This is a genomic window from Salegentibacter haimaensis, from assembly GCF_054121495.1.
Window position 1 is genome coordinate 290,220 of the sequence record NZ_JBSYGH010000001.1, and the last position, 57,671, is coordinate 347,890.

Below are 57,671 nucleotides of genomic sequence, written 5' to 3' on the forward strand. Positions count from 1 at the left end.
CTTGTGAATAGTGGCCTGCCAAATGATAAATTCGTTTTCGAAGGATTTCTTCCGGTGAAAAAAGGCAGGCAAACCCGGCTTAGAATACTTTCAGAAGAAACCCGAACGATGATTTTTTATGAATCCCCTCATAAATTGCTGAAAACTCTTTCTCATTTTTCTGAATATTATGGAGAAGACCGCCAGGTTTCTGTTTCCCGCGAAATCACTAAGCTGCACGAAGAAACCGTGAGAGGAAATCTTTCAGAAGTGATTCAGCATTATACCCAAAAACCCCCAAAGGGAGAAATTGTAATTATAGTAAAAGGTAAGTCCTGATGCAGGAATTATTGGAGCAGGCAAGAGATTGCCGGTTTTGTGAAAAACACCTGCCGCTTGGCGCCAGGCCAATAGTTAAGGCCAGCGAAAAGTCAAAAATTATTTTAATTAGTCAGGCGCCGGGTAGAATAGTTCACGAAACCGGAGTACCCTTCAACGATCAAAGCGGAAAAAAACTCAGAGATTGGCTGGGGGTAAACAGTGAAAGTTTTTACGATACCTCAAATTTTGCGATTTTGCCAATGGGATTTTGTTATCCCGGAAAGGCGAAGTCGGGCGATGCCCCTCCCCGCAAAGAATGCGCCCCCTTATGGCATAAGGCCTTTTTGGAAAAGATGCAAAAAGCAGAACTCGTGATATTAATTGGAGCTTATGCAGCATCCTATTATATAACCGGAAAGAAAAATCTAACTGAGAAAGTGAGAAATTTCCAAGATTACTTACCCCGGTACTGGTGCCTGTCGCATCCTTCTCCTGTAAACCGATTCTGGCGGCAAAAAAACCCCTGGTTTGAGGAAGAGATCGTGCCCCAACTGCAAAGTCGTATTCAGCAGGTTTTAAAAAAATAAATGCGGATTTTTACTTATTAATTTATTAGAAAGCCTGGTTCACAAATCAGCTTTTTATTTTTGTGAAATAAATCATCATTAAATTATGCGCTGGACGCTTAAGCCAAAACCCGATTCCCTGAAAGTCGCCAAACTCGCCGAAAAATTAGGCGTGGAGAAACCTATAGCAAGCCTGCTTATGCAAAGAGGTATCGAAGATTTCGAAGCGGCTAAAAAGTTTTTCAGGCCGGCTTTGGAAGATTTGCACGACCCGTTTCTGATGAAGGATATGGATAAAGCGGTAGATCGCATTGAGCAGGCCCTGGCCAATGGGGAAAACATAATGGTGTATGGAGATTATGATGTAGACGGTACTACCAGCGTGGCCCTTATGGCGTCGTTTCTAAAGACTTTGAGCCCCAATATCGCTACCTACATTCCAGATCGTTATGCTGAAGGCTACGGAGTTTCCTACCAGGGAATCGATTTTGCTGAAGATAATGACATTAGTCTTATCATTGCCCTGGATTGCGGGATAAAGGCCATAGATAAAGTCGCTTATGCTGCTGAAAAAAATATCGATTTTATAATTTGTGATCATCACCGGCCGGGCAATGAAATCCCTGATGCGGTGGCAGTTTTGGATCCAAAGCGTGAAGATTGTGCATATCCCTACAAGGAACTTTGTGGTTGTGGTGTGGGCTTTAAACTCATACAGGCAATTACCGAGAAACGCGGAGGAAATGTAGAAAAATTATTGCTTTATCTCGACCTGGTAGCTACGGCAATTGGCGCAGATATAGTTCCGATAACGGGAGAAAACAGGGTTTTAGCTTTTCACGGTTTGCAAATCATTAACCTTCAACCCCGCGCCGGATTCAAAGCTATTCTTTCCCAGGTTAAAAAGCCGAAAATAAGCATTAGTGACGTAGTTTTTATTATCGCACCGCGTATCAACGCCGCCGGAAGAATGAAGCACGGCCTGCATGCCGTGAGCTTGCTAATGGAAGAGGATGAAAATACAGCCGCTACTATGGCCGGCGAAATTGAAAAATATAATGCCGATCGCAAGGATGCCGATAAAAGCATCACCGTAGAAGCCCTGGCTCAAATTGAAGAATTACAGGAACAACAGCGGTTTACCACGGTGGTTTATCACGAAAACTGGCACAAGGGCGTAATTGGGATTGTTGCCTCCCGGCTTACCGAAAGTTATTACCGGCCAACTTTGGTTTTTACCAAAAGCGGGGAACGTTTGGCGGCTTCGGCCAGATCGGTAAAGGGTTTTGATGTCTACAATGCCCTGGAAGCCTGCCGTGACCACATCGAGCAGTTTGGAGGTCATAAATATGCGGCCGGACTTACCTTGATGGCATCCGAATATGAAAATTTTAAACGGAAGTTCGAAGAAGTGGTTTCAGAAAGTATAGATAAAAAACTGCTGACCCCCGAAATTAGCATCGATGCCGAATTAAAGCTGGAAGATATCAGCCCGAAATTTTATCGGATTCTAAAACAATTTGCGCCATTTGGCCCCGGGAATATGAGCCCGGTATTTATGTCCCGAAATTTAAAAGACACCGGTTTTGGCAAATGTGTGGGCGCCGATAAAACGCATCTGAAATGTGCGGTAAAGCAAAAAGATGAAGGCCCGGTTTTCGATATGATAGGTTTTAACCTGGGTGAAAAACTGGATATCATTGAAAAAAACAAAGTTTTTAAAGCAGTCTACAGTCTCGATGAAAACGAATGGAACGGCAATGTGAGTATTCAGCTAAAGCTGAAGGATATTGCGGAGGATTAAAAGTGGTATAGAATTTAAGTTCTAAAAATCGAAATTGAGATTTATAATTTTTCCAAACTAGCCTTTTCCCCATCAAATACCGCATAGGTATAATGAGAAATCCAATCGCCGGTGTTGAGGTAGGTAGATTTGCCGTTTAAGTCAATTTCCAGCGGTAGGTGCCTGTGACCAAAGATGAAGTAATCATAATGCTTTTGTTCCAGTTTTCTTTTGCAGTACTGGATAAGCCATTCTTTCTCTTCTCCCAAAAATTTCTGGTCTTCCACCCCCGAAATCATCTTGTTTTTTACTGAAAAATACTGCGCCAGCGGGATGCCTAAATCGGGATGTAACCAGCGGTATAACCATTTGGCTACGGGATTGGTGAACAACTTTTTCATTCGTTTGTAACCGTGATCTCCGGGGCCAAGTCCGTCGCCGTGACCTACTAAAAACAGCTTTTCATTAAAAGTGAATTCCTGTGGTTTATGAAATACCGGGATATTGAGTTCTTTTTCGAAATAATCCTGCATCCAGAGATCGTGATTTCCTACAAAAAAATAGACGGGAATCCCACTTTCTTTTATTTCGGCTAATTTTCCCAAAACCCTTACAAAGCCTTTGGGAACAGCGTGTTTATATTCAAACCAAAAATCGAAGAGGTCGCCCAGCAAAAAAATTGCCGCTGCATCTTCTTTTATCTCATCCAGCCACTTTACAAATCTAATCTCCCGCGGCCGACTTTCTTCCTGGGTAGGGGCACCGAGATGATTATCACTTGAAAAATAGACTTTTTTACCTTCGGGAATGGTCATTAAAAATGATTCTATGCTGTAAATATAAATATTTTGATATTAGACCTCACAGGTTTTCATCCCGCATAGCTATCGGGATTTATAAGGTATATTGAAACCATTACTCCCCATTTGGGTCCCGATAGTTATCGGGAGGGGGCATTTTGATCGCTCGCATACCACTCGGCGAAACTCGACTCGGTTTCCTGGAGTTTTAGCGAATGCAATTCTATATGTTCGGGAAGGTGCTTTTTGATTTTTTCAGCAAAATCAATCACCATATTTTCGCTGGTAGGTTGGTAGTTTACCAGAATCACGTGATGGCCTCTGGATTTTAATTCTTCGGCCAGTTCTACGTGCGGGGTGTTTTTGTTAAATACCGTGGCGTGATCAAATTTATCGACGATTTCAGCTTTTACGATACGCTTTAAATCTCCGAAATCAATCACCATTCCGAATTTTACGTTGGTAGTATCGGTAATGGGTTTTCCAATCACCGTAACGCTTAGTTTATAGCTATGCCCGTGAACATTGCGGCATTTTCCGTCGTAGCCATAAAGGGCGTGACCGGTTTCAAAACTAAACTGTTTGGTGATTCGTATCTTACTCATTGCATTAAATTTTCAGCAAAGATAAGGCCTTTAATTTTTTCAATTTTTGAATTGGTTTCTGAATTATATTTGCGAAATTTTTGAAAGATGGAAAACACTGTTACCGAACTTTTTGAGCAACTCGAATTCAAGCTGAATCCTTATTATGAGGAAATTATCTCTGAATTGGTTGAAAAGCAATATTGCATCGCCGATCGTTTTTTTGACGAAGCTGAGGTTAAAGCCCTTCGGGAGGCTTTGAAACAAAAATATGAGGAAGATGCTTTTAAGAAAGCGGCTATCGGGAATAAAACCAATGAGATCATCGAAAAAGAGGTACGCGGGGATTTTATTCTCTGGCTCAATGAGGCCGAAGCAGGGGAAGCCGAACAAAAATTTTTCAGCAAGATAAATTCTCTAATCGATTATCTCAACAAAACCTGTTTTTTGGGGATTCTCACCAAAGAGTTCCATTATGCTCTATACCCTAAAGGCACTTTTTATAAAAGGCATTTGGATACCTTTCAAAACGATTCGCGCAGAAAACTTTCGCTGGTTTGTTACTTAAACGACGAAGACTGGAAGCCCGAAAATGGTGGAGAATTGGTGATCTATACCAATGAGGACGGGCAGGAAATTTCAAAAACTATCTACCCTATGCCGGGCAGAGTGGTGATTTTTGAAAGCCAGGTGCTGGAACACGAGGTAAAACCGGTAGAAACTACCCGTCTAAGTATCACGGGTTGGTTAAAAACCAGGTAATCATTTTTTAAATTTTTTGTAAAGAACAACTATTACCAAAACGACAGCAAGAATAAGCCAAAAGCCCATCCCGCTCATAAATTGAAAAAAATCCCAGACCTCGCTATCCATTAATTGTCGAATTTAGATTTTTGGCGTTTTCTCCAATTATATCGGGCGAAGAAAAAAATGATAAGGATGAGAAGAATACCCGCGAGGTACTCCCAGTTTCCTGTAATAAATTCCCAGAGGCTGTAACCCCATTCCTGTTCCCGGCTTGCAGGCCTGTCTTTCGGTAAATGTTGCTGAAGTGCCATAATCTTACTTTTTGAATTTTTCCAGGGCATTTTTGGTGAAATCTGAAAGCACGAGCTCGCCTGAAATTGCAGCCCGTTCGGCCAGGAGTTGGTCCCAATGGGAGGTTTCTTTCCACAGGGCTTTTTTCATTTCAAAAAGCGCCTCGGGGTTATAGGAAGCCAGTTTGCCGGTGAAGATCTCTATTTCCCTGTCCAGTTCTTTTATAGATTCGAAAACCCGGGCGTAAAGACCTTTTTCCTTCGCCCAGTAAGCATTCTTCCATTCGTGCGCGGCCAGACTTAACTCGGCAAGCGCGCCTACACCAATTTTACGTTCTACCGCGGGAGCAATTACGAAGGGGCCAATGCCTATGCTTAGTTCAGAAAGTTTAATTGCCGCTGCATCGGTAGCCATCGCGTAGTCGCAAGCGGCCACCAGGCCTACCCCGCCACCTACTGTCTTTCCCTGTACGCGGCCTACAATTAATTTTTTGCATTTGCGCATCGCGTTGATCACATTGGCAAATCCTGAGAAAAATACTTTCCCGGCCTGCATAGTTTCAATCGCCACCAGTTCATCGAAAGATGCCCCGGCACAGAAGGCTTTTTCACCTTCCGACTTCAGAAGAATGATATTTACATTTTCGTCTTCAGAAAGCTTTTGAATTTCCTTTTCCAGACGTTCTAAAAGCACTGATGGGAAGGAGTTGCTGGCCGGATGCCCGAATTCCAAATGAGCAATGCCGTTTTCGATTTTGGTATATAAACTGCCGTTTTCGCGGTTGGTAGTCATAGTTTCTCGCTTGTTTCCTTCAAATTTAAAATATTAAGCGGGAACTAACGAAAGCTTCACACTTCTTTATGCAGGTATTTTCTTCGGAATTGGATCACCAGGGCGCTGCTTCGAATGAGCATCCATACAAAAAACGCGATCCAGATTCCGTAAAGTTGAAGTCCAAGATAATCTGAAATCAATAAGGTGGGGGTAAAGCCTAAAAAGGTTGCAACCAGGAGTAAATTCCGAAGATATTTGGCCTCACCCAGGCCTTTGAATATTCCGTCGAACATAAAAGCGATAGCATTTACGGGTTGCATCAGTAAAACGATCCAGAATACCGAAGAGAACAGGGCTAGCACCGCTGCTTCTTTGTTAAAAATCAGGCCTATATGATTATAGAAGATTCCGCAGAGAAACATTAAAATTAGAGCAATGAGAATGGAATATTTGCTTATTCTTTTGCTTAGTTCCCACAAACTTTTATAGTCACGGGCCCCGAGAAGTTTTCCGCCTATGGCATTACCGGCATTGGCGTAGCCATCGATAAAAAAGCTAAAAAACAGCCAGATGTTCATCAAAATACTCTGTGCAGCGATGTAATTTTTGCCATAATCTGTGGCGTATGCGTTTGCGAGGTAGATGGCAAAATTTAGGGCTGCGGTGCGCACAAATAGGTTGGCGGCCATCAAGAGCAAAGCTTTAAGCCGCGGATTAATATTCAGGCTCAGCTTTAAATGAAAAGGCGTTTTTTTAAAGAAAAACCAGAGGGCCATAATTAACATGGTAGCCTGGGCCGCCAGGCTGGCGTATGCCGCCCCTTTTAAATGCATCGCAGGAATAATGCCTTCTATGCCATACACCAGGAGAAAGTCGAGGCCTACATTTACAAAAGCACCGGCCAGGCTGCATTTCATCGCCCAAAGCGTATTTTGCAAACCTCTGAAAACCCCAAAAATTGCAAAGGTTACCAGGGTAAGCGGGTAGCCCAGGGCCCGAATTTGATAATATTCTTCAGAATAACTTAAAATGAGACCCTCTGCATTATAGGCGCTAAAAATAGCTTCAGCAAAGAATGCAGTGGTGAAATAAATCACCAGGCTAAAGGCGAAATTGAAATAAATCGCCTGCGGAATTAAGGTTTTTACCGCGTGCAACCGATTCGCGCCCAAATGCTGGGAAACTATAGCTGAAATTGCCGTTTTGGTTTGTGCAACTATCCAGATAATCGCCGAAAGAAAAGAGCCCACGATCCCCGCTGCCGCCAAAGCTTCAACCGGATTATTTTCCACATTTCCAATTACCGCAATGTCGGTTAGGGAAATGAGCGGCTCTGCAATCCCGGCAATAATGGCCGGAATGGCGATTCTGTTGATATTTTTAAAACTAACTGAGGCTTCCAAAAACTGCTTTTTGGGGTTCAAAGTTAGCTTATAATATCAATTCATAGCAATGAAACGGGTGTTCGCTTTTTTCTGGAAAATAAATGTCTTCTAATTTAAAGTAACCCCTGGCGTCATAAAATTTCTGGTTTCGCTTGTTCTGGCTAAAGGTGTCAAGTCGTATAGAGTTGCATCCCAGGGTTTGGGCGAAATTTTCGGCAAAATCCATCAGTTTTGTGGCTATGCCCCGGCCCCATTTATCGGGTCTTACCGCTAATCTGTGAACATATAAATGATTTGAAGTGCCAGTAAGCCAGTTTACCGGTTTATAGACCTCATCCATTTGGGTAGATAGCGCGACTATTCCCAAAACTTCATCATTTTCTATAAATACATAGAGTTCTTCGTTATCTATATCCTGTTGAAGCCTGCTTAGAGAAGGATAGTTTTCATTCCACTGAAAGATTCCCAGCTGCTGCAAGCTATGGGCGCAGGCTTCGGTTAGTTGTTTTATTTCAGAGAGCTGGGCGGTCTTTGCTAATTGAATCATTTTTTATTCAGAAAAATTTATACAGGCTTCTTTTCAAAAAGAAAATTATTATTACATTTGCCACTCAGTTATGGGGGATTAGCTCAGCTGGCTAGAGCGTTTGGCTGGCAGCCAAAAGGTCATCGGTTCGACTCCGATATTCTCCACCAAAAACCACCGTTTTCGCGGTGGTTTTTTTGTTTCCGGTTGTTTTTTACTTTCCCTCATTCTTTCGCTTTTCTTTCCCTAAATTTAAAATATTATGACCAAAAGCTCATCGGTTCCCCCGATGCTTCGGGGCGATATTCTCCACCAAAAACCACCGTTTGCGCGGTGGTTTTTTTGTTTCCGGTTGTTTTTTACTTTCCGTCACACTTTCGCTTTTCTTTCCCTAAATTTAAATATTATGACCAAAAGCTCATCGGTTCCCCCGATGCTTCGGGGCGATATTCTTCACCAAAAACCACCGTTTTCGCGGTGGTTTTTTTGTTTCCGGTTGTTTTTTACTTTCCCTCATTCTTTCGCTTTTCTTTCCCTAAATTTAAATATTATGACCAAAAGCTCATCGGTTCCCCCGATGCTTCGGGGCGATATTCTTCACCAAAAACCACCGTTTTCGCGGTGGTTTTTTTATTTTCGGTTGTTTTTTACTTTCGGTCACTCTTTCGTTTTTCCTCCCTAAATTTAAATATTATGACCAAAAGCTCATCGGTTCCCCCGATGCTTCAGTAACACACAATTTAAATTACCTAAAGTTAATAAAGTTCAGAAAAGTATAAATATCTGGAAGCTATTTCATAAAAAAAACCACCCGTTCAGGTGGTTTTAAAATATAAACATCTTAAAATTTAGTCGTTATCCAGGTACTCGTCCATTAATTGCTGGGCGTCGGCTTTTAAGAATTCCAGGCTGCGGTTTAGCACATGCTGAAATTCTTTGGTAAGTTCTTCTTTTTTCCAGGGATGGGAAATACCAAAAACGTGGTCGGCATTCTCAACCAGGAGCAGTTTAGAGGCCGGACTCCACTCGAAAAGATTTCCGGCATCGCCAATGCTTACGGTGGTGTCATTGCTTCCGTGGGCAATTAAATGAGGCACATCGAGCTTTTTAGCTGCTTTTTGAATATTTAAGCGCTCTTTATTTTCCTTAAAATTCTTATAGAACTGGTAATGATGGGGCAGTTGCTGTTTGGTACGGGTGTTCGTGATATACTGCACGCCCTTTTTTTCCCAGGCTTCGAGTTGTTTTCCCTTCGGAAAACGGGAAGCAAAATCACTCACCGCTGCCAGTGTTATTAAACGGGTAAATCGTTTTTCTTCGGCCGCCTTGAGTACGGCGATTGCCCCACCGCGGGAATGACCGATTAGATTGATATTTCCAGCCTCAATTTGACGCGCCTGGCTAAAATCGGGTAGAAGTACCCAGTCTAAAACACTTTGTAAATCGTCGAGTTCCTTTGTGTAATTATTGTCGCCAAAGGCCTCGATATTAAGAAATTCGGTTGGGCTCTCGGGGCTGGTGCCGTTATGGCTGAAGTTGAATTTCACAAAGAAATAGCCGTTTTCAGCAAAAAATTCACCCATTTTATCCCAGGCTCCCCAATCTTTAAAGCCTTTATATCCGTGGCAAAAAATGATTATCGGTTTGGGTTTGTTATCGTCTTTAAAAATAAGATCGGCCAGTATTGGCTTATTGTGTTTTCCTTCAATTTGAAGGTTGGTTTCTTTAGTAAGTTCCATAAAATTCTTTAATTTCCTTTTCCTCAAAAGCCACGTTCGGGTCACAAATTTCCACTATTAAATTCTTCAATTCTTCCTGGAATGCAGTGAGAATTTCGGTATCGATATTAGTTTTTTTCCCGGTTCTCTGGTGGGGCGAATCTTTTTTTGCGAATTTTAAGAATCCTGATCTTAAATTTTTAAACGAAATGATTCCTGCCTCTACAGGGCCTTCAAACGATATAGTATTTTCAATTAAGCTGGCGTAGGTAAGTACCTGGAAACTTTTGCTGTATTTGTCGTAATCGGTACATAAAGCCTGCCAGTCTGTTATTTCAATCTGATTCTGACTAACTTTCCCGGTCTTATAATCGATTATCCGGGTGGTGCCGTTCGAAATTTCAACCCGGTCTACCTTGCCGCGAATATATACAGGAAAATCGAGCTTCTCAACACTTAAAGCTGTTTTAAGATTATTTTCAATTTGTTGAATTTTAATCTGCTCTCCATCCTGTAATCTTTTGATTTCGAGCTTTAGAAAATTGCCAAGATAGCGCTTGGCTATTTCGAAAATTATCAGATTTTTTCCCTTATCCATCGGGCCTTTGGAATAAGTTTTTTTGAACTGATCTTCTGCCTCCCGGGGAACGCGTTTTAAAAATTCCCGGGCGTGCTCAAGGCTTAAAATTTGACCTTCCAGGGGTTTGTAGAAATTTTCTAAACTATCGTGAATTACGGTACCCAGTGTGTTGGCCGCAACAGTTTCTTCTACCTCTTCTTCATCCCTAACCCCGAGTACATACTGGTAATAGAAATCTATAGGATTTCGAATATAAGTAGTTAATGCCGAAGGGCTAAAACCCGAAGCTGCCAGAGATTTTAATTTTTGAATAATTTCAGGGGTTTTTTCAATACGTTTCAATCTCTTCTCCAGAGCAGGTACCGAAGGGCTCACCAGGTTCTGAATTAAACTATGTTTTTTTTGGTGTTCAACCTGTAATTGGGTGATAAACCTGCTTTTTTCCCCGGCATTGAGTCCGGCAGATTCTGTATTATATAATAAATGCACATTTTTGGCGCGCTGCAATAGCCTGTAAAAATGATTGGTATAGACTGCATCTTTTTCACGGTAGGTAGGCAAACCAAATTCTTTTTTGAGCTCGTAGGGAATAAATGAATTAGCCGATTTTCCTGCGGGTAACACCCCTTCGTTAAGTGAAGTGATTATCACGTTTTCAAAATCTAAAGCCCTGCTCTCAAGCATTCCCATAAGTTGTAAGCCGGTAAAAGGCTTTCCTTGAAAATCCAGACTTTCTGTTGCCGAAAGTTCTCTAAAAAACCTCTGCAGGCTTTTTAAGCTCTTAATATGCGGATAGGCTGCCTGTAAGTTGCTTAGTTTATTGAATAATTGATGGTAGCGGTAAAGTATTTCAAGATTTAGCAGCTCATTATTTTCTTTGTAAACCGTTTTGATTTCCTGAATTAGAAATTGAAAATTCTCTAGAATTTCAGAAATGCTCAGTTCTTTTTGGTAGAATAATGCCGAAATAATCCCGGCCGATTTTTCTGAAAAACCGGCTGTGATACTCTTTTTATTGAGATAGACCAGATTTTCGCTATGAATATTTTGAATAAATTCTTCTGAAGTTTTTCCCAGTACTGCCTGTAACGCAGGATGGCTTAAAATCGCGATTACATCTTTATAATAATAGCCCGAATGCGATTTTAAATTAAGCTGAAAGATCTTTTCAAAAAGGGATTGCAGCGGGGTGCTCTTAAGCGGAAAGCCCATCGTAATATTTAGCTTTGCCACATTTGGTGGCAGTGAATTCAAAACAGGAACCAAAAGTTCTTCTTCGCCCAGAATTACAGCGGTGTTTTTTAATTCTGCTTCAGAATAATTCGATAAAATCTCTCCTAAATATTTCGCCTGCCCTATGTTTTTAGGAACACCCGTGATTTGAATCTTTTTTTCTTCAGCATACACTTTGGGAAATTCAGGCCGCGGATTTTCACGGTAGTACTCCCAGTTCTTTAGGTATTCCCTAATGAATAGGGAAGCGCCGTGTTTTTGATCCCCGATAAAAACCTGGTCTATATCCCAAAAAATCAAGGCTTTTTCCTGCTGAAGCAAATGCTGAATAATTTTTTGCTCAGCCTGGTTCAGGGCATTAAACCCAATGAAAATATGTTTATTCTGAAGGCTGTTGGCGTAAGTTTCTACCGCTTCAGCCGCGGTTCTGTAAACCAGCCCCTGGTAGGCGGTTTGCTGTGCTAACAGGCGATCTTTTAAAGCTGCGTAATATTCCGGAAGCCTATTCCAGAATTTCAGGTAATTCTCGATAAGCCCGGTTTTTTCGGGTTGAAGAGACCAATGTTCCAAATCCTGAATTCTGGAGAGATTAGAAAAGAAATGTTCGGCATCGATTAGGTACCTGTCAATTTCATTAAAATCATGCAGGAGGCTTTGGGCCCAGGGGGTAAAAGTTTCAAAATCTTCAATTTCGGCTTCTGGAGTGAGACTTTTGTAGGTTTCGTAAAACTCAAAAAGCGAGATGGTATTATCTATACTCTTAAGGCCTGCAATTTCTTCAGCATAATCTTCTATACTGTAGATTTTTGGAGCAAACAGGGTTTTATCGCTTAATTGAGCCAGTTCTTTCAGAAGAAATGAACCCGCTCTTTTACTGGGAAGAATAAAGCTTAATTCGGAAATGTTTTCCTGGGTTTCCAGCAATTGACTAAGAACCCCCGATATAAATGATCTCATTTTATAAAAATAAAAAACGCCCCGACGAATCGGGGCGTTTTCCTTTATAATTTCAGCAAATTTTTATTGCTGGTTTTGAGAATTATCGGTGTTTCTCATTTCCTTGTCTTTATCTAAAGAAATTTCAACACGACGGTTATCCTGTCTTCCGGCTGCAGTATTGTTGGTTGCAATCGGTCTTGACTCACCGTAACCTTCAGAAGTTAATCTGTTGGCAGGGATACCGGCGTTTTGTAACCATTCTTTCACTGAAGCAGCACGCTCTTTAGAAAGTTGAAGGTTGTACTGGTCGCTTCCGGTGCTATCGGTGTGTCCTTCAATATGGAAAATAGTATTTGGATACTCTTCCATAATATCGGCGATAGATTGAAGAGCTTCTTCAGACTCCTGTCTGATAGTAGCTTTGTTTAGATCGAAAAGTACAGTTTTTGAGTACTCGTTAAGTTCAGAAATAACTTCTACGTCTGGCTCTGGACAACCGTTGTTTTCAACAGTTCCGGGAGTATCAGGACATTCATCGTCTTTATCTAATACACCGTCACCATCACGATCTTCGTAAGGACATCCGTTATTTTCAACTGGTCCTGCTTCTTCCGGACACTCATCTTCTGGATCTGGCACACCATCACCATCGGTATCAGGACATCCGTTAAATTCAGGAAGTCCGGCAACTTCTGGACACTCATCGTCTGGATCTGGGATTCCGTCACCATCGGTATCAGGACATCCGTCGAACTCAGCTAAACCTGGGGTATCAGGACAGGCATCTAAATGATCTGGGATTCCATCACCATCAGAGTCAGGACATCCGTTAAATTCTGGAAGACCAGGAGTTTCAGGACATTCATCATCTTTGTCATAGATTCCGTCACCATCGGTATCGGTTCCACCGAATACAAACTTAACCCCGGCTGAATGCTGGAAGTGCGTAGCCATATCGGTTTCGAATACGTGTTTGTACTTAGATTCAACTCCTATGGCTATGTTGTCTGAAAGCCAGAAGTTAAGTCCAAGTTTTCCATTTAAGGTAGGAGCGCTAAGTCCTGAAATTGGAAGGTCTCCACCATCTCCTATCCAGGTATAACCACCACCTACACCAAGAACAGGATCAAACCACCCGTCGTTAAGTGCAGCGCGAAGGCTGTAATCAAAAGATCCGTCTACTGCATAGTAAGACAGGTCTCCTGCAGCCATATCTCCATATTTGTCTATTTGGTTTAAACTACCGGCAAGTTCAAAAACAAAACCGCCACCAATATATCTACCTACAGATACTTTTGAAATAGCGGGAATAATGTTCCAGTGGTCACCCACATTAAAATATTGATCGAAAGTTCCTCCTAGTGGAGAATCTTCACCGGTTGGATAGAAGTCTACTGCGTTGGCCTGTAAACTAATAGACCAGGGATTGTTGGCGTCCTGAGCGTTAGCGGTGGTGCTAAGTCCCAAAACCAACATAGCAGCCATTAAGAATGTGCTAAGATGTTTCATATTCAATAGTTTAGTTTTAAGTGTTAATTGTTAACAAAAGTAGATGCTAATTGAATATTAACAAAGCCCGAAATAATAAAGTTTTCTTAATAAACCCTTGATTGACGGGTATTTCCAAGCGATTTACCTAAATCCTGGCCCCTTTTTTAACAAAAATCAGGCTTTGAAATTTACGCTTCAAAGCCTGATTTTAAATTATAAAGCCTCTCCTGATTTTCTTTAAATGTTAAAAAAATCGGATTCGCTTATTGGGCTTGGGTTTTTTAAATAACCCCTAATTCTTTGCCCACTTTAGTAAATGCCGCAATAGCTTTATCTAAATGTTCTTTTTCATGTGCAGCCGAGAGCTGTACCCGTATTCTCGCCTTTTCTTTAGGCACTACCGGATAAAAGAAACCAATTACGTAAATGCCTTCTTCCAGAAGTTTATCGGCCATATTTTGTGATAATTTGGCATCGTATAGCATTACAGGGACAATCGCTGCATCGCCGTCTATGATATCAAAACCGGCATCTTTAATTCCTTTTTTGAAATATTTGGTATTCTCCTTCAGCTTATTTCTTAGGCTGGCATCTTTTTCAATTAGATCGAATACTTTTAAGGAAGCACCAACTATAGCCGGGGCCAGGGAATTGGAAAATAAATAAGGTCGCGATCGCTGCCGAAGCATCTCGATGATTTCTTTCTTTGCCGTGGTATAGCCTCCCATCGCTCCCCCGAGGGCTTTTCCTAATGTTCCGGTAATAATGTCTACCCGACCCAGTACATTTTTCTCCTCCAGGGTGCCAATTCCTTTTTCACCTATAAATCCGGTGGCGTGGCATTCGTCTATCATTACCAGGGCGTCATATTTATCGGCCAGGTCGCAAATTTCATCTAATGGGGCAACAAGGCCATCCATAGAGAAAACCCCGTCGGTTACTATAATTTTGAAACGCGCGCCTTTTTCATTGGCTGCCTGCAATTGCTTTTCAAGATCATCCATATTCCCGTTCTGGTAGCGGTAGCGGGCCGCTTTACACAAACGCACTCCATCTATAATCGAAGCGTGATTCAGGGAGTCTGAAATTATGGCGTCTTCAGCAGTAAAAAGAGGTTCGAAAATCCCTCCATTGGCATCGAAGCAGGCGGCATATAAAATGGTGTCTTCGGTTCCGTAGAAATCGGCGATCTTTTTTTCCAGTTGTTTGTGTATGTCCTGGGTCCCGCAGATAAACCGAACGCTCGACATCCCGAAACCGTGCGTATCCATAGTATCTTTTGCTGCCTGAATTACCTCGGGGTGTGAAGAAAGCCCCAGATAATTGTTAGCGCAGAAATTAATCACTTCCTGCCCGGTTGAGATTTTGATCACGGCATCCTGAGGGCCGGTGATGATGCGTTCTTTTTTAAACAATCCGTTTTCTTTGATCTCTTCGAGTTCGGTTTGAAGATGTTCTTTTATTTTTCCGTACATATTTTCTGTTTTTTGCAAATTTAGGCATCTTTTAAACAAGCCTAATTTCCAGATTTTTATTTGTGTAAACTATTATTTTATTTCCTATTTCAAATCCCATTTCTTCCAATGCCTGGGCGTATTGATTAATTTGAACCGAATGTTTTGGGTCTGGTTTTCCGGTTTTATAATCCAGAATATGAACCCTTTTTTCTTCAAAATTCAGCCGGTCGGGTCGCAACCGCTCTCCGGTTGGGCTTAAAATATCTCTTTCATTATAATTGTGAATTCCCGGCTCGTAATATGTTGATAGCTGGGGATGATTCACAATCTTCTGAACTACTTCTGATATCTTCTCCCGCTGAGTCGCCGTGATTAAACCTAAATTTTCAGCTCTGTCCATTGCCGTAGTAAGATCGTTTTTATCATTAATCATCGCCAGGATTTCGTGCAGAATTTCACCTTTTTCTATGGCTTCTTCCTGCTTGCTGTCCCACAAGGCCCCCGATCGGGTTACAATTTCTATGCTGGTGTTTGCCGTATTTGTAGAATAAAATTTCTCCTGCTGAAATGACTGAGGTCTGGCTTTCTTTTTCTTCGGAAGAGGAATTTCCCCGAATTCATATTCATTGGAGTCTCCCCACTTATCGCAATTCTTTAAGTAAGCGATAAGCCAGCCAGAGAGTCTATTTGGATATTCTTCCCCCGTTTTATTTAAATCTCTTTTTGAAAGTATATAAAGCTGGCTGGATGCCCTGGTGCAGGCCACATAAAATACATTTAAACTATCCAGCTGATTTTCGTGCAGCAACCGGGTATAGGCCGCGGCCGGCATCTCACCCCAATTCAGCATTTTTTCTGAAGCATTCATATAACTTATAGGAATGTCATTAAGCGGCGGCTCTAAAGGAACCCAAAGCTTATCACGTTTAGTGTCACTAAAATCGGTGTTGGCATAGGGATAAATAACCACCGGAAATTCAAGACCTTTAGATTTATGAATGGTCATAATTTTTACGGCATTTTCTTCTTCGGGAACCACTATACTCAGGGAATCTTTGTCCTGCTCCCATTGTTCAAGAAAATCACCCAGGCTTCCCGCAGTTTCATTGCCGAATTCAAAAATGTAGTCTAAATAAAATTGCAGGTAGGCATTAGATTGTTCTATGAGTTTAAAACTCGAAATTATGTATTCGGCTGCTTCATAAAGATTCAAATGCTTTAACCGGTTAATTTCGAAAACTATATCATAATCTTTAAGCCAAGTAAAAAATGATTCGGCTTCTGTATCAATATATTCTGAAATAACAGCAAACGGATTTTCCAGGTTCAAATAATCGCTTAAAAAGTCGAAAATCTTTAGTTTAAGACCTTTGTCTTTGGGCCTGATTGAAAACTGAAGCAATGCATTGATGAAATTTACTTCGGGAGCATTGGCAATTAAAAGTGTTTCAGAAGAAATAACCGGCACATTATTCTCGCTAAGAAAAGTTGCTACCGTGACTCCCTCTTTCCTGCTTCGTGTTAGAATGCAAATATCGTTGCGTTCATAATCTTTTTCGGTAAGGGATTGGATGATTTCAAGTACTTTTTGCGGATAAATTTCATCTTCTTCAGCCTTATTTTCAGCTTCGATAAAATTTAAGTTTACATAGCCAAAATCTCCTTTTTTTGGCTGTTGTCCACAGCCTTCATAAAGATTTTGATACTCCGGGTTATCGAGTCTCCCAGCCGCAAATTTGAAAAAATCGTTATTGAAATTCACAATTGTGCTGCCACTGCGATAATTATCGGGTAAATTATTGATGGTTTTTTCAATTACAAAAGGGTTGTGATTTTTGTTGGCGTATAGCTCGATGAATTGTTCTGCTTTCCCACCCCGCCATCTATAAATCGATTGTTTGGCATCACCTACCAGCATTAAGCTGGCCGCTTCCTGAATATTTTCGCCCCCACTTAAACTATGGTCTATTAAAGGAATTAAATTTTCCCATTGCAGTTGGGAGGTATCCTGGAATTCATCGATAAAATAGTGCTTATAGCGTTCGCCAAGTCGCTCATAAATGAAGGGTGCAGGCTGGTTTTTTACTTCTTTGCTTATTCGCGGATTAAATTCTGAAATCAATAATTGGTTGCGATCTTTTTTTATGAGTTCGAGCTCCTGGTTTATGGCATTAAGCAGAGAGAGCTGCACCAGGTGCCGGCTTACCTCTTTTAAAAGTTCAAATTCATACCAGTTAGCCCTGGTTTGCTCGAAAAGCTGAACAATTTCAGGCTGAAGCTCATCTATCGTAGCCTGTTTAAAGGCAGGAATTTTCTTTGGGTAGAGTGGCTTAGAAGCTATGTTTTTCACCCAATCCTGATCGTATTTCCCCGCATTCTCATCATTTAGAAGTTTGGCAAAATATTTTGGAACCGAACCCCTGCTAAAATCGCCTTCTTCTAAATTGTTATGTTGTAGTAAGTCGAAAAATTCTGTGGCCAGTTTTCTGTTTTCTTCATTGAGGTTTTCCCGCTTTTGCTTTATTTTTTCAGAAAAGGCGCTAAAATCTTCTGGTTTCCTATTTTTTAATAAGGCAAGGGCCTGCTGGCTGGTCTCTTTTATCAAAAGTTCTGATATGCTAAAGAGATCCCGGGTAATATCCCAGCTTTTATCATCATCGGCTTTGGCCAGGGCAAAATTTAAAAGAATTTGGGTTAAAGTTTTATCGGTCCCGGCTTTGCTTATAAGGCTTTCAACGGCCTCCAGTAATATTTGCCGGGTGTTCAAAACCACCTCAAAATTCACGGGAAGATCCAGGTCTTTAGCAAAGGTTCTTAGAACCCGGTGTGTGAAACCATCTATAGTAGAAACCTCGAAAGCTGCATAGTTATGAATGATGCTTTTTAAAATAATAGCCGATTTTCTCCTGATTTCCTCTTCCTCCAAACCGGTGTGTCTCGAGACTTCGAGCAAAAGTTGCTTCCCGTTTTCTGAAATTTCTTCGGAAGAAAAATCCTGAAGGCTCTCGATAATTCGGGTTTTCATTTCGGCTACCGCCTTATTGGTAAAGGTGATGGCCAGGATATTTCGATAAGTTTCAGGCTGGGAAGCGGTGAAAAGCAAAGAGAGATATTCCTTTACCAGGGTGAAGGTTTTTCCCGATCCTGCCGATGCATTATAAATATTGAAATGAATGTTCAAAAAGAAAAATTCTTGACTGTGAGTTAAACTTTAAAGATAAAATAAAATATCTGTAAGAATAGGCTTTTCTTTTAAGTATATTATAACATTAAAATGTTTTTAAAAATGGCTGAGATGCCTAAATTTGGGAGTTAACAGAAGTACTAATCACTAAAAAAATAATTAATTATGGCTTTTGAGTTACCAAAATTGAAATATTCTTTTGATGCACTTGAGCCTCATATTGATGCAAAAACCATGGAAATTCACCACGGGAAACATCATGCGGGCTATACCAGTAAATTAAATGATGCCATTCAGGGTACCGACCTTGAAGGAAAAACTATAGAAAATATTCTGAAAAACCTGGATAAATCCAATACTGCCGTTAGAAATAATGGTGGAGGTTATTTTAACCACAATCTTTTCTGGGAAATTATGTCTCCCGATGGAGGCGGTAAGCCTGAAGGTGAATTGGCCAAGGCTATAGATACAGCTTTTGGTTCGTTCGAAGCTTTCAAAGATGAGTTTGCAAAAGCCGCCGCCGGTCAGTTTGGATCTGGATGGGCCTGGCTTTGTGTACACGAAGGTGGTAAAGTTGAAATCTGCTCAACTCCAAACCAGGATAATCCTTTAATGCCCGGTGTTGGCTGTGGAGGAACTCCAATACTTGGACTGGATGTTTGGGAGCACGCGTACTACCTAAACTACCAAAATCGTCGTCCCGACTATATCGATGCTTTCTTTAATGTGATAGATTGGAAAGAAGTAGGAAGCCGATATGCAAAAGCAAAATAATTATTATTAATTGTTAGAAGCGATAAGGGCTGCTCGTAAAATGAGCAGCCCTTATTTTTTTTGCTGAATTTTTTCCATAAAAAAAGGCGGACTTTTTAGATCCACCTTTCTTTGCCCCAAATCTACCATGAACTTAACCTACTTATGTTATGGTGATACTAAAGTAAACCGAAAAATCTTTGCTTAATAAACTTTTAGATGAAAAACCTAAAAATTAGATAAAATACTTAAAATGAGGTTTCTGGATTAATTTAATGAGAGGATTCTGCAACTTAATGATTAGATTCTTGTTTAAAACCGGATTTTTCAGGAAGCGAAACCACATAAAAAAAGGCGGATTTTTGATCCACCTTTTTTTGCCCCAAATCTACCATGAACTTAACCTACTTATGTTATGGTGATACTAAAGTAAAGCTTTAAAACATTGTGTTAAAGAAAATTAGATCAAGTTCCAATATACTTGATGAAATTCACTTTGTATTTTAAATGTGTAAGATTTACCTTACACAACACCTGGATTTCATAAAAAAAGGCGGATTTTAGATCCACCTTTCTTTGCCCCAAATCTACCATGAACTTAACCTACTTATGTTATGGTGATACTAAAGTAAGTTCAGTTATACTTTTAAAAAAATATTTTAGACAAAAGGCTTAATTATTTGATAAAGAGCAATTTGTTTAATATGCCCTGTCTTTATTTCCCTCATAAAAATTGATGAAAGCCCTGTTCACCACCCGGTTTCCACCGAAAGTGGGGTAATTACCTGTGAAATACCAATCTCCAAGATTTTTCGGACAGGCTTTATGTAAATTCTCCACGCGTTGGTAAATTACCTTTATTTCAGCCTTAAGGTCTGGAGGGCTTAGTAGCTCTGCGATTTTATCTGAAATTTGCTCATCACTAAAAGGCTCATAAATTTCTTTTACAAAGTTTTGAACTTCACGATCATCCAGGTCTACCTGTTTCTTGCATTTATCATAAACCTCCTCAACTATTTCATACTGGTTATTCTCCTTTAAAAGTTCAAGAGCCGCTTTAAAGGCTACTAAATCTTCCAATCTGGCCATATCTATACCATAACAATCGGGATAGCGAATTTGAGGCGCCGAAGACACTACTACAATCTGCTTTGGATTCAATCTGTCCAGCATTCTTAGAATACTTTTCTTAAGCGTGGTACCTCTCACGATGCTATCGTCAATAATAACCAGATTGTCTTCAGGTCTTACAACTCCATAGGTTACATCATAAACGTGGGCTACCAGATCATCCCGGCTGCTATCTTCGGTAATAAAAGTTCGCAGCTTGGCATCCTTTATCGCGATTTTCTCGGTACGCAGTCTATGGGCCAGGATCTCACTAAGACGCGAGTCGGTTAGCGTATTTTTTTCAGCTAGGATTGCTTCGTTCTTTTGCTTGTTGAGTTCATCCTGCGCAGCTTCAACCATTCCGTAGAAAGAGGTTTCAGCTGTGTTAGGAATAAAAGAAAATACGGTGTTTATAGTGTCGTGATTAATCGACTTTAAAACTTCAGGCATAAGAAGGCGCCCCAGCATTTTTCTTTCCTTATATATTTCAGCATCGCTTCCGCGGGAAAAATAGATACGTTCAAAAGAACAGGCTTTGCGTTCCAGCGGCTCTATAATTTGAGTAATGTCAACCCTGCCATCTTTTTTCGTGATAATTGCGTGACCGGGGTCCAGCTCTTTTATGTCTTCATAATTCACATTAAAAGCGGTTTGTATCACCGGTCGTTCACTGGCAACTACTACCACTTCATCATCTTTGTAGTAATAAGCGGGTCTAATTCCTGCGGGGTCACGCAATACAAAAGAATCACCGTGACCTAGTAATCCTGCCATTGCATAGCCACCATCCCAGTTTTTAGATGATTTTCTGAGAATCTTAGCTACGTTAAGCTGTTTGGCAATCATAGGGGAAGCCTCTACCTTCGAGAATCCCTGCTTTTTTAGCTTCTTGTAGAGTTTTTCCACTTCAGAATCCAGGAAATGCCCAATCTTTTCCATCACGGTAACCGTATCGGCTTTTTCTTTTGGATGCTGGCCAAGGTCTACCAGGTTATTGAAGAGCTGGTTTACATTGGTCATATTGAAATTTCCGGCAACGATAAGGTTTCGGTGCATCCAGTTGTTTTGTCTCAAAAACGGATGCACGCTTTCAATACTGTTTTTTCCGAAGGTTCCGTAGCGAACGTGACCCAAAAACACTTCACCTATATAAGGCAGATGTTTTTTCTGAAGCTCAACATCATCGGCATATTCGGGGTTTTGTTTTATTTCGTCGTTTATGCGCTGGTTGATCTGGTCAAATATATCCTGAATAGGCTGCGCAGCATTCGATCTTACCCTGCTAATATAGCGTTCCCCGGGCCTGGTGTTTATTTTGATGCTGGCAAATCCGGCTCCATCCTGCCCACGGTTGTGTTGCTTCTCCATAAGGAGGTACATCTTGTTTATACCGTAGAAGGCAGTACCATACTTTTCCTTATAATATTCAAGGGGTTTTAACAGGCGAACCTGGGCAATTCCGCATTCATGTTTTATGGCGTCACTCATATCAAAAATTTACTCCCGTATTTAGTTTTATCTATAAAAAAAGCCCTGAAAAATCAGGGCGCGAGTTTAGGTTAATTCTATTTCGAATTGGGTTAGTTTTTTAAACTCCTCCAATCGTTGCTGCACTTCCTCGTCACTAAGGTCCTGCATTCGCTCTGTTCCAAATTTTTCCACGCAAAACGAAGCAAGATTCGAACCATAAATGATGGCATTCTTCATATTTTCGAAAGAATAATCTCCGGACTTGGCCAAATATCCCGAAAATCCGCCTGCAAAAGTATCGCCGGCGCCGGTTGGATCAAAAACTTCTTCAAGCGGTAGTGCCGGAGCGAAGAAGATATCATTATTATGAAAAAGCAATGCGCCGTGTTCTCCTTTTTTAATCACCACGAATTTTGGACCCATTTCCTCGATCTTACGTGCCGCTTTCACCAAAGAATGCTCGCCCGAAAGTTGCCTGGCTTCCTCGTCGTTTATAGTGATTACATCTACCTTTGCGATAACCTGCTTTAATTCTTCCAGGCTATTATCCATCCAAAAGTTCATAGTGTCCAGAACCACAAGTTTTGGATTCTCTACCTGCTCTAAAACGCTTAGCTGAACCAGGGGATGAAGATTTCCCAGCATTACAACTTCAGCATTCTTAAAACTATTTGGCACTACCGGATTAAAATCGGCCAGCACATTTAATTGGGTGTCCAGCGTGTCGCGGGTATTTAAATCGTTGTGATAGCGGCCGCTCCAAAAGAAGGTTTTGCCATCCTTTACAACCTCTATCCCTTCTATATTTATGTTATTCTGGCTTAACAGGTCTAAATATTCCTGCGGAAAATCTCCTCCCACTACCGATACCACTGCGCTCTCTACATTGAATTGTGCGGCCGAAAGACCAATATAGGTCCCGGCACCTCCAAGAATTTTATCGGTTTTTCCGAAGGGAGTTTCAATGGCATCGAAGGCTACGGTGCCTACTATCAATAATTTACTCATATTAAATTTTAAAATGCGCTGCAAATATACAGTTTGTTTTTCAAGAGATAAACCTTAAGTCTTAAAAGGCTTGAAGTGAATTAATTTTCTGTAAATCCGCTATCGATAAGCAATCTGGATTTTTTAGATGCTTCTACGGCCAACTGGTCGCAACGTTCGTTTTGAGGATGATCATTATGGCCTTTCACCCACTTAAATTTAACCTGGTGCTGCCTGTAGATTTTTAAAAACTCCTGCCAGAGATCGGCATTTTTACGATCTTTAAAAGCCTTTTTCTCCCAGCCAAAAACCCAGCCTTTATTCACGGCATCGGCCACATATTTGCTATCTGTAAAGACAATGGCCCTGGTTCCCTGGTTTTTTAACTTTTTTAAAGCCTCGATCACCGCAAGTAATTCCATTCGGTTATTGGTGGTGTGTTTAAAGCCCTGGGAAAATTCCTTTTTATAAGGTTTTCCCACCCATTCCATCACAATGCCATAACCGCCAGGTCCCGGATTTCCCCTTGCCGCCCCATCGGTGTAAATGTGTACCTGAGCTGTATGCACTAAACCTGTGATTTTTGAAGTATTTTTTCAATCACCTCGGGGTAGTGCCTGTACTCCAGTTTGTGAATTTTTTGCGCAAGCACATCGGGAGTGTCGTTATTATCTATTTGGGTTTTTGCCTGGAAGATAATTTCTCCCTCGTCGTATTTTTCATTTACATAATGAATACTAATCCCGCTTTCCCTCTCTTTATTGGCAATCACCGATTCATGTACCACGCTTCCGTACATTCCCTTGCCGCCATAGGCAGGGAGTAGGGCAGGGTGAATGTTGATGATTTTATTCGGAAATGCCTGCAATATATTTTTTGGCACCATCCATAAGAATCCGGCCAATACAATAAGATCTGGTTTGATGTCTTTTAAAACATGAAGCACTTCATTAGAATGAAAAAAAGCATCTCTGTCAAAATGAAGCGCTTTCACCTGAAGCTTGTGAGCTTTCTTCAAAACCGGGGCATTACTGCGATTACAAAACACGGCTTCTACTTTTGCCAGTGGCGAATTTTGAAAATATCTAATGATATTCTCGGCGTTGGTGCCACTGCCTGAAGCGAAAATGACGATTTTTTTGGGATTTGTGTTTCCGGAGCTGCTCAAAATCAGGGATTTGTTGAAAGATGAATCACAAAATTACAGCCTTTCATCGAAATTTGTGTAAATTAGAAACACATTTTTAAAGTAAAAATCGGTTTTAAAATAAAGTTTTTTATTTTTGCCACCTAATCAAAATTAAAATAAAAACATTATGTCAGACATTGCATCAAGAGTAAAAGCGATTATCGTTGACAAATTAGGAGTTGACGAGAATGAAGTTGTAAACGAAGCAAGCTTCACTAACGACTTGGGTGCTGATTCATTGGACACAGTGGAATTGATCATGGAATTCGAAAAAGAATTCGACATCCAGATTCCAGATGACCAGGCTGAGAACATTGCCACTGTAGGTCAGGCGATTTCTTACATTGAAGACGCAAAAAAATAAGAAAAACCTATAACATTATATGGAGTTAAAGCGAGTTGTTGTAACAGGTCTGGGAGCACTTACTCCCATAGGAAACAATATTGAAGAATATTGGGATGGCCTGGTGAATGGAAAAAGTGGTAGTGCCCCCATTACCTATTTTGACACCGAAAAATTCAAAACTAAATTCGCTTGTGAACTCAAAAACTTTAACGCTCTCGACTTTTTTGATCGCAAAGAAGTAAGAAGGCTCGACAGGTTTGCACAGTACGCTATAGTAGCTTCAGATGAAGCGATAAAAGATTCAGGCATCAATCTCGAAACGGTAGATAAACACCGGGTTGGGGTAATTTGGGGTGCAGGAATTGGCGGACTCGAAACTTTTCAGGAAGAAGTGAAAAACTTCGCTCAGGGAGATGGCTCTCCACGATTCAACCCATTTTTTATTCCCAAGATGATCGCAGATATTGCCCCGGGTAATATCTCGATTCGGCACGGATTTATGGGCGCTAATTATACTACCGTTTCGGCTTGTGCATCGGCAGCTAATGCCATGATAGATGCCCTTAATAATATTAGGTTAGGCCATAGCGATATTATAGTGAGTGGAGGATCTGAAGCTGCCGTTACCCAGGCGGGTATGGGAGGATTTAATGCTATGCACGCCCTTTCTACACGCAATGAAAGTCCTGAAACCGCCTCCAGACCCTTCGACGCTACCCGCGACGGATTTGTTCTTGGTGAAGGGGCAGGTGCGCTGATTCTTGAAGAATACGAGCACGCCAAAGCCCGTGGAGCCAAAATCTATGCTGAAATTGTTGGAGGAGGGCTATCTTCAGATGCTTACCATATGACTGCTCCCCATCCCGAAGGGACCGGGGTTGTGGCCGTGATGGAAAACTGCCTGAAGAATGCCGGGATGAAACCCGAAGATGTTGATGCTATTAATACCCACGGTACCTCTACTCCTCTTGGAGATGTGGCCGAGTTAAAAGCCATTAGCAAAGTCTTTGGAGAACATGCCAAAAAGATCAATATTAATTCAACAAAATCCATGACCGGGCATTTGCTCGGGGCAGCTGGAGCGGTAGAAGCGATTTCTGCCATTCTTTCAATGCAACATGGAATCGTGCCTCCAACGATTAATCATACCGAGGCCGATGAAAATATTGATCCGGAACTCAATCTTACACTTAACAAAGCACAGAAACGAGACGTGAAAGTTGTAATGAGCAACACTTTTGGATTTGGTGGGCATAATGCCTGTGTGATTTTTAAAAAACTGGATGAATAATATCACACCCAATGAGTGTTATAAGAAATATACTAAATTCCCGCTCTTCCAGAGGCGGGAATTTTTTTAATACCCTTACCGGGATACTTGGCTTTAAACCCAAAAATATAGGTCACTATAAAAAAGCCTTTACTCATCGTTCTCTCAATATGAAAGATGAAAAAGGACACGCCATTAATTTTGAACGAATGGAATTTTTGGGTGATGCCATGTTAAGTGCCGTTATCGCTTCCCATCTTTTCAAAACCGTACCCGGCGGAAATGAGGGATATCTCACAAAAATGCGCTCTAAAGTAGTAAGCCGTAAACATCTCAATGAACTCGGGAAAGACCTTAAACTCATAGAGCACGTACAAACCAATATTCCTGTAGATCAATTTGGGGTGAATATTCATGGTAATTTATTCGAAGCCCTGGTGGGTGCAATTTACCTGGATAGAGGGTATAAATACTGCAAACGCTTCATCTACGAAAGGGTAATTGATCCCTATGTTGATATCGAGCAACTCGAGGGCCAGGTGATAAGCTACAAGAGCCTGCTTATAGAATGGTGCCAGAAGGAAAAAAAGGAATTCGATTATGAAATTTATGAAGATACCGGCCAGGATGAGTTGCGACATTTTGCAGTAAAACTGAGAATAAATGAAAGGGTAGTGGCAAAAGCAAGAGCCACTTCAAAGAAGAAGGCTGAAGAAAAAGCTTCAAAAAGGGCTTTTTATGCACTTCAAAATAAAATTAAATAATTATTAGAATTCGTGCTTAGCTATAACGTTTTCGCAGAAAATTGTGAAATTTTAGGCTAAATACACCTCATTTTTCTCATTCTTATTTTATCTTTATCCTTAAAGAACTTGCTATGCAATTGCATAAACGGCTGTTGGATGAAGTTGAAGAAGAAAGTTTTGATCTTATTGCCATTTACAGCAATCTCGAAGCCTATCGTATGGCCTGGCTGCTAAATCGAAACCTGGATATACGCTTGGAGCGGTCACGGCAAGACGTAGATTTTCTTCATAAATCGGTGCAGGCAATGTTTGCATTGTTTAGTTTTAAAGACACCGCAAAATTCCAAAGCTATAGTCTGGTTACCAATAAATTTAAAGGTACTCCTACTAAAGTTTTAAGTGCGGGTTCATTGTTTTCTGAAGAGGAAATTCGCCCCGAAATAGTTTACCTGATTCCGGAGTACAAGAAGGCCGACTTTTTCCTGAAAATTGAAGAAGAGCCCGATGCAGGCCATTTGAATCGATTGGTGAATATTATTAGCCAGATTCCGCAGGTGCTTGCGGCCACCCGAATTGACATAGCATTCTTAAAATCCAAACAAAATCTAATTTTTGACTAATGCCAACAAATAAGAAAACCAAGATCGTTGCTACCCTGGGACCAGCAACAAGTTCTAAAGATACTTTGCATAAAATGATGAAGGCGGGAGTAAATGTTTTCCGTATCAACTTCTCTCATGCCGATTATGGCGATGTACGCGAACGTATTAAAATGATTCGTGACCTCAATAAAGAATACGGATTTAATGCTGCTATACTTGGAGATTTGCAAGGTCCGAAACTTAGAGTTGGAGTTATGAAAGATGAGGTGGTGGTTTCTGAAGGAGATCAAATTACCTTCGCCACCGGAAAAGCCTTTAAAGGTACTGCCCAGCGTGTTTATATGAATTATGACACCTTTCCACAGGATGTAAAGGCCGGGGAAAGAATTCTTTTGGATGATGGGAAACTGATCTTTGAGGTGATAAAAACCAACAAAAAAGATGAGGTGCTTACCAAAGTGATTCAGGGTGGGCCGTTGCGTTCTAAAAAGGGAGTAAACCTTCCAAACACTAATATCTCTCTTCCTGCCCTTACCGAAAAAGATATGAAAGACGCCAAATTCGCCTGTGAAATGCAGGTAGATTGGATGGCTTTATCATTTGTTCGCCACGCTGAAGATTTGATCGAACTGCAAAATTTAATCAAAGAACACAGCGAATACAAAATCCCTATCGTAGCCAAAATCGAAAAACCTGAAGGGGTGGCCAATATCGAAAAAATCGTGGCTTACTGCGATGGGCTTATGGTGGCACGTGGAGACCTGGGCGTGGAAATTCCGGCTCACGAAGTGCCATTAATTCAGAAAAAATTGGTGCTTACTGCAAAAAGAGCCAGAATTCCGGTGATTATCGCCACCCAAATGATGGAGACTATGATTTCCAGCCTTACCCCAACCCGGGCCGAGGTAAACGATGTGGCCAACTCGGTAATGGATGGAGCCGATGCCGTGATGCTTAGTGGCGAAACTTCTGTGGGGCAATATCCTGTGCAGGTCATCGAGAAAATGTCTCAGATTTTACTTAGTGTAGAGAATTCTCCGCTAATTAAGGTGCCTCACGACCCGCCACATATTCGCACCAAGAGGTATATCACCAAATCTATTTGTTATCACGCGGCCAATATGGCTAATGAAATCAAGGCAAAGGCGATTTGTACTTTGACCAATTCAGGATATACTGCATTTCAGATTTCGGCCTGGAGACCCGAATCCCATATTTTGGTATTTACTTCTAATAATCGCATTCTCTCCCAGCTGAGTCTGCTTTGGGGAGTTAAAGCATTTCATTATGACAAATATGTAAGTACCGATGAAACCATCGAAGATGTGAACCGCATCGCCAAAGAAAATGGTTTTGTAGATCACGGAGACTTTACCATCAACCTGGCCGCAATGCCCATTGTAGATAAGGGTATGGTAAATACCTTAAGGGTTACAGAAATAGAATAAAAGCATATAGCTTTAAATTTTAAGCCACGGAAACAATTTTTTTCGTGGCTTTCTTTTTTCTAAAATTCAAACTTCAGCTGTACCTCGACTTCTTTTTTTTCTTCGGAAGTTTTCTGATTTTTATCGGTATTTAGGTTAGAGAGCGAAATCCCAAGTAACCGCACCGAATTTTTCATCTTTTCCTGGTATAGCAATTCTTTGGCGATCTCCAGAATTAGCTCTTTGCTCGAAATGTAATAAGAGATGGTTTTGCTGCGGGTTTGCAGGCTAAAATCGCTGTATTTTATCTTTAAAGTCACCGTTTTACCCGCAACCTTGCTTCTTGTTAGTCTGCGCTCGATTTCTTCAGCGATATTTTCGAGGCGTTCAAGCATAAAAATTTCGGATGAAATATTCTCATTGAAGGTACGTTCGGCGCCCAGGGATTTTCGAATTCGGTTGGGTTTAACTTCGCTCAAATGTACCCCACGAACCACATTGTAATAATGCGCCCCGCTTTTGCCGAATTTTCCACTTAGGTATTCCAGGGATTTTTGTTTTAGATCCTTTCCCGTAAAAATTCCAAGCATATACATTTTTTCTGCGGTCACCTTTCCCACGCCGTGAAATTTCCGGATGTCAAGTGCCTCCAGGAATTCTTCAACTTCTTCGGGGTTAACCGTTTTCTGCCCATTTGGTTTGTTATAATCACTGGCGATTTTGGCGATAAACTTATTGATCGAGATCCCGGCCGAAGCATTGAGCCCGGTTTTTTCTTTGATCTTCGCCCGAATTTCCTTCGCGATAAGCGTGGCGCTGGGATTTCCCTTTTTATTCTCTGTAACATCCAGGTAGGCTTCGTCTAAAGAAAGCGGCTCCACCAAATCGGTGTATTCCAGGAAAATTTGCCTGATGCGCTGGGAAATTTCGCGATAGCGTTCAAAACGGGGTTTCACAAAAATAAGCTGCGGACAGTTTCTCTTGGCCAGCACACTGCTCATCGCACTTTTCACGCCAAATTTCCGGGCTTCATAACTGGCGGCCGCTACCACGCCGCGCTGGGAACTCCCTCCCACGGCGATAGCCTTTCCCTGTAATTCAGGATTGTCCAACTGCTCTACCGAGGCGTAGAACGCATCCATATCTATATGAATAATCTTCCGCAACAAAAAGTCCTTTTCCACAGCTGTAAATTTAATGAAACTTCACTTTGCCAAGCCGAATGGCGCAGGCAAAGTGATTAGTTTCATTAATCCCGACGCAGGTCGGGATCTATCGAGAGTTAAACGTTGTTTTTGAAAATCTGCTTTTCAAATTCTTCCTCCAAGCCGAATGGCGCAGGTGGCTCGGGCTTTAGATCGAGCCATCCCGACGCAAGTCGGGATCCATCGAGAGTAAAACGTCGTTTCTGAAATTTTTCTTTTCGAATTCTCTCTCCAAGCCGAATAGCGCAGGTGGCTCGGACTTTAGTTCGAGCCATCCCTACGCAGGTCGGGACACTTTCTATTTGCAAGCTTCTTCTGGGATAAACCAGTCAGAATCTTAATTGTCTGTAAACTCAACTTGAAATCAATTTCGGCCAAAAGGATTGAATCCGAATAATTTGATTTCATACCCGGAGGGTTAAAAATCTCTGACTTAAAAATCGTAACTTTAGTTATCAAAATTTAGAATATGGAAAAGGAGGAATTTGAGAGGAAGAAAAGAAAGGTGATCGAATATGTTAACAATGCAGATTTACCTTTGCTTCATCTCCTGGCCGAATTGGCAGAAGCTTACAGCAAAAGGACCAATGATGACTGGTGGGAGAAACTCAAGCCAGAAGAAAAAGCTTCTATTCAAAAAGGTTTAGCCGATTCTGATAATGATAGGGTAGTTTCTCACAAAGAAGTGATGAATTTATTCCAGAAATGGCATTAGAAATTTATTGGACTGAACATGAAAAAGCAGGTTTATTCAGCGTTTTGTTATACCTGGAAGAAAATTGGTTTTTAAAAGAGATTCTTAAACTTGAAGAAAAACTAAAAAAGTAATCGAATTAATATGCCTTAATCCGGGACTTTTCCCACAATCCTCCATTGATTCGAATATCTTTAAAGCAGTTATCTATAAAAATAATTGTCTGTATTACAGGCTAAATAAATCAAAAAATAGAATTGACATAATCGATTTTAGAGGAACCCGACAGTTTCCCAAATATCAATAATATCTATGCCAAAAACCGCCATCATCCTTGGAGCCACAGGCTTAACAGGAACCGCTCTTTTAAAGGATCTCCTGGAAGATCCCGATTTTGATAAAATCATCCTGTTTTCGCGAAGCGCTCATTCCATTACGCATCCAAAAATAAAGGAACATCTTTTAGATCTTTTCGAATTGGAAAAGTATAAAGAACTTTTTCAGGCCGATTTGGTTTTCTGCTGTATTGGCACCACAAAAAGCAAAACTCCTGATAAAGAAACCTACCGGAAGATCGACTTCGGCATTCCCGCCACCGCTGCTAAACTTTCAGAAGAAAATAATATTGGAACTTTTATAGTGATTTCGGCTATGGGAGCCAATGCGAATAGTGCCATTTTTTATAATAAGGTCAAAGGTGAAATGGAAGAAGCCGTGCAGAAAAGAAATATTAAAAACACCTATATTTTGAGACCTTCCTTAATCACCGGAAACCGTGAAGAAGACAGGGCCGGGGAGGGAATGGCTGCCAAAGTGATGAAGGTTTTAAAGCCCGTGATGAAGGGCCCGCTGGAAAAATACCAGAGCATTACTGCAGAAACCATAGCGAGAGCGATGCATAAACTCTCAAAAAATCAATATTCCAAAAGAATAATTCCGTCGAACGAAATCAAGGAAATCGCCAATGCTTGAGATAGAACGCAAATATTTGGTTAGCTCAAACAACTATAGACAGGAAGCCTTCAAAAAATTAAGCTTTAAGCAGGCCTATTTAAATTCGCACCCCAATAGAAGCGTAAGAGTTCGAATAGCCGGAGAGCAGGCGTGGTTAACCGTGAAAGGCAAATCTGATGCTGAAGGGTTAAGCCGATTTGAATGGGAAAAGGAAATCCCGGTTAAGGAAGCCGAGGCTTTACTGCATCTTTGCGAACCCGGAGGTATAGAAAAACAACGCTTTTTTGTAAAAAATGGAGACCTTTGTTTCGAAGTCGATGAATTTTTTGGAGACAACCAGGGCTTAATCCTGGCAGAAATCGAACTCCAAAGCCCCGACCAGGAATTCGACAAACCGGCCTGGCTTGGAGAAGAAGTTACCGGCGATAAACGCTACTATAACTCGCAGTTAAGCAAAAACCCATTTAAAAACTGGAAAAAACAAAAATAATGAGGCAAGTATTGATTTTGGCTGTTTTGAGCCTTTTCCTTAGCTCCTGTAACCAGCCGGTAGAAAAGACCCGGGGAATTCCTGCTCCCGAAAAAGTAAAAAAAGAGGCTCCTTTTAACCTGGATAGCCTGGAAAAAGACCTGCAGGAAAAAGGTCATCAAACCTTCAGGTATGAGGCTGAGGACACCACTTACCTGATGCAGCAGTATTACCTGGTATTTCTGAAAAGAGGCGATAACCGCAGCCAGGATTCTACTGAAGCTGCCAAACTTCAGGAACAGCATCTGGCTTATTTAAGCCGAATGGCCAATGAGGGGTATGCGAGTTTAATTGGTCCGCTGGGTTCCGATGGGGATATTCGCGGAATTGCAGTCTATAAAACCCCCACACAGGCCCAGGCCGACAGCCTGGCCAATGCCGACCCAATGGTTAAGGCCGGAAGACTAAAAGTGGAAGTACACCCCTGGTGGACTGCTAAAGGCGGAAAACTGGACTAATCAGGAATGAGACCGAATAATCTGGGTGATCTCGTTTTTTTGTAAAACCCCCGATTGTCTCCAGAGCTGCTGCCCGTTTTTGAATAACATCATTGTGGGCACCCCGCGCACCTGGTATCTCGCCGCCAGTTCCTGATTGCGATCTACGTCTATTTTTACAATTTTCACCTCGTCGCCCAACTCTGCTTTTACCTCTTTTAAAATGGGCGCCAGCATTTTACAGGGGCCGCACCAGTCGGCAAAAAAATCTACCAGCACCGGCTTGTCGTTTTTTATAATCTCACTGAAATTACTTTTCATAGCTTTTTAATTTTTTTACCCTTAAAAATACTGAAAAATCCGCATTCATTTTTCAGTAAAAATAGCCCCGGACTTTTACCCCGGGGCCACTTCACAACAATTAACAAAACAAATTAAATTTTACTGCCAGCCTCCTCCCAGGGCCCGGTAGAGCTCAACCACGGCCTGCATTTGCATAAGCCTTGCGTTCACCACATCAAGCTGGGAATTGAGGCTGTTTTCCCTGGCCGTGAGCACTTCCAGGTAATTTATAAGGCCGTTATTCAACAATTCTTCCGAATATTCTGAAGCCGTGTTATAGGCTTCAAATTCATTGGTTTTAATTTCAATTTTTTGACTTCCGGTTTCATAGTTGGCCAGGGCATCCGAAACTTCTCTTCCGGCGGTGAGCAGGGCTTTCCTGAAATTCAATAAGGCTTCCTGCTGCCTTGCTTCAGCAACTTCAAACTCGGTGCGTATCCTGCGGCCATTTAAAACAGGTTGCAAAAGCGAACCGGCCAGGTTAGCAAACAGGGAATTCACGCTAAATAATTCTGAAAGTTCCAAACTTTGAAATCCGGTGGTAGCGGTAAGGCTAAGTGACGGATAAAAATCGGCACGGGCCACGTTGGTAAGTTCAAAAGCATTGATAAGCTGATACTCGGCAGCGATCACATCTGGGCGATTGGCCAGGAGGGCCGTAGGTATTCCGGTTTTAAGTGTAGTATTAAGCTGCTGATCTTCCAACTCACTTCTTCTTATTTGCTGTGGCGCTTCCCCCAGCAAAATAGAAAAACTATTCTCCAGCAGGCGAATTTCATTTTCAATATCAAGCAGAATAGCCTGGGCAGTGTAGACCTGGGCTTCGGTTTGCTTTACGCCCACTTCGGTAAGGCTTCCTGCCTCTTTCAAAGCCCTGGTGGTTTCCAGGCTGCTTTCTCGATTTTTTAAGGTTTCTTCGGTGATTCGCTTCTGCTCGTCAAGAGCTAATAATTGATAATAGGTGCTGGCAATATTGGCGATGAGTGCAGTTTTTACCGCCTGGTGTGCCGCGGTAGTTTGTAAATAAGTCGCCTCAAAAGCCCGGCGATTACTTCTAATCTTCCCCCAAATATCGGCTTCCCAGGAAAGGTTTGCCGTAACCTCATATTGGGTAATGCTGCCGTCGAAAAGTCTTCCGAATTGAGAATTTCGTGAAAGAATTTGATGGGTCACTCCCGGCCCGGCATTCAAAGTTGGCAAATATGCCTGCCTTCCCTGTAGCATATAAGCCTCGGCAGCCAGCATTTGCTGAATTGCGATGCGGATGTCTAAATTGTTTTCCAGCCCCTGTTCTATATAATTTTGAAGAAGCGGGTCGGTATAGATTTCCTTCCAGGAAACCCTGGCAAGATTTGTTGTGTCGGTGCTTATATTATCGCTTCTAAAGAGGTCTTCTGAAATTTCCTCTACCTCGGGTCTTTCATATTCTTTTGCCACAAAACACGATTGAAGCAAAAACGGAAAACTAAGTATGAGCAGTAATTTTTTCATAAAAACCTATTCTTCAATTTGTTTAGTGGAAGGCTGTGGTGCCCCGCTTATTTTTTCGTGTAAATACTGGAATAACATATATAAAATCGGGATTACAAATACCCCAATCACCGTTCCCGCCAGCAATCCTCCTACGGCTCCGGTTCCTATTGAACGGTTTCCTACAGCACCCACACCTCCGGCCAGTACCAAAGGCATAAGTCCCAGAATAAAGGCAAAAGAGGTCATCAAAATTGGTCGCAATCGTACCTTGGCCGCATCGATAGCTGAATCTACAATGCTCATCCCTTCTCTTCGTCTTTGTATCCCGAATTCCACGATCAAAATGGCATTTTTGGCCAGGAGTCCTAAAAGCATAATTAGCGCAATCTGGAAGAAAATATTGTTTTGCAGGCCTGTAAGCCAGGTAGTGACAAAAGCTCCCATAATACCTATGGGCAGTGAAAGCAGCACGGCAAATGGAATAATATAACTTTCATACTGGGCTGCCAGCAGAAAATACACAAATAAGATACTCAACAGGAATATGGTGACTGCCTGTCCCCCTGCGGTGATCTCTTCCCGCGTTAACCCAGAGTAGGCGATATCATAACCCTGCGGAAGATTGTCTGCCAGCCTTTCTACAGCTGCAATTGCATCTCCCGAGCTAAAGCCCGGAGCTGCCGAACCTGTTAACTTCACGGCATTGAACAGGTTAAATCTGCTTACCGATTGTGGCCCGTAAACCCGCTCCAAATCTATAAACTGATTGATGGGTGCCATTTCACCACTTTCAGTGCGCACATACATCATATCCAGGCTTTCGGGCGTGTTTCTCGCCTCAGGAAGAGATTGAATATAAACCCGGTATTGTTTTCCGAAGCGGCTAAAATCGGCCGCGAAAATTCCACCTATATAGCCTTGCAGCGTAGATAGAATTTCGTTCACAGAAACCCCGCTTTGCTTGGCCCGGGCAATGTCGATATCGATTTGATACTGCGGAAATTCGGTATTAAACGGATTATTGGCGAAGGCAATAGAATTTTCTGCGGAAAGACTTCCGCTAAAATCGGTCGCCACATTATCCAGGTCTTTAAAATCTCCACCGGTTCTGTCCAGCAATTGCACTTCAAATCCTTCTGAAGCTCCAAACCCGGGAATACTGGGTGGCTGGAAGAAGTTTATAGTGGCGTCGGGCGCAGTTCTGGCAGCTATTTCGTTTAGCCTGGCGGTAATGTTTTCGATTGAAAGGCTGTCTTCTTTTCGGTTATCCCATTTATCCAAAGGAATAAACCCAAGCGCATAGGATCCTCCGGCACCCGAGAAAAAGTTTCGCCCGTTGATCATCGAAGCTCCACGAACCCCCGGGATATCGATCACCTCTTTGTAAAGTCTTTCGGTAACTTCAGCGGTGCGATCTAAAGAAGCACCCGCAGGAAGCTCCAGGTTCATAAAGATGATCCCTCGATCTTCTGTCGGGACGAATCCGCTGGGTGTATTATTCGATGCCAGGAAGGTAAGGCCTACGGCCCCGACCAGAATCACGGCAGTGATCCACTTATGCCGGTATAAAAAGCCTACCGAACGTGTATATTTTTTGGTCGTGGCATCAAAAGCAGTATTAAAAGCAGCGTAAAACCTTTGCATAAAACCCTTCTTCTCCTCTTCGCCGTTATGGGGCTTGAGGAATAGAGCACAAAGTGCTGGACTAAGTGTTAAAGCATTTACTGCCGATATAATTATGGCTACAATCAAAGTAACCCCAAATTGCTGATAAAAAACCCCGGCCGGCCCCGACAGGAAGGTAACAGGTACAAATACCGCGGCCATTACCAGGGTTATAGATACAATAGCTCCGGCGATCTCGCTCATCGCGGTCACCGTTGCCTGTTTTGCAGATTTTGCGCCGCCTTCAATCTTGGCATAGACGGCTTCAACCACCACAATAGCATCATCTACCACAATTCCAATGGCGAGCACCAATGCAAACAGAGTAAGCATATTAATGCTGTAGCCAAATAAATTGAGGAAAAAGAAAGTTCCAATGATAGAAACAGGAACCGCAATAGCGGGAATAATAGTCGCTTTAAAATCCTGCAGGAAGATAAAAACCACCAGGAATACTAAGATGAAGGCTTCGATGAGCGTCATTCTTACTTTCGCAATCGAGGCACTCAAAAAATCGTTGGTGTTGTAGTTAACGTAATAATCCACTCCTGCAGGGAAGTCCTCTTTCAGATCTTCTAAAGTGGCTTCAATATCTTCGATGATCTTCTGGGCGTTGGAGCCTGGGGTTTGAAAAACCCCGACATTTATTCCCGGCAGGCCATTCACCAGGATCTTGGAGGAATACCCCTGGGCATCCAGCTCGATCTCGGCCACGTCTTTTAATTGAAGAATTCTACCACTTCCTTCGGCTTTCAGAATGATATTTTCATAATCTTCAACGGTTTTATACCGGCCTGGATAGCGCAAAACATATTCAAATTCTTCACCGCTGTTTTGTCCTATCGAACCTGCCGCAGCTTCAAGGCTTTGCTCATTTATCGCTGCTCTAACATCGGAAGGGACTAAATTGTAGTTGGCCATTCTTTCGGGGTTCAGCCAGATGCGCATCGCATAGGTACGACCTCCAAACGAACGCGCTTCCCCAACCCCGTTAATTCGCTGAAGCTCGGGAATCATATTGATATTCATATAATTCTCCAGAAAAGTCCCGTCGTATTCTTCATTTTCAGAATAAATGGAGAAATACATCAGCGCGCTGGTTTGTTGCTTCTGTACGGTAATTCCATTCTGAATAACAGCCTGTGGTAACAAGGCATTGGCCCGGGAAACCCGGTTTTGAACGTTTACCGCTGCGATATCGGGATCTATATCCTGATCGAAAAACACCTGGATGCTTCCGTTTCCATCGTTGCTGGCACTGGAGGTGATGTAGGTCATTCCCTCCACCCCGTTAATCTGTTCTTCAATAGGAATAATTACGCTTTCCAGAATGGTCTCGGCATTGGCCCCGGGATAGCCCACATTAATTTGAACCGTTGGTGGTGCAATGTCTGGATACTGGGTCACCGGCAGGGTTTGCATACTCAATAATCCCAGGATTACCAGAATTATGGAAATTACAGTTGAAAGTACCGGCCGATCGATAAAGGTCTTCAGCATAATCTTTTATTTAAAAACAGGTTTTGTGTTTCCGATCACACTGTCCAGTTCTGTATGTTGTGGCGTTATACGCTGATTGTCGCGCAATTTTGCAACTCCTTCGGCCACGATATCATCGCCGGCCTGCACGCCCGATTTTACGATAAGCAAATCGTTTACTTTATTCCCGGCCTGGATAAGAGTGTTTTTTACCGTGTCGCCGGCTACAAGTTTGAAGGTATATACCCGGCCCTGAGATTCATAAGTTGATTTTGAAGGAATTACTAAAGCATCCTCATAATTTCGGGGCACCAGGATGCGACCCGAATTTCCATTGGCCAAAAGACCTTCGGGATTGGGAAAAGTAGCTCTAAAACTTATGGTTCCGGTTTGGGTATTTACCTGCGGGTTTACAGTTTCAATCCTGCCCTGGTGAATATATTCCCGGTCTCCCGCCAGTACAAGCTTAACCAAAGGTAGATTTTCGAGTTTCTCCTTGCGGGAATTGCCCTCAATACGGTCCATAAAATCATAATATTCGGCTTCGTTCATAGAAAAGAACGCATAAACCTCTTCACTTTGGGAAACGGTAGTGAGCGGATCGGGATCGCCGGGGCTCACCAGGTTTCCGCTTCTAAAATTTATAGCCCCAACAATACCATCTACAGGGCTTTTGATATTTGCATAAGCAATATTGGCGGTAATACTGTTGTAATTGCTTTTAGCCTGGGCCAATTGAGCTTTGGCGGTTTCCAGTTGAACCGGGCTAATTATATTTTTCTCTACCAGAGGCTGTAATTTATCTACCTCTACCTGGGCTGCATTAACTGCCGCCCGGGCAGCTTCAGCATCCTGCGTAAGAGATTCGGTCTCTAACCTGAAGAGCATTTGCCCTCGTTTTACCTCCTCGCCTTCGTCTACTAAAACCTGGGTGATGTAGCCAGAAACTTTAGCCCGAACTGCAGCATTTACAGTGCCTTCTATATTGGCAGGAAAACTTTGAAAACTGGTGAGATCGCGTTTTTCGGCTTTTATAACCGGGAAACTACCAACTGTCTCAGCGGGTTTGGTTTTTCCTTCAGAATTACCGCAGGCAGCTAATAAGACCAGGATACCGGGTAATACTAAAAGTTTATTGAGGAGCTTCATTTTTATCTTGTTTTTTGATGATATTTAGTTTTAATTTTCGCATCGCTTCGCCAGCTTCTTCCAGGAATACCAGATAATCCTTGTGAAAATCGAGTTCGAGGGAATTTTCTTCGGAAGCGGTTTCATTCACCGCCGATTTATATTCCAGGATTTCCAGGTGCATCTCCTTTTGCCTGTTCCAGTTTTTCGTCATCTCATCGATAACATTATGAAGTCTATTGGGAGCTACGATAAAATAACGCTTGCGGTCTCCGGTTTTGGTGAAATAAGAAACCCTGCCCTGGGTTTGTAAGGCATTCAAATGGGTGCAAACCGTGCTTTTGCTCGCCTGCAGCTGTTGAACCAGTTCATCGAAGGTTTGCCCCGATTTTCCGGTAAGAATTAGGCTGGCATAAATGCGGGCAGCCAGAGGCGCCAGTTGGTCCTGATCTTCTAAATGCACCCCTAATTTCTCAATTAAGGCTGCTTTCTTCGTCTCAAGATTTTTAGGATGACTCATAGAGTAGTTTCAAATTCGGCTGCAAATTTAGTTTTAGTTCGAAACTAACCGAACTAAGCAGAAGCTAAAAAGCTGTTAAATGTTCTGTGAGTTAAGACGGGATTTTTATAGAATGGTTTAATCTTAAAAAAAGAAAATCCCAATTGCCTCATTTGCAATGGGATTTTTTAAGAAATGAAACTTTTTATTATTCATCCCCATAAATGGCGATGTTGAGTTCTCCTTCGCTGTTCATATGGGCACGATACATCCCGGCGGTATTGAATTCCATCGCGATATTTCCCTGGTGGTCTATGGCCACAATGCCACCATCACCCCCCATTTCGGGTACTTTTTTCTGAATTACCTCCCTGGCCGCTTCCTGAAGGCTCATTCCTTTATATTCCATAAGAGCTGAAATATCATAGGCTACCACGCCACGAATAAAATATTCCCCCCAGCCTGTAGCCGAAACTGCGCAGGTTTTATTGTTGGCATAGGTTCCTGCACCGATGATCGGGGCGTCTCCAATACGCCCCCATTTTTTATTGGTCATTCCGCCGGTAGATGTTCCTGCCACCAGGTTACCGTCTTTATCTAAAGCAACACAGCCTACAGTTCCGAATTTTGAATCCTTGATATAAGGATCTATAAAGGCTGCGCTTTGGTCGTGATCGAGCTGGGTTTTTTGCGCATCGCGTTCTTTTAATCGTTGAAGCCCGCGGAAGCGATTTTCGGTATAAAAATATTCGGGGTTTACGATTTCCATCCCACGTTCTTCGGCGAAAAGTTCGGCACCTTTCCCGGCCATCATCACGTGTTCTGAATTTTCCATCACTTCCCAGGCCAGGTTAATCGGGTTTTTTACGGTGGTTACCCCCGCCACTGCACCGGCGTTCAGCGTTTTTCCATCCATAATCGAAGCGTCCAGTTCATTGGTTTCAGCATTGGTGAAAACGGCGCCCTTACCCGCATTGAACAAAGGCGAATCTTCCATCACATTAATGGTTTTTTGAACGGCTTCCATCGCGCTGCCGCCATTGGCGAGAATTTCGTGCCCCACGCGAATGGCTTCTTCCAGTTTCTGGTTATAGGCCTGCTCGAGCGAATCGGTCATATTTTCTTTTAAAATCGTCCCGGCACCGCCGTGAATCACTATCCCGAAATTTTGAGTTTTGGGAGTGTCTTGTGGAGTATTTTCAGAAGTAGATGATTCTTTTTCTGCGGAAGAATTGCAGGCAAAAACCAGGGATAGACTTAGGAGTAATAGAATTTTTTTCATTTGAAGTCGATTATTTGAAGCCCAAGTTAATGATTTTTGAAATTCTGAAGCCGCGCCAGGGATAGGAGCGAAAATCCCGCAGCCGCGGCTTTAGCGCGAGCGAGGAATTGCAGCGCATAGCCCGTAAAGGCACCCAAAAAATCAAAAAAATCGGCCTCGTTGCGGCATACATTGCTTAATTTTAGCTAAAACTTAAATTATGCCTGTAAATAAGCCTTTTAATCTGAATAAATGGATTGAACAAAACCGGGATAGCCTGAAACCGCCAGTGGGCAACCGAAATCTTTATCGGGAGTCTGAAGATTATATCGTGATGGTGGTGGCCGGGCCCAATGCCCGCAAAGACTATCATTATAACGAAACCGAAGAGTTATTTTATCAGCTGGAAGGAGAGATTGAAGTGCATATTCAGGAAGACGGGCAAAAGAAAACGATGAAACTCGGCCCGGGCGATATGTACCTTCATCCGGCAAAAGTGCCGCATTCGCCGGTACGAAAGGAAAACAGCATAGGTTTGGTGGTGGAGCGTAAACGCCAGGATGTAGATGCTAAAGATGGCTTGTTATGGTTTTGTGATAATTGTAATCATAAGCTTTACGAGGTATATTTTCCATTAACCGACATAGAAACCGATTTTTTAAGGCATTTCAAGTATTTCTATGGAAGTAAGGAACTGCGTACCTGTGATAACTGCGGGGAGGTGATGCCTGTTGACGACCGCTTTGTGGCTAATGAGGATTAGCGTTTAAATTTTACTATTTTCGCAAAGAACACACAAAAGAATACAGAAATCTGGCGAAAGCCAGGTCTAAATTGTAGAATTTCAGAAAAACTTTAAAGTTTTTAGAACGCCTGCAATTTGGAGAAAACACTAACAGAAAAATTTAAATTAATGAGTGACGTAGCAGAAAAATTCGGGATTAAAGATGCCCTGAAAGAATTAGGCTTAAACGAAACAAATAACGGAACTTCCACCGGCGCCGATTGGTTTAGCAACGGGGAAGTGATCGAATCTTATTCTCCGGTAGACGGAGCTTTGATTGGGAAGGTGAGAGCCACCACCAAAGAAGATTACGAAAAAGTGATCACCACTGCGACTGAAGGTTTTAAAAAATGGAGAACCTGGCCGGCCCCACAGCGGGGAGAAGTGGTAAGGCAGTTCAACGAGGAACTTCGTAGACTTAAAGAACCGCTGGGAAAACTGGTGTCCTATGAAATGGGAAAATCTTACCAGGAAGGTCTTGGGGAAGTTCAGGAAATGATTGATATCTGCGATTTTGCAGTAGGATTGTCAAGACAGCTCCACGGGCTTACTATGCATTCAGAGCGGCCCGGGCATAGAATGTATGAGCAATATCACCCGCTTGGTGTGGTTGGAATTATTTCGGCCTTTAACTTCCCGGTGGCTGTTTGGTCGTGGAACACGGCTCTGGCCTGGGTTTGTGGCGATGCCTGTGTTTGGAAGGGATCAGAGAAAACTCCGCTTACTTCTGTGGCCTGCCAGAATATCGCAGCCCGTGTTTTCGAGAAAAATGGAGTGCCCGCCGGAATTTCTTCTTTGATCACCGGAGATTATAAAGTGGGAGAGATGATGACCCACGATAAACGGGTGCCTTTGGTTTCGGCTACGGGATCGATTAGAATGGGGAAAATAGTAGCCCAGGCGGTTGCGGCAAGACTTGGAAAATCCCTCCTGGAATTAGGAGGAAATAACGCCATTATCGTAACTCCTGATGCCGATATTAAAAATACAGTTATTGGAGCTGTTTTTGGCGCCGTAGGAACCTGCGGACAGCGTTGTACCTCTACCCGAAGACTTATCATCCACGAATCTATTTATGATAAAGTAAAAGATGCAATCGTGGCGGCTTATAACCAGCTGCGAATTGGGAATCCGCTGGACGAGAACAATCACGTTGGGCCGCTTATCGATAAGGATGCGGTAAAAAATTACCAAAATGCGCTTGAGAAAGTTGTGCAGGAAGGCGGAAAAATTCTTGTTGAAGGTGGCGTGCTCGAAGGGGAAGGCTACGAAAGCGGTTGCTATGTAAAACCCGCCATTGCCGAAGCTGAAAATCACTACGAAATCGTACAGCACGAAACTTTCGCGCCGGTACTTTATATTATGAAATATTCAGGCGATGTGATGAATGCCCTGGAGCTTCAAAACGGAGTGGTGCAGGGACTTTCTTCAGCCATTATGACCAACAACCTGCGAGAGGCCGAAAGATTCCTTTCGGTAGAAGGTTCAGATTGCGGAATTGCGAATGTGAATATCGGAACTTCAGGCGCTGAGATTGGTGGTGCCTTTGGTGGAGAAAAGGAAACCGGAGGTGGTAGAGAATCTGGTTCTGATGCCTGGAAGATCTATATGAGACGTCAAACTAATACGATCAATTATACTACCGAGCTGCCATTGGCGCAGGGTATTAAATTTGATTTGTAGGATTAAATTTTGACTTAAAAAAGGCTGTTTAAATCTAATGTTGTCACATTGAGCGCAGTCGAAATGTCTTAATTTTTTCAGACATTCTCGTCCCGATAATTATCGGGACCGCTCGAATTGACATTTAGGTATTAAACAGCCTTTTTATTTTTAATATTCTAATCTTTTACTGCAAAACTTCAGCTCTTTCGGTTTTTGCTTCATAGTCCAGGTAACCTTCTTTGCCGGGGGTATAAAAAGTATCTTCGTCATACTCGCTTAAGGGCACATTTTGCTCAAAACGTTCCACAAGGTCGGGGTTGGAAATGTATGGTTTTCCGAAGGCTACCAAATCGGCATTGCCTTCTTCTATCACCTTATTTCCGCTTTCCTGGTCAAAGCCTGCATTAATAATGATCGTACCATTATACATTGGGCGATAGCGTTTGGCGATCTCAGTTTCAGCATAAGGAATATCAGAAACATCGTTAAATGGCTCAGATAGGTGCAAATAGGCCAGATCGTAATCATTCAGTTTTTTGATGATATAATCGAAAGTTGGAATGGTCTCTTCATCCATCGTCATTCCAAAAATACCATTCAAGGACGGATTCAATCGAAGTCCGATCTTGTTTTCCGGCATCACTTCTTTTATCGCATCGATCACTTCAAACAGGATTTTAGTCCGGTTTTCAATACTGCCACCATATTCATCGCTGCGATGGTTTGAAGTTCCGTTAAAAAACTGGTGCAGCAAATAGCCGTTGGAAGAGTGAATTTCGATGCCGTCGAAACCGGCTTCCAAAGCATTTTTAGCCGCTTTTTTATAATCCTGTATGGTCTCTTTGATCTCCTCGATACTCATCTCTTTTGGAGTCACGGTATCTTTAAAACCTTCAGGAGTAAAAGATTTTGCATTGGGATTTATGGCGGAAGTCGCTAATGGCAATTCCCCATTATGAAAATCGGGGTGAGACATTCTTCCCACGTGCCACAGCTGAAGGAAAATTCTTCCATTAGCCTCGTGGACTTTTTGAGTTACTTCTTTCCAGCCTTCTACCTGTTCCTGAGAATAGATTCCCGGGGTGTTTACATAACCCACGGCGCGTTTGGAGATTTGAGAACCTTCGGCAATGATGAGTCCGGCGCTGGCGCGTTGTTTATAATATTCGCCCTGCAATTCACCGGTAGCCTTGTTTTCGGGATTATTTGCCCGGCTTCGGGTCATTGGAGCCATTGCTACCCGGTTTGGTAGTTTCAATCCGTTTAAATTATAAGGTTCTAATAAAGCCTGTTTCCTGCTCATTATTTAGATTTTTAAATTATGTTTTATTCGATGCTACTTTCTGAAAATGCAAGCATCAATTAAATTAAAGGTGAATACTCCTTTATCTTTTAGGAGGCCAAAATTAAGCCCAAAAACCTATAAAAAGGCTTGATGTATGTTAAGCAGGCAGGTTAAAATTTGTTAAGCTAAGCCAAATCTTTGCGAATTCGGCTCAGGCTTTCGGGTTTTAGGCCCAGGTAGTTTGCGATATGATAATTGGGTACTCGCTTTTCAATTTTCGGATAAGTTTCGCAAAATTCCAGGTAGCGATCTTTTCCGGTTTTTTGGAGGCTGGATAAAATTCTTGCACGCAAGGCCACAAATGCGTTGGTAGTTTTAATTCTGAAAAAGCGTTCGAATTTGGGTATGCGCAGGTAAAGCTCTTCCAGGGCATCTTTGTCTATGCCCAGTAAAACAGAGTCTTCGATAGCTTCCACATACAGTTTGGCTGGGCTTTGATTGAAAAATGCTTCAAAATCGCTTATCCACCAATCTTCAATAGCGAATTGAATGATATGATCTTCCCCATTTTCATCGCGATAGTAGGCTTTCAAACAACCTTTTACCACATAATATTCTGAATTTACCTGGTCGCCGGGCCTTATGAGAAGCTCTTTCTTTAAAATTGTCTTTTCTGAAAGTATCCCGGTGAATTCTTCTGCTTCCGAAGAGCTTAAAGAAATATCTTTGGAAATATGTTCGAGGATTTGGCTATACATTCAGTTGAAGTTTATGCGGTAATTTAAAACTTATTGGTTCAACTTTTTACCGAAACGCGGGGAAAACCTGGCAAAAATCATCAGGCTTTTTTTGGTGTTGATAAAATAAACCCCGGTGAGCAAAACCGTAGCTGCAACTACGGACTGATTCGTGATTTGTTCTTCCAGAAAATACCAACCCAGCAGTAATGCGATAATGGGATTTACATAGGTTGAGGTTGCCACTTTTTCGGGAGAGACGGTTTTTAGCAAATAATTGAATGCGGTGAAAGCTACAATGCTTCCGAAGATGATAAGCAAAAGCATCGAATATCGGGTTGGTTCACTCCAGGTATTGGGCCAGCTCCAGTTTTCGCCAAAGGCCAGGCTTCCAAGGAAAAGAAGAATTCCGCCGGTAAACATTTGATACCCGGTGTTTACAAAATGATTGGAAGGAAGATCGGCTTTACCTACAAACAAGCTCCCGTAAGCCCAGCTAAGTAGGCAGAGAAAAATCATTCCCATTCCCAAAACCGAATTTTCCTGATTGATGACCTGTTTTTGGCTTACCAGCAAATAAATGCCGATTATTCCCAAAACCACTCCAATCATCGACATTGCTTTGATCTTTTTACCCTGAAGTATGCGCATTAGAATCAGCACCACCAGGGGCTGGGCCGAGATCTCCAGGGCTGCAAAGCCGGTGTCTACATATTTAAGGGCCCAAACCACTACCCCGTTCCCGAAAGCCAGGAACAAAAAGCCGGCGATTATGGTATTGAAAAATTGCTTCCGGCTTATTCGCAGGTTGATCTTTAAAATCTTACAAATAAGAAAGATGAGCAAACCTGCGGTTATAAACCTGATGCCGGCTAACATAAAAGGAGGAAGCTCTGTAACAGCGATCTTGTTGAGCAGGTAGGTTGACCCCCAGATAAAATAAATGGAAAAGAAGGCCAGGATTACCAAAACCGGCTTGGGGGAGTTGCTCATAAGTCCCAGAAATTTTTTGCAAACTTAGGGATAAAGCCTGATATTAAATATGGTGATAATTTAAAAATCGGAGAAACAAGGCATTAGATTTTGTATTTTTGATACAAAGCCGGAAGAATGGATTTAGATACCAGAAAGATACTATTTGTGCAGGATTTTCTCAAGTTGCAAAATGAGGAGATTATTGTAGCACTGGAAAATTTTCTACTTAAAAGAAAATTAGAGCTTCTTGAAGAAAATTTAAAACCAATGTCTGTAGAAGAATATGAAAGAGAGTTGGATCAGGCTATGGAAGATTCCAGAAATGGAAGAATGATAAAGGCCTCCGGCCTTAAAGAGGAAATTAAAAAGTGGAGCTAGAGGTTTATTGGTTGCAAATTGCCCAGGATAAGCTCAAAGATATTTTTTTTCTATAAAGAAAGGGCAGGATCTCAAACTGCACAAAAACTGGTTACGGGAATAGTCGAAACCACATTGAAAATTCGAAAGCAACCGGAAATTGGTCCTGTCGAATCCGGGTTAATACATCGAAAGCAAGAATTTCGCTATATAATATATAAACATTATAAAATTCTTTATTGGATAAATAATAGTCAATCAAGAATTGAAATAGCCAATGTTTTTGACACACGTCAAAACCCTGAAAAAATAAGGCGTACTAAAACCTAATTAATAATTTTTAATACGCCTAAATTTTTAATGAAATTGAAATATTTAGGAAATCAATTCCATACTTTGTTTAGCGATTTCGATTTCCTCATTGGTTGGAATGACCAAAATTTTCACTTTTGAAGCTTCGGTGTTGATTTCCCTAAGCTCTTTCGCTCTAACAGCATTTTTCTCTTTGTCGAGTTCAATTCCGAAGAAATCCAGGTCACGGCATACCAGATTGCGAATCACATCGCTGTTTTCCCCAATTCCGGCGGTGAAAATCAACGCGTCTACCCCATTCATCGCAGCGATATAAGCGCCGATATATTTTTTAATGCGATAGGCATTCATCTCTAAAGCAAGCTGGCATTTTCGATCACCATTTCCGGCCTGTTCTTCGATGTCTCTAAGGTCGCTGTAGCCGGTAAGGCCTAGCATTCCGCTTTTATGGTGTAAAATGTCGCTTACTTCCTGGGCGGTGTAGCCTAATTGTTCGATCATATAAAAAATCACCGATTGGTCTATATCCCCGCTGCGGGTACCCATAATAAGCCCGTTCACCGGACCAAACCCAAGGGAATGGTCTATGCTTTTCCCATCTTTGATCGCCGTAATACTGCAACCATTCCCCAGGTGAATGCTGATTAATTTTGAATTTTTCTTGCCTAAATATTCGTTGGCTTTTTCGCTCACATATTTGTGGCTGGTACCGTGAAAGCCGTAAAGCTGAATATGGTGTTTTTCGTAAAATTCGGGTGGGATGGCGTAGCGGGTTGCGCTTTCGGGGATGCTGCGATGAAAGGCTGTATCGAAGACCGCTACCTGTTTTGAATTTGGAAAAAGTTTCTCGGCCACTTCGATACCTTTTAAATTTGGCGGGTTATGCAGGGGAGCCAGTGAAAAATTTTCTTTGATCTTTTCCTTTACCTTTTCATCGATTAAGATGGTTTGGGAAAAACTTTCACCCCCGTGAACCACGCGATGTCCAATTGCAGGGATTTCAGAAGCATCTTTTATCACTCCGTTTTCGGCGTCCATCAACAGTTCGGTAACCGATTTTAAGGCTACGGCGTGATCGGGCATAGGAATCTCCTTTGATACCGAGTGTTTTTCAGATTTATAATGCAGTTTTGCGCCTTCCAGGCCAATTCTTTCTACCAGGCCCGAGGCCAAGACCTTCCCGGCCGGCATCTGGATGAGTTGAAATTTTAAAGAAGAGCTTCCTGAGTTTATTACTAGTATATTTTTCATCTTTCTGAATTAAATTCCCTGTGCCTGAATGGCGGTTAAAATTACGGTATTATAAACGTCGTCTACGGTACAACCACGACTAAGGTCGTTTACCGGTTTGTTGAGTCCCTGTAGCATTGGGCCTATGGCCAGCGCACCGGTTTCTCGCTGCACAGCCTTATAGGTGTTGTTCCCGGTGTTGAGGTCGGGGAAGATAAGCACATTGGCCTGCCCGGCTACTTCAGAGTCTGGCAGCTTGCTTTTTCCCACGCTGATGTCTACCGCTGCATCGTATTGTATAGGTCCTTCGATTTTTAAATCGGGACGGCGTTCCTTGACGATTTCTGTTGCTTTTCGAACTCTATCCACATCAGCTCCTTTTCCTGAAGTTCCCGAGGAATAGGATAGCATTGCGATTTTTGGTTCAATTCCAAAGGCGGCCGCACTTTCGGCTGAAGATATGGTGATTTCGGCCAGTTCCTCGGCGGTAGGATTGGGGTTGATCGCGCAATCGCCAAAAACCGAAACCCGGTCTTCCAAACACATAAAGAAAACTGAGGAAACTACCGAAACTCCGGGTTTGGTTTTGATAAACTGAAGCGCAGGTAAAATGGTGTGCTGGGTGGTGTGCGCGGCCCCAGAAACCATCCCATCGGCGTGGCCTTTATGAATCATCATCGTACCAAAGTAAGAGACATCGCTCATTCGGTCTTTGGCCATATCCATATTTACACCCTTATGCTTTCTTAGTTCATAGAAAGTTTCTGCATAATCTCTAAAATTTGGAGATTTTATGGGTTCAATAATCTCAATTTTATCCAGATCCAGATGAATTCCCTGTTTTGCCGCAATATTGCTAATTTCTTCCCTGTTTCCTAAGAGGGTGATATCTACCAGATTCATATCTACGAGCCTGGCTGCGGCGCGTAAAATACGCTGATCATTACCTTCAGGAAGAACTATGCGTTTTTTTACCTTTCGCACCCTTTTTACGAGGCTATACTGAAACATTCTGGGCGTAATTCCCTGTGGTTTGTAATTGATGAATTTTTCAACCAGAGGGTCAATACTCACATAACGCTCAAAAATGCTGATGGTGGTTTGTATCTTCTGAAGGCTATCGGCATAGATATTCGATTTTATCGCCCCAACTTTATTGGTCACGGCAAAAGTGCCTTCTTCTACCGAAATAATTGGAACAATTTCTGAAAGTCCTTCGATAAGCTTTAAGATAGAAGGTTCAGGAATAAGGCCGCCGGTAAGAATAATTCCCGAAATTCTTGGGTAATTGCTCGAAATGTTGGCCTGCAAAGCACCAAGAATAATATCGGCACGGTCTCCCGGGGTAATCACCAGGCTTTCGCTTTTTAAAGTAGTAAGGTAATTTCGCAGTTGCATAGCGCCCACGCCAAAACTTCCGCTTTGATTATTGAGGAATTTTTCGCCGAAAAGCACCTTTCCGTTCAGGGCTTTTACGATTTCTTTGAGTGTAGGATTGTCGAGGGTTTGAATTAGCGGAATCGCGAAAACCTCGACTTCTTCAGGAAGAAAATCACGCATATTCTTTTTAGCGGGATCCAGGTTTTCTTCCATAATTTTATTGCTTACCATCGCCAGCACTTCTACCTCCTTATCCTTAAAAGCGCGGTAAGCCATTTGCTGATTGCCCAACAATTCTTCCCAGGTTTTGTGCTGCCCGCTAACGATAATAATTACCGGAATTCCCAGATTTTTGGCGATAAGCACATTTACGTCGAATTCGAAAACACTGCCTTCTCCCGAGAAATCGCTTCCCTCTACCAGAATAAAGTCGAATTCTTCTTCCAGCTTTTTATACTTCTGAATAATCGTATCGATAATTTCGCCACCTTTTCCTTCATTTCGCTTCTGGATTACCTGACTTCGGGTGAAAGCGAAGGTGTCTTCGTAAGGAAGATTCAGCTTAAAATATTTTAAAACGGTATCTATGTGATTATCCCGTTCTCCGGCGGGCACATCGTTTATAATTGGCCTGAAATAAGCCACCTTCACCATTTTTCCAAGCAGGGTTCTCATAAGTCCCAGCGACATCATGGATTTTCCGCTATGCGGCTCGAGGGTGGCGATATAGATTCCTTTGTTCATAGTAGATAAAATTTCGCAGCAAAATTAAGCCTTATGCAAAAGAGCATTTTTAGAATTCAGCTAAAAGATCCTAAAAACTGATTAGAATCAAGTTTATGCTGAAGTTAAATCTTTTTAAAAAATTGACCCTGGAACATAAAAAAACCGCTTCGATTGGAAGCGGCTTTTAAAGTATGCTTGTAAAATGGTTTTATAAAGTACCGTTGGCCTCTACCCATTTAAATTTATGTTGATCTTCAGGTATTGCCATTCTGGAAGCAATTCTGGTCATACGATCTGGTAACTTCATCAGGTAATCTCTGGCCTTTTCTGCCTCGTCGGTAAGATTATTCATCTTATCGATTTGCCAGTAATTGTTCAGAGTTTTTAAGATGTCTATATAATCTTCGGTAGTATAAACTCCAAGTCTCTGGGCGGCATTCGAAAAGTTCTCAAAAGCTTCAGCAATATTTTCACCGCTTTGGCGAATAAACTGGGCAGGCATTACGATCTTTTTCTTCATCATATCGTGGAATGCCAGCATCATCTCGCTGGGGTCTATTTCGAAAATGGTTTTCACAAATTCGCGATAGGCCATATAGTGTCTCATCTCATCGCCGGCGATAATATTACACATCTTGCCTAGCAATTTATTACCCTTCTTTTTGGCGATCTGGCCTACTCTTTTGTGAGAAATATTTGTTGCCAGTTCCTGAAAACTGGTATATACGAAGTTTCGGTAAGGATCGCGCCCGGTACCTATATCAAATCCGTCGTTGATGAGGTGATGCGTAGTCATTTCAACTTCGCGCATATTTACACGTCCAGAAAGGTAAAGGTATTTATTTAGGGTGTCGCCGTGGCGGTTTTCTTCCCCGGTCCAGTGGCGAATCCATTTACTCCAGGGGTTTTGTTCCCCGTTTTCAGCTCTTTCGCGCTGGTTGACCCCTTCCATATCCATTAGCCAGGATTCGTAAGTAGGCAGAGCTTCTTCGGTCACCATATCGGCTACCAGAACTACCCAAAAATCATAACCTAATTCTTTGGCTTCCTCACGAATTTGAGTTAATTCATCGTGATAGTCTTCTTTTTGAAGATTGGGGAGCAAATCTGTAGGTTGCCAGATTTTTTCAACCGGGATTAAATATTTATCGATAAAACCGTCTACTTTTTTCTCAACGGTTTTCATCACTTCCAAACGCATATTACTTAGGGCCATAACTTTGATTTCTTTAAAACCCGAAAATTCCCGGGCTTTAATAATTGTTTAATTTATGTTCAAGAACCGTGCAGTTTTTTACATCTATATGAACATCAGCAAATAAAAGGCAATTTGCTTAAATCACAAAGATAAGTTTCATATAACTAAATTCTATAAAAATCCTCTTAATTTCTGCCGTCTTCATTAGGATAGAGCCGGTGAACGGGGTCACTTTGCCAAATTTCTTTGGTCTTCACGTCTATTGCGCTTATAGGTCCTGTAAAAGCGGCACCGGTGTCGATGTTCCAAACGTTGGCTTTATTGACGGGATGGGTTTTACCAATCCTGGTAGTAGGGGTGTGCCCTATAAAAATTTCTTCAAAGAGGTGAAGTCTTTTGGGATAGTATTCGTCACCGGGGCTTAAATCTGGATCTAGGGAGAGAGCCATTTCCCATAAAGTACGATCCCAGTAAAAGCCTGTATCGTGATATTCGGCCTCAGGGCCGTGCAAATTGGTGAACCCCGCGTGTACAAATAGCCGGTTTTCTTTATCGATATAATAATTCAGCATTTGATTATAAAACTCAATATGCTGGCCTTTCTCTGCTGAAGTAAAATTGCGGTAGGCATCTATACTGCTCTGGCCGCCATGTTGCAGCCATTGTTCCCGCAATTTCCCGGTAGCAAGCCAGTTGTGGGTGAGATCGTCGTGATTTCCCCTAATAAAAATGCAGCTGTTCTGTTTGGCCAATTCTATGAGATAGGATACCACATTGGCCGAATCGCTCCAGCCATCTACGTAATCTCCAAGAAAAATAAGTTCATCTTCGGGGGTGATATTAATGCGTTTCAAAAGTTGCACCAGTCCTTTTAGTCCGCCGTGAATATCTCCAAATGCAATACTTCTGCTCATAGATTTAGTTGTATTTTACTTTCCTCAAAATTCGCATACTCTCTTTATAAGCCTGGTAGGCCTCCAAATTTGTTGCCTTTAAATACGGCCGGGCTTCTTCCAATTTCTCCAGGGCCATTTCAAAATCGTTAAAATAACAAAGTAAATAAGTTGAAGGTAAATTTTTAAGATCTCTTAACTGTATTTGACTAAGTGAATGGCCTTTTTTTAGTTTCTGAATAAGACTGTTGTTATGATTATAAATATGATACAGGATCTTGCGATCGAATTTTGGGGGTTCAAATAATAAGTGGCTTTCAATCTCATAGCTCATATTATTCTTAAACTTAATCACTACTTCCTCAAGCGGATAGTATTTAAAACTATCGTGAACCCCGAGATGAACGAATTCCTGGATTTTAAAGGCCTCTTCAGACAGACTAATGCTTATTTCATCCAGGTCTGAATAAAAAAGTTTTACCTGTTCATTGATGAGCTCGATATCTACACGGGAATAATAGGTTTTGCTGCCAAGGTTCTTTTTTTTGCCGGCCCAGCACACCACAAAATATTCTTTGAAGACTTTATAGGTAGGTTCATAATCCCGTCTTTTTTTCATAAAATCAAAAACCCCATCGAGGGTGAGTTCAATATTATTGTGGGAATGATTTTCTATGGAAGCTACTATTTCAGAATTTCGATCCTGAAGTTCAATTGCTTCAGTTTGCGGCATACTAATGCTTCCTTCCCTAACAAAAACAGTTCCTGCAAAATATTTCCAGATATTCTTTTTCAGGGAACACAGCTTCCCGCGATTGGGTCTAATGCTTACCAGGCCCACCACCAAATGATCGGGCAAATGTGGAAAAGGAATATTTTCATAGCTTACCAGCGGGGCATTCTTCAGGTATGCGTTTACCAGATTCTGGATTTTACTGTCGTCGAAGAAATCTATTCCTGTTATTGAATTATCGCTGTCTTTAACCCCAATTACGATATAGGAATTGTTTTCAGGGTTTGAATTGGCCAGGGCACAGACGTGCTTCAAAAATTTGGCTTTACCCTCTCTTTCCCCTATGCTCAGCTTCAGCTTTTTATCGTAAAAACTGTTTTCGCCATTATGGGCCAACAGGTTTTTGATTAAAAGTCGTTTGTTGATCATAGCAATTGGGCATTAATCTCTGAAAGATCAGATATCTGCCACCTAAAATAAGAAACTATTTTAAGCCTGCGGCTTTATTTCGGTGATGTTAAATTTTGTTAAGAATTCTTAAGTTTTAAAATTTCAGCGATTATATGGCGTTATTCAACCCAACCCAAATAAATCTATTTATGAATAAGAAAAAATCTTTAATGAATTTTAGTGTGAAGAGCCTGTTTTTATTGGCTTTGGTTACAGTAGGTTTCACAAGTTGTAACGATGATACCGAAAACGACAACCTAAATGAGCAGGACGCCCGAATAAGCGTTAGATTAACCGATGCTCCGGGTGATTATGAAGCTGTGTATGTAGATGTACAGGATGTAAGAATTAAGATGGATGCTGAGAGCGATCCAGACGAAGATGACTCCTGGATAAGTCTTGACGATGTAGACACCGGTGTTTATGATTTACTTCAACTAACCGGAGGAGTTTCCCAATTACTTGCCGAAGCCGATATCCCGGCGGGTTACCTTCATCAAATAAGACTGGTTTTGGGAACCGATAATTCTGTAGTGATTAATGGTGAATCTGAACCACTTTCTACTCCCAGCGCTCAACAATCGGGTCTTAAGATCAACGTAAATCAGGAACTTGAAGCCGGAGAGCACTATGAGTTCCTTTTAGATTTCGACGTAGAAAATTCTATCGTGACTACCGGAAACGGAGGTAAAATCCTTAAACCCGTAATTAGAGCCACTGCTATGGCCAATACCGGAATCATTGCCGGAGACATTCACCCTACCACTTACCGTGCTTTGGTAAAAGCTGCTAACGGCTCACATACTATCTCTGCCTATACCAGCGATAATGGTGAGTTTGTATTACACGGCGTGCCTGCAGGAGTTTATAAAGTGACCGTTACTCCCGATGCTGCCAGCGGCTATGGAGTGTACACTGTAAATGATGTAAGCGTTTCTGAAAATGAAACCACCGATCTGGAAACCCTGTATATCGATGGATCTGAAAATTAATCTTTTCTCCGAAAATCTAATTTATTAAGAAGAAGGGCGGTATTTTACTGCCCTTTTTTTGATTTTTAATCCAAATTTAATTGAGGAAATTCAAATAATTTTTCAATTTGTAGCCTTCGTATCTTGTGTGTATATTCACCACTCCTAAATTTTTGACGAAATGTTAGAAAATGATTCTTCGGTAGACATTGCCAGTATAAATGAAAAAATAGAAAGAGAAAGTGCTTTTGTAACGGCCTTAACAGGCGAGATCAATAAAGTTATTGTTGGTCAAAAGCATATGGTTGAACGCCTACTTATCGGGCTTTTAGGCCAGGGGCATATCCTTTTAGAGGGGGTTCCCGGGCTTGCCAAAACCCTTGCGATCAATACGCTTTCCCAGGCCGTGCACGGCAGCTTTAGTCGTATTCAGTTTACCCCCGATTTATTACCTGCCGATGTGGTGGGTACCCTGATCTATAATATGAAGCTTAACGACTTCAGCATTAAAAAGGGTCCTATTTTCGCCAATTTCGTACTTGCCGATGAGATTAACCGGGCTCCGGCCAAGGTGCAATCGGCCTTGCTGGAGGCAATGCAGGAGAAGCAGGTGACCATTGGAGAAGAAACTTTTAGGCTTGATAAACCCTTTTTGGTGATGGCCACGCAAAACCCGGTAGAACAGGAAGGAACCTACCCTTTACCTGAAGCCCAGGTAGACCGTTTTATGTTGAAAACCGTGATCGATTATCCGCAAATGGCCGATGAGCAGCTCATTATGAGAGCTAATCTAAAAGGAGCATTTCCAAAGGTAAATCCCGTGGTAAGCCTGGAGCAGATCTTAAGAGCCCAGGAAGCCGTTCGGGAAGTTTATATGGATGAAAAAATTGAAAAATATATCCTGGATATCATCTTCGCCACCAGGAATCCGCAGAAGTATAAGCTGGAAGAATTGAAACCGCTAATTAGTTTTGGGGCATCTCCCAGGGGTAGTATTAACCTGGCGACCGCTGCTAAATGTTATGCCTTTATTCGCCGCCGCGGATATGTGATTCCTGAAGATGTTCGTGCCGTGGTTCTTGACGTGTTGCGCCACCGAATTGGAATTACCTACGAGGCCGAGGCCGAAAATGTAACTTCTGAAGATATCGTAAACAAAATTGTGAACGAAATAGAAGTGCCCTAAAACCTGAAAAATCGCCTTAAAAATTTCAGTTTTCCAACGAGCAGCACCTGATTTCAGGAGACTATGGATACCAAAGAACTACTCAAAAAAGTACGAAAAATAGAGATCAAGACCCGCCGCCTGAGCGATCATGTGTTTGGGGGCGAGTATCATTCGGCTTTCAAAGGAAAAGGGATGACCTTTAGCGAGGTGAGGCAATACCAGTTTGGAGACGATGTGCGGAATATAGACTGGAATGTTACCGCCCGCTACAGCGAACCTTTTGTAAAGGTCTTTGAAGAAGAGCGTGAACTCACCCTAATGCTAATGGTAGACGTTTCAGGGTCGCAAATGTTTGGGACACAGAATCAGTTTAAAAAAGACGTGATCACCGAGATTGCAGCAACTCTGGCATTTTCAGCCACGCAAAACAACGATAAGATCGGGTTGATGTTGTTTTCAGATAAAATTGAATTATATATCCCTCCAAAAAAGGGAAGGTCTCACGTGCTTCGCATCATACGGGAATTGCTGGAATTTAAACCCGAGGGCAAAAAAACCGATATCAATGCCGCCTTGAAGTATTTATCTAATGTGATGAAGAAAAAGGCAATCGTGTTTATCCTATCCGATTTTTTTAATGCCGAATACCAGCATAGCCTGAAAATTGCAGCAAATAAACATGATGTCACGGGGATTCGGGTTTTCGACCGCCGGGAGGTAGAAATTCCCAATCTTGGCCTGGTACAAATGCTCGATGAAGAAACCGGCGAATTCATCACCGTAAATACCGGCTCAAAGGCTCTTAGAAACGAATACGCAAAAAATTACAGACAAAATCTCAATTATTTTAACGACAGTTTTAAACTAAGTGGCGCAGGAGTTATCAATACTCGTGTAGATGAGAGTTACGTAAAACAGCTATTGGGATATTTTAAAAGAAGGATATGAAGTCATTTATTCATAGAAAACCACAATTAAGACTCAGCCTGTTCGGCTGGTTTTCTGTGTTTATACTCCTGTGTTTCCCCTGGGAAGGCTTCTCGCAAGAGGCGAAAGTATCTTCGGAAGTAGATACCGCGTCAATTCAAATTGGCGAGCAAATACGCTATCGCATTCTGGTAGAATCGGCGGCAGATGAGGTGGTGATTTTTCCGGAAGCCGAAACCTTTAATCCGATGGAGGTGGTAGAATCTTTTGATCCCGATACCACTCGTGCACAGGATAGGCTACGACTTTTAAAAGAATACGCTTTAACCCAGTTCGATTCGGGCCGATATAGCATTCCGCAGCAGCGGGTTTTGGTAAACGACCGGGAATATCTTACCGATTCTATTTTAATCGAAGTTGCCGATGTTGAGGTAGACACCACCAAGCAAAAAATGTACGATATCAAACCTTATGTAGAGGTTCCCGGTGGGTTCAGCATTCCTAACTGGTTTTGGTGGTTATTGGCGATTTTAGGCATTTTATTAGCTGCTTTTTTCTTCTTCAGACGAAGGAAAAGAAAAAGAGAAGAAGCCAAAGAATTACCGCCTTATGAAGAGGCAATTTTTCAGCTGAAGAAACTCGATGAAGATCATCTTTTAGAACAGCGCGAGGTGAAGGAGTATTACTCAAGGCTCACCTTTGCCGCCCGAAAATTCATTGACAGAAAACTCTACGACCGCGCCCTTGAAAGTACCACCAGTGAACTGGTAGCATGGCTCGAATTAAAACGACAGGCCGGCGAGTTGCAGTTGGATGATAAAACCATCAATAATTTAAAACTAATCCTTCAGCGTGCCGATTTGGCCAAATTTGCCAATTCCCGTCCCGATGTGATCACTGCAAAAGACGACCGAAAGAAAGTAGAGTTTATAATAAATGATGTAAAAACCGCGGCGCCCGAAGTTTCAGAAGAAGAGAAATTAAGGGACGAGGCATACAGGCTGGAGCGGGAGCGCGAGAAAAAACGCAAACGAATCATATACGCTGTGGGAGCGGTGGCGATAGTTGTTTTAATTAGCCTGGGAAGTCTCATTTATATAAAAGGCCCGGGATATTTAAAAGAAAGCCTTATTGGGCATCCTACCAAAGAGTTATTGGAGGGAGACTGGATTCAAAGTGCTTATGGAAATCCGCCGGTTACGATTACCACTCCAAGAGTATTGAAACGCACCGAACTGGAATTAAGCCGGGAAGTGCGGCAGGCTTTGCTGGGAAGCGAGAGTTTCGCGTACGGCAGCCTTGCCAGCAATTTTTATTCTTTGGTCACTACCGTGAATTTAAGTGCAGAAAGCAAATTTGATCTCGAAAAAGCAGTTGAGGGAATCTATGAAAATTTAGAGCAGCAGGGCGCCCGGAATATTATCATGAAAGAGGAGGAGTTCACCACGCTAAACGGCGCGAAAGGCATTAGGGTATTCGGCACGCTGGAAATGGAAAACCCTGTGACGGGAAGACCACAACAAAATGAATATTCGATACTGAATTTTGGAGAAAGCGGTGGGTTTCAGCAAATTACTGTGGTTTATGAGCAGGGAGATGAATACGCCGAAAAAATAGCCCGAAGAATAATAGACTCGGTAGAACTTAGAAATACTGAAGATTGATGTTTGCTAATTATACTTTTGAAAATCCGGAGTTTTTTTGGCTGTTTTTATTACTGCCATTGGCTGGGTTCTGGTTTTTTAAGAAAAGACATCAGCAAACCGCCGAACTAAAGATCTCCAGTATCCAGGGATTTAAAAAAGGCTCAATTCTGGCAAAATTCAGACCGGTGCTTTTTGCTTTACGACTTATAGCCCTGGCATTAATTATTATCGCTTTGGCCCGGCCGCGTACCGTAGACGTTAGCACCCGCACCAGCAGCACCCAGGGAATCGATATTATTATGGCCATAGA

The 57,671-nt window shown here is 42.0% G+C and carries 53 protein-coding genes and 1 tRNA gene (2 of these 54 cut by a window edge); 24 read left to right on the top strand and 30 right to left on the bottom strand.

From position 1 onward, the window contains the following. From rsmI to recJ, 3 genes are all read left to right on the top strand, one after another. Positions 1 to 318 carry the 3' portion of a 16S rRNA (cytidine(1402)-2'-O)-methyltransferase gene (gene rsmI / locus ACW6QP_RS01380; RefSeq protein ID WP_457909039.1) on the top strand. It extends 354 nt beyond the left edge of the window, so only the last 318 of its 672 coding nucleotides appear in the window; its start codon lies beyond the left edge, outside the window; the stop codon is at positions 316 to 318. Next, positions 318 to 887 carry a uracil-DNA glycosylase family protein gene (locus ACW6QP_RS01385; RefSeq protein WP_457909040.1) on the top strand — a complete coding sequence of 190 codons (570 nt, stop codon included), beginning with the start codon at positions 318 to 320 and terminating at the stop codon, positions 885 to 887. The genes rsmI and ACW6QP_RS01385 overlap by 1 nt, the downstream gene beginning before the upstream one ends. A gap of 85 nt (positions 888 to 972) precedes the next feature. After that, complete coding sequence (gene recJ / locus ACW6QP_RS01390) at positions 973 to 2,670, top strand: single-stranded-DNA-specific exonuclease RecJ (protein ID WP_457909041.1); 1,698 nt, start codon at positions 973 to 975, stop codon at positions 2,668 to 2,670. 41 nt (positions 2,671 to 2,711) lie between these two features. Here recJ and ACW6QP_RS01395 read toward each other — a convergent pair whose 3' ends face one another. Both ACW6QP_RS01395 and ACW6QP_RS01400 read right to left on the bottom strand, forming a co-directional pair. Beyond that, complete coding sequence (locus tag ACW6QP_RS01395; RefSeq protein ID WP_457909042.1) at positions 2,712 to 3,464, bottom strand: UDP-2,3-diacylglucosamine diphosphatase; 753 nt, start codon at positions 3,462 to 3,464, stop codon at positions 2,712 to 2,714. 125 nt (positions 3,465 to 3,589) lie between these two features. Then, on the bottom strand, positions 3,590 to 4,054 hold the full coding sequence (locus ACW6QP_RS01400) for a 6-pyruvoyl trahydropterin synthase family protein (protein WP_457909043.1): 465 nt from the start codon (positions 4,052 to 4,054) through the stop codon (positions 3,590 to 3,592). An 87-nt stretch (positions 4,055 to 4,141) separates the two neighbouring features. On the opposite strand from ACW6QP_RS01400, the gene ACW6QP_RS01405 reads away from it, so the two are divergent. Beyond that, complete coding sequence (locus ACW6QP_RS01405) at positions 4,142 to 4,795, top strand: 2OG-Fe(II) oxygenase (RefSeq protein ID WP_457909044.1); 654 nt, start codon at positions 4,142 to 4,144, stop codon at positions 4,793 to 4,795. A gap of 110 nt (positions 4,796 to 4,905) precedes the next feature. Here the strand turns inward: ACW6QP_RS01405 and ACW6QP_RS01410 are convergent, their stop codons facing one another. Genes ACW6QP_RS01410 through ACW6QP_RS01425 form a run of 4 tightly spaced genes read right to left on the bottom strand, consistent with a single transcriptional unit; the run spans position 4,906 to position 7,777 of the window. Then, positions 4,906 to 5,091, bottom strand: coding sequence for a hypothetical protein (locus tag ACW6QP_RS01410; RefSeq protein WP_457909045.1), 186 nt, complete (start codon positions 5,089 to 5,091; stop codon positions 4,906 to 4,908). A gap of 4 nt (positions 5,092 to 5,095) precedes the next feature. Next, entirely contained in the window at positions 5,096 to 5,863 is a 768-nt protein-coding gene (locus ACW6QP_RS01415; RefSeq protein WP_457909046.1) for an enoyl-CoA hydratase/isomerase family protein, read from the bottom strand. Between the two features lie 56 nt (positions 5,864 to 5,919). Then, positions 5,920 to 7,248: an MATE family efflux transporter gene (locus ACW6QP_RS01420; protein WP_457909414.1), complete on the bottom strand. Its 1,329-nt coding sequence runs from the start codon at positions 7,246 to 7,248 to the stop codon at positions 5,920 to 5,922. Between the two features lie 28 nt (positions 7,249 to 7,276). Then, on the bottom strand, positions 7,277 to 7,777 hold the full coding sequence (locus ACW6QP_RS01425) for a GNAT family N-acetyltransferase (RefSeq protein ID WP_457909047.1): 501 nt from the start codon (positions 7,775 to 7,777) through the stop codon (positions 7,277 to 7,279). 72 nt (positions 7,778 to 7,849) lie between these two features. Here ACW6QP_RS01425 and ACW6QP_RS01430 point away from each other — a divergent pair. Beyond that, a tRNA-Ala gene (locus ACW6QP_RS01430) sits at positions 7,850 to 7,926 on the top strand. A 678-nt stretch (positions 7,927 to 8,604) separates the two neighbouring features. Here ACW6QP_RS01430 and ACW6QP_RS01435 read toward each other — a convergent pair. The 5 genes from ACW6QP_RS01435 to ACW6QP_RS01455 form a co-directional block, all read right to left on the bottom strand. Continuing rightward, a complete protein-coding gene (locus ACW6QP_RS01435) occupies positions 8,605 to 9,495 on the bottom strand; it encodes an alpha/beta hydrolase family protein (protein WP_457909048.1) in 891 nt (296 codons plus the stop codon). Then, positions 9,482 to 12,244: a PD-(D/E)XK nuclease family protein gene (locus ACW6QP_RS01440; RefSeq protein WP_457909049.1), complete on the bottom strand. Its 2,763-nt coding sequence runs from the start codon at positions 12,242 to 12,244 to the stop codon at positions 9,482 to 9,484. The genes ACW6QP_RS01435 and ACW6QP_RS01440 overlap by 14 nt, the downstream gene beginning before the upstream one ends. A gap of 63 nt (positions 12,245 to 12,307) precedes the next feature. Continuing rightward, positions 12,308 to 13,735 carry an OmpA family protein gene (locus ACW6QP_RS01445; protein ID WP_457909050.1) on the bottom strand — a complete coding sequence of 476 codons (1,428 nt, stop codon included), beginning with the start codon at positions 13,733 to 13,735 and terminating at the stop codon, positions 12,308 to 12,310. A gap of 263 nt (positions 13,736 to 13,998) precedes the next feature. After that, positions 13,999 to 15,192 (bottom strand): glycine C-acetyltransferase, encoded by a 1,194-nt coding sequence (gene kbl, locus ACW6QP_RS01450; RefSeq protein WP_457909051.1) that lies wholly within the window; start codon positions 15,190 to 15,192, stop codon positions 13,999 to 14,001. 31 nt (positions 15,193 to 15,223) lie between these two features. Beyond that, on the bottom strand, positions 15,224 to 18,355 hold the full coding sequence (locus tag ACW6QP_RS01455; RefSeq protein WP_457909052.1) for a UvrD-helicase domain-containing protein: 3,132 nt from the start codon (positions 18,353 to 18,355) through the stop codon (positions 15,224 to 15,226). Between the two features lie 168 nt (positions 18,356 to 18,523). Here ACW6QP_RS01455 and ACW6QP_RS01460 point away from each other — a divergent pair, with 168 nt between their 5' ends. Continuing rightward, complete coding sequence (locus tag ACW6QP_RS01460; RefSeq protein ID WP_457909053.1) at positions 18,524 to 19,132, top strand: superoxide dismutase; 609 nt, start codon at positions 18,524 to 18,526, stop codon at positions 19,130 to 19,132. Positions 19,133 to 19,810: 678 nt separating this feature from the next. Here ACW6QP_RS01460 and ACW6QP_RS01465 read toward each other — a convergent pair. The 4 genes from ACW6QP_RS01465 to purN all read right to left on the bottom strand — a co-directional run bounded on the left by ACW6QP_RS01465 (position 19,811) and on the right by purN (position 23,846). Continuing rightward, positions 19,811 to 21,709 (bottom strand): amidophosphoribosyltransferase, encoded by a 1,899-nt coding sequence (locus ACW6QP_RS01465; protein WP_457909054.1) that lies wholly within the window; start codon positions 21,707 to 21,709, stop codon positions 19,811 to 19,813. 66 nt (positions 21,710 to 21,775) lie between these two features. Next, positions 21,776 to 22,699, bottom strand: coding sequence for a PfkB family carbohydrate kinase (locus ACW6QP_RS01470; protein WP_457909055.1), 924 nt, complete (start codon positions 22,697 to 22,699; stop codon positions 21,776 to 21,778). A gap of 80 nt (positions 22,700 to 22,779) precedes the next feature. Continuing rightward, a complete protein-coding gene (gene rnhA / locus ACW6QP_RS01475; RefSeq protein WP_457909056.1) occupies positions 22,780 to 23,247 on the bottom strand; it encodes a ribonuclease HI in 468 nt (155 codons plus the stop codon). Then, on the bottom strand, positions 23,247 to 23,846 hold the full coding sequence (gene purN, locus ACW6QP_RS01480) for a phosphoribosylglycinamide formyltransferase (protein ID WP_457909057.1): 600 nt from the start codon (positions 23,844 to 23,846) through the stop codon (positions 23,247 to 23,249). Before purN ends, rnhA begins: the two co-directional genes overlap by 1 nt. A gap of 148 nt (positions 23,847 to 23,994) precedes the next feature. Between purN and ACW6QP_RS01485 the strand changes: the two genes are divergently transcribed. From ACW6QP_RS01485 to pyk, 5 genes are all read left to right on the top strand, one after another. Then, positions 23,995 to 24,231, top strand: coding sequence for an acyl carrier protein (locus ACW6QP_RS01485; protein ID WP_013069791.1), 237 nt, complete (start codon positions 23,995 to 23,997; stop codon positions 24,229 to 24,231). A gap of 19 nt (positions 24,232 to 24,250) precedes the next feature. Continuing rightward, positions 24,251 to 25,504, top strand: a complete 1,254-nt coding sequence (fabF, locus tag ACW6QP_RS01490) for a beta-ketoacyl-ACP synthase II (RefSeq protein WP_457909058.1) — start codon at positions 24,251 to 24,253, stop codon at positions 25,502 to 25,504. Between the two features lie 11 nt (positions 25,505 to 25,515). Next, complete coding sequence (gene rnc, locus ACW6QP_RS01495; RefSeq protein ID WP_457909059.1) at positions 25,516 to 26,247, top strand: ribonuclease III; 732 nt, start codon at positions 25,516 to 25,518, stop codon at positions 26,245 to 26,247. A gap of 113 nt (positions 26,248 to 26,360) precedes the next feature. After that, the gene (locus ACW6QP_RS01500) at positions 26,361 to 26,849 is read left to right on the top strand and encodes an IPExxxVDY family protein (RefSeq protein ID WP_457909060.1); all 489 of its coding nucleotides are present in this window, start codon (positions 26,361 to 26,363) and stop codon (positions 26,847 to 26,849) included. Then, positions 26,849 to 28,279: a pyruvate kinase gene (gene pyk, locus ACW6QP_RS01505; protein WP_457909061.1), complete on the top strand. Its 1,431-nt coding sequence runs from the start codon at positions 26,849 to 26,851 to the stop codon at positions 28,277 to 28,279. The genes ACW6QP_RS01500 and pyk overlap by 1 nt, the downstream gene beginning before the upstream one ends. Positions 28,280 to 28,338: 59 nt before the next feature. Here the strand turns inward: pyk and dinB are convergent, their stop codons facing one another. After that, the gene (dinB, locus tag ACW6QP_RS01510; protein ID WP_457909062.1) at positions 28,339 to 29,442 is read right to left on the bottom strand and encodes a DNA polymerase IV; all 1,104 of its coding nucleotides are present in this window, start codon (positions 29,440 to 29,442) and stop codon (positions 28,339 to 28,341) included. Between the two features lie 490 nt (positions 29,443 to 29,932). Here dinB and ACW6QP_RS01515 point away from each other — a divergent pair, with 490 nt between their 5' ends. The 5 genes from ACW6QP_RS01515 to ACW6QP_RS01535 all read left to right on the top strand — a co-directional run bounded on the left by ACW6QP_RS01515 (position 29,933) and on the right by ACW6QP_RS01535 (position 32,098). Next, the gene (locus ACW6QP_RS01515; RefSeq protein ID WP_457909063.1) at positions 29,933 to 30,178 is read left to right on the top strand and encodes a hypothetical protein; all 246 of its coding nucleotides are present in this window, start codon (positions 29,933 to 29,935) and stop codon (positions 30,176 to 30,178) included. Next, positions 30,169 to 30,291, top strand: coding sequence for a hypothetical protein (locus ACW6QP_RS01520; RefSeq protein WP_457909064.1), 123 nt, complete (start codon positions 30,169 to 30,171; stop codon positions 30,289 to 30,291). The genes ACW6QP_RS01515 and ACW6QP_RS01520 overlap by 10 nt, the downstream gene beginning before the upstream one ends. Before the next feature lie 178 nt (positions 30,292 to 30,469). After that, the gene (locus ACW6QP_RS01525; RefSeq protein WP_457909065.1) at positions 30,470 to 31,129 is read left to right on the top strand and encodes an NAD(P)H-binding protein; all 660 of its coding nucleotides are present in this window, start codon (positions 30,470 to 30,472) and stop codon (positions 31,127 to 31,129) included. Further along, positions 31,122 to 31,601: a CYTH domain-containing protein gene (locus ACW6QP_RS01530; RefSeq protein WP_457909066.1), complete on the top strand. Its 480-nt coding sequence runs from the start codon at positions 31,122 to 31,124 to the stop codon at positions 31,599 to 31,601. Before ACW6QP_RS01525 ends, ACW6QP_RS01530 begins: the two co-directional genes overlap by 8 nt. Then, positions 31,601 to 32,098 carry a YciI family protein gene (locus tag ACW6QP_RS01535; RefSeq protein WP_457909067.1) on the top strand — a complete coding sequence of 166 codons (498 nt, stop codon included), beginning with the start codon at positions 31,601 to 31,603 and terminating at the stop codon, positions 32,096 to 32,098. Before ACW6QP_RS01530 ends, ACW6QP_RS01535 begins: the two co-directional genes overlap by 1 nt. Here ACW6QP_RS01535 and trxA read toward each other — a convergent pair whose 3' ends face one another. The 6 genes from trxA to ACW6QP_RS01565 form a co-directional block, all read right to left on the bottom strand. After that, positions 32,099 to 32,398: a thioredoxin gene (trxA, locus tag ACW6QP_RS01540; protein WP_457909068.1), complete on the bottom strand. Its 300-nt coding sequence runs from the start codon at positions 32,396 to 32,398 to the stop codon at positions 32,099 to 32,101. It lies immediately after the preceding gene. Positions 32,399 to 32,518: 120 nt separating this feature from the next. Beyond that, positions 32,519 to 33,910 (bottom strand): efflux transporter outer membrane subunit, encoded by a 1,392-nt coding sequence (locus ACW6QP_RS01545; RefSeq protein WP_457909069.1) that lies wholly within the window; start codon positions 33,908 to 33,910, stop codon positions 32,519 to 32,521. Between the two features lie 6 nt (positions 33,911 to 33,916). Beyond that, positions 33,917 to 37,057, bottom strand: a complete 3,141-nt coding sequence (locus ACW6QP_RS01550) for an efflux RND transporter permease subunit (protein ID WP_457909070.1) — start codon at positions 37,055 to 37,057, stop codon at positions 33,917 to 33,919. Between the two features lie 6 nt (positions 37,058 to 37,063). Beyond that, positions 37,064 to 38,185 (bottom strand): efflux RND transporter periplasmic adaptor subunit, encoded by a 1,122-nt coding sequence (locus ACW6QP_RS01555; RefSeq protein WP_457909071.1) that lies wholly within the window; start codon positions 38,183 to 38,185, stop codon positions 37,064 to 37,066. After that, on the bottom strand, positions 38,169 to 38,684 hold the full coding sequence (locus tag ACW6QP_RS01560) for a GbsR/MarR family transcriptional regulator (protein WP_457909072.1): 516 nt from the start codon (positions 38,682 to 38,684) through the stop codon (positions 38,169 to 38,171). The genes ACW6QP_RS01555 and ACW6QP_RS01560 overlap by 17 nt, the downstream gene beginning before the upstream one ends. Before the next feature lie 187 nt (positions 38,685 to 38,871). Continuing rightward, on the bottom strand, positions 38,872 to 39,945 hold the full coding sequence (locus tag ACW6QP_RS01565; RefSeq protein ID WP_457909073.1) for an isoaspartyl peptidase/L-asparaginase family protein: 1,074 nt from the start codon (positions 39,943 to 39,945) through the stop codon (positions 38,872 to 38,874). Positions 39,946 to 40,144: 199 nt separating this feature from the next. On the opposite strand from ACW6QP_RS01565, the gene ACW6QP_RS01570 reads away from it, so the two are divergent. Both ACW6QP_RS01570 and amaB read left to right on the top strand, forming a co-directional pair. After that, complete coding sequence (locus ACW6QP_RS01570; protein ID WP_457909074.1) at positions 40,145 to 40,687, top strand: 3-hydroxyanthranilate 3,4-dioxygenase; 543 nt, start codon at positions 40,145 to 40,147, stop codon at positions 40,685 to 40,687. A 150-nt stretch (positions 40,688 to 40,837) separates the two neighbouring features. Further along, complete coding sequence (amaB, locus tag ACW6QP_RS01575) at positions 40,838 to 42,391, top strand: L-piperidine-6-carboxylate dehydrogenase (protein WP_457909075.1); 1,554 nt, start codon at positions 40,838 to 40,840, stop codon at positions 42,389 to 42,391. A gap of 166 nt (positions 42,392 to 42,557) precedes the next feature. On the opposite strand, the gene ACW6QP_RS01580 is transcribed toward amaB, so the two are convergent. The 3 genes from ACW6QP_RS01580 to ACW6QP_RS01590 all read right to left on the bottom strand — a co-directional run bounded on the left by ACW6QP_RS01580 (position 42,558) and on the right by ACW6QP_RS01590 (position 45,388). Next, the gene (locus ACW6QP_RS01580; RefSeq protein ID WP_457909076.1) at positions 42,558 to 43,676 is read right to left on the bottom strand and encodes an alkene reductase; all 1,119 of its coding nucleotides are present in this window, start codon (positions 43,674 to 43,676) and stop codon (positions 42,558 to 42,560) included. A gap of 167 nt (positions 43,677 to 43,843) precedes the next feature. Then, positions 43,844 to 44,416 carry a Crp/Fnr family transcriptional regulator gene (locus ACW6QP_RS01585; RefSeq protein WP_457909077.1) on the bottom strand — a complete coding sequence of 191 codons (573 nt, stop codon included), beginning with the start codon at positions 44,414 to 44,416 and terminating at the stop codon, positions 43,844 to 43,846. Between the two features lie 30 nt (positions 44,417 to 44,446). Continuing rightward, positions 44,447 to 45,388 carry an EamA family transporter gene (locus ACW6QP_RS01590; RefSeq protein ID WP_457909078.1) on the bottom strand — a complete coding sequence of 314 codons (942 nt, stop codon included), beginning with the start codon at positions 45,386 to 45,388 and terminating at the stop codon, positions 44,447 to 44,449. A gap of 117 nt (positions 45,389 to 45,505) precedes the next feature. On the opposite strand from ACW6QP_RS01590, the gene ACW6QP_RS01595 reads away from it, so the two are divergent. Continuing rightward, entirely contained in the window at positions 45,506 to 45,748 is a 243-nt protein-coding gene (locus ACW6QP_RS01595) for a hypothetical protein (protein WP_457909079.1), read from the top strand. Between the two features lie 354 nt (positions 45,749 to 46,102). Here the strand turns inward: ACW6QP_RS01595 and ACW6QP_RS01600 are convergent, their stop codons facing one another. The 5 genes from ACW6QP_RS01600 to ACW6QP_RS01620 form a co-directional block, all read right to left on the bottom strand. Beyond that, positions 46,103 to 47,290, bottom strand: coding sequence for an acetate/propionate family kinase (locus ACW6QP_RS01600; RefSeq protein WP_457909080.1), 1,188 nt, complete (start codon positions 47,288 to 47,290; stop codon positions 46,103 to 46,105). A gap of 9 nt (positions 47,291 to 47,299) precedes the next feature. Beyond that, on the bottom strand, positions 47,300 to 49,393 hold the full coding sequence (gene pta, locus ACW6QP_RS01605) for a phosphate acetyltransferase (protein WP_457909081.1): 2,094 nt from the start codon (positions 49,391 to 49,393) through the stop codon (positions 47,300 to 47,302). 190 nt (positions 49,394 to 49,583) lie between these two features. Beyond that, positions 49,584 to 50,591 (bottom strand): acyl-ACP desaturase, encoded by a 1,008-nt coding sequence (locus ACW6QP_RS01610; protein WP_457909082.1) that lies wholly within the window; start codon positions 50,589 to 50,591, stop codon positions 49,584 to 49,586. Positions 50,592 to 50,758: 167 nt separating this feature from the next. Then, complete coding sequence (locus ACW6QP_RS01615; protein ID WP_457909083.1) at positions 50,759 to 51,487, bottom strand: metallophosphoesterase family protein; 729 nt, start codon at positions 51,485 to 51,487, stop codon at positions 50,759 to 50,761. A 4-nt stretch (positions 51,488 to 51,491) separates the two neighbouring features. Continuing rightward, positions 51,492 to 52,628 carry a DUF5929 domain-containing protein gene (locus ACW6QP_RS01620; protein WP_457909084.1) on the bottom strand — a complete coding sequence of 379 codons (1,137 nt, stop codon included), beginning with the start codon at positions 52,626 to 52,628 and terminating at the stop codon, positions 51,492 to 51,494. A gap of 170 nt (positions 52,629 to 52,798) precedes the next feature. Here ACW6QP_RS01620 and ACW6QP_RS01625 point away from each other — a divergent pair, with 170 nt between their 5' ends. The 5 genes from ACW6QP_RS01625 to ACW6QP_RS01645 all read left to right on the top strand — a co-directional run. Further along, positions 52,799 to 53,641: a DUF4382 domain-containing protein gene (locus ACW6QP_RS01625; protein WP_457909085.1), complete on the top strand. Its 843-nt coding sequence runs from the start codon at positions 52,799 to 52,801 to the stop codon at positions 53,639 to 53,641. A gap of 160 nt (positions 53,642 to 53,801) precedes the next feature. Beyond that, a complete protein-coding gene (locus tag ACW6QP_RS01630; RefSeq protein WP_457909086.1) occupies positions 53,802 to 54,806 on the top strand; it encodes an AAA family ATPase in 1,005 nt (334 codons plus the stop codon). A gap of 63 nt (positions 54,807 to 54,869) precedes the next feature. Then, the gene (locus ACW6QP_RS01635; protein ID WP_457909087.1) at positions 54,870 to 55,736 is read left to right on the top strand and encodes a DUF58 domain-containing protein; all 867 of its coding nucleotides are present in this window, start codon (positions 54,870 to 54,872) and stop codon (positions 55,734 to 55,736) included. Further along, entirely contained in the window at positions 55,733 to 57,379 is a 1,647-nt protein-coding gene (locus ACW6QP_RS01640) for a DUF4381 domain-containing protein (protein ID WP_457909088.1), read from the top strand. The genes ACW6QP_RS01635 and ACW6QP_RS01640 overlap by 4 nt, the downstream gene beginning before the upstream one ends. Beyond that, positions 57,379 to 57,671: the start of a vWA domain-containing protein gene (locus ACW6QP_RS01645; RefSeq protein WP_457909089.1), read on the top strand. It continues 709 nt past the right edge of the window; 293 of the gene's 1,002 nt are visible here — the first part of the coding sequence; the start codon lies at positions 57,379 to 57,381; its stop codon lies off the right edge, out of view. Before ACW6QP_RS01640 ends, ACW6QP_RS01645 begins: the two co-directional genes overlap by 1 nt.

Coding starts and splice junctions, on each gene's coding strand:
- ACW6QP_RS01385 (WP_457909040.1), top strand. CDS start 318: ATGCAGGAATTATTGGAGCAGGCAAGAGATTGCCGGTTTTGTGAAAAA.
- recJ (WP_457909041.1), top strand. CDS start 973: ATGCGCTGGACGCTTAAGCCAAAACCCGATTCCCTGAAAGTCGCCAAA.
- ACW6QP_RS01395 (WP_457909042.1), bottom strand. CDS start 3,464: ATGACCATTCCCGAAGGTAAAAAAGTCTATTTTTCAAGTGATAATCAT.
- ACW6QP_RS01400 (WP_457909043.1), bottom strand. CDS start 4,054: ATGAGTAAGATACGAATCACCAAACAGTTTAGTTTTGAAACCGGTCAC.
- ACW6QP_RS01405 (WP_457909044.1), top strand. CDS start 4,142: ATGGAAAACACTGTTACCGAACTTTTTGAGCAACTCGAATTCAAGCTG.
- ACW6QP_RS01410 (WP_457909045.1), bottom strand. CDS start 5,091: ATGGCACTTCAGCAACATTTACCGAAAGACAGGCCTGCAAGCCGGGAA.
- ACW6QP_RS01415 (WP_457909046.1), bottom strand. CDS start 5,863: ATGACTACCAACCGCGAAAACGGCAGTTTATATACCAAAATCGAAAAC.
- ACW6QP_RS01425 (WP_457909047.1), bottom strand. CDS start 7,777: ATGATTCAATTAGCAAAGACCGCCCAGCTCTCTGAAATAAAACAACTA.
- ACW6QP_RS01435 (WP_457909048.1), bottom strand. CDS start 9,495: ATGGAACTTACTAAAGAAACCAACCTTCAAATTGAAGGAAAACACAAT.
- ACW6QP_RS01440 (WP_457909049.1), bottom strand. CDS start 12,244: ATGAGATCATTTATATCGGGGGTTCTTAGTCAATTGCTGGAAACCCAG.
- ACW6QP_RS01445 (WP_457909050.1), bottom strand. CDS start 13,735: ATGAAACATCTTAGCACATTCTTAATGGCTGCTATGTTGGTTTTGGGA.
- kbl (WP_457909051.1), bottom strand. CDS start 15,192: ATGTACGGAAAAATAAAAGAACATCTTCAAACCGAACTCGAAGAGATC.
- ACW6QP_RS01460 (WP_457909053.1), top strand. CDS start 18,524: ATGGCTTTTGAGTTACCAAAATTGAAATATTCTTTTGATGCACTTGAG.
- ACW6QP_RS01465 (WP_457909054.1), bottom strand. CDS start 21,709: ATGAGTGACGCCATAAAACATGAATGCGGAATTGCCCAGGTTCGCCTG.
- ACW6QP_RS01470 (WP_457909055.1), bottom strand. CDS start 22,699: ATGAGTAAATTATTGATAGTAGGCACCGTAGCCTTCGATGCCATTGAA.
- ACW6QP_RS01485 (WP_013069791.1), top strand. CDS start 23,995: ATGTCAGACATTGCATCAAGAGTAAAAGCGATTATCGTTGACAAATTA.
- fabF (WP_457909058.1), top strand. CDS start 24,251: ATGGAGTTAAAGCGAGTTGTTGTAACAGGTCTGGGAGCACTTACTCCC.
- rnc (WP_457909059.1), top strand. CDS start 25,516: ATGAGTGTTATAAGAAATATACTAAATTCCCGCTCTTCCAGAGGCGGG.
- ACW6QP_RS01500 (WP_457909060.1), top strand. CDS start 26,361: ATGCAATTGCATAAACGGCTGTTGGATGAAGTTGAAGAAGAAAGTTTT.
- pyk (WP_457909061.1), top strand. CDS start 26,849: ATGCCAACAAATAAGAAAACCAAGATCGTTGCTACCCTGGGACCAGCA.
- ACW6QP_RS01515 (WP_457909063.1), top strand. CDS start 29,933: ATGGAAAAGGAGGAATTTGAGAGGAAGAAAAGAAAGGTGATCGAATAT.
- ACW6QP_RS01520 (WP_457909064.1), top strand. CDS start 30,169: ATGGCATTAGAAATTTATTGGACTGAACATGAAAAAGCAGGTTTATTC.
- ACW6QP_RS01525 (WP_457909065.1), top strand. CDS start 30,470: ATGCCAAAAACCGCCATCATCCTTGGAGCCACAGGCTTAACAGGAACC.
- ACW6QP_RS01530 (WP_457909066.1), top strand. CDS start 31,122: ATGCTTGAGATAGAACGCAAATATTTGGTTAGCTCAAACAACTATAGA.
- ACW6QP_RS01535 (WP_457909067.1), top strand. CDS start 31,601: ATGAGGCAAGTATTGATTTTGGCTGTTTTGAGCCTTTTCCTTAGCTCC.
- trxA (WP_457909068.1), bottom strand. CDS start 32,398: ATGAAAAGTAATTTCAGTGAGATTATAAAAAACGACAAGCCGGTGCTG.
- ACW6QP_RS01545 (WP_457909069.1), bottom strand. CDS start 33,910: ATGAAAAAATTACTGCTCATACTTAGTTTTCCGTTTTTGCTTCAATCG.
- ACW6QP_RS01550 (WP_457909070.1), bottom strand. CDS start 37,057: ATGCTGAAGACCTTTATCGATCGGCCGGTACTTTCAACTGTAATTTCC.
- ACW6QP_RS01555 (WP_457909071.1), bottom strand. CDS start 38,185: ATGAAGCTCCTCAATAAACTTTTAGTATTACCCGGTATCCTGGTCTTA.
- ACW6QP_RS01560 (WP_457909072.1), bottom strand. CDS start 38,684: ATGAGTCATCCTAAAAATCTTGAGACGAAGAAAGCAGCCTTAATTGAG.
- ACW6QP_RS01565 (WP_457909073.1), bottom strand. CDS start 39,945: ATGAAAAAAATTCTATTACTCCTAAGTCTATCCCTGGTTTTTGCCTGC.
- ACW6QP_RS01570 (WP_457909074.1), top strand. CDS start 40,145: ATGCCTGTAAATAAGCCTTTTAATCTGAATAAATGGATTGAACAAAAC.
- amaB (WP_457909075.1), top strand. CDS start 40,838: ATGAGTGACGTAGCAGAAAAATTCGGGATTAAAGATGCCCTGAAAGAA.
- ACW6QP_RS01580 (WP_457909076.1), bottom strand. CDS start 43,676: ATGAGCAGGAAACAGGCTTTATTAGAACCTTATAATTTAAACGGATTG.
- ACW6QP_RS01585 (WP_457909077.1), bottom strand. CDS start 44,416: ATGTATAGCCAAATCCTCGAACATATTTCCAAAGATATTTCTTTAAGC.
- ACW6QP_RS01590 (WP_457909078.1), bottom strand. CDS start 45,388: ATGAGCAACTCCCCCAAGCCGGTTTTGGTAATCCTGGCCTTCTTTTCC.
- ACW6QP_RS01595 (WP_457909079.1), top strand. CDS start 45,506: ATGGATTTAGATACCAGAAAGATACTATTTGTGCAGGATTTTCTCAAG.
- ACW6QP_RS01600 (WP_457909080.1), bottom strand. CDS start 47,290: ATGAAAAATATACTAGTAATAAACTCAGGAAGCTCTTCTTTAAAATTT.
- pta (WP_457909081.1), bottom strand. CDS start 49,393: ATGAACAAAGGAATCTATATCGCCACCCTCGAGCCGCATAGCGGAAAA.
- ACW6QP_RS01610 (WP_457909082.1), bottom strand. CDS start 50,591: ATGGCCCTAAGTAATATGCGTTTGGAAGTGATGAAAACCGTTGAGAAA.
- ACW6QP_RS01615 (WP_457909083.1), bottom strand. CDS start 51,487: ATGAGCAGAAGTATTGCATTTGGAGATATTCACGGCGGACTAAAAGGA.
- ACW6QP_RS01620 (WP_457909084.1), bottom strand. CDS start 52,628: ATGATCAACAAACGACTTTTAATCAAAAACCTGTTGGCCCATAATGGC.
- ACW6QP_RS01625 (WP_457909085.1), top strand. CDS start 52,799: ATGAATAAGAAAAAATCTTTAATGAATTTTAGTGTGAAGAGCCTGTTT.
- ACW6QP_RS01630 (WP_457909086.1), top strand. CDS start 53,802: ATGTTAGAAAATGATTCTTCGGTAGACATTGCCAGTATAAATGAAAAA.
- ACW6QP_RS01635 (WP_457909087.1), top strand. CDS start 54,870: ATGGATACCAAAGAACTACTCAAAAAAGTACGAAAAATAGAGATCAAG.
- ACW6QP_RS01640 (WP_457909088.1), top strand. CDS start 55,733: ATGAAGTCATTTATTCATAGAAAACCACAATTAAGACTCAGCCTGTTC.